At 56.9% G+C, this 57,671-nt stretch carries 57 protein-coding genes (1 of these 57 running past the window's edge); 11 read left to right on the top strand and 46 right to left on the bottom strand.

The window, feature by feature from the left end:
* Both H522_RS19055 and icmF read right to left on the bottom strand, forming a co-directional pair.
* Positions 1-65, bottom strand: partial view of an MFS transporter gene (locus tag H522_RS19055; protein WP_051344199.1) — the start only. It extends 1,252 nt beyond the left edge of the window; 65 of the gene's 1,317 nt are visible here — the first part of the coding sequence; it begins with the start codon at positions 63-65; its stop codon lies beyond the left edge, outside the window.
* A gap of 79 nt (positions 66-144) precedes the next feature.
* The gene (gene icmF, locus H522_RS0111300; protein ID WP_081412082.1) at positions 145-3,453 is read right to left on the bottom strand and encodes a fused isobutyryl-CoA mutase/GTPase IcmF; all 3,309 of its coding nucleotides are present in this window, start codon (positions 3,451-3,453) and stop codon (positions 145-147) included.
* A 206-nt stretch (positions 3,454-3,659) separates the two neighbouring features.
* Here icmF and H522_RS0111295 point away from each other — a divergent pair, with 206 nt between their 5' ends.
* Positions 3,660-4,511: a deoxyribonuclease IV gene (locus H522_RS0111295; protein WP_026962393.1), complete on the top strand. Its 852-nt coding sequence runs from the start codon at positions 3,660-3,662 to the stop codon at positions 4,509-4,511.
* A 41-nt stretch (positions 4,512-4,552) separates the two neighbouring features.
* Here H522_RS0111295 and H522_RS0111290 read toward each other — a convergent pair whose 3' ends face one another.
* On the bottom strand, positions 4,553-4,876 hold the full coding sequence (locus H522_RS0111290) for a MazG-like family protein (protein ID WP_026962392.1): 324 nt from the start codon (positions 4,874-4,876) through the stop codon (positions 4,553-4,555).
* Positions 4,877-5,119: 243 nt separating this feature from the next.
* Between H522_RS0111290 and H522_RS19050 the strand changes: the two genes are divergently transcribed.
* Positions 5,120-5,806, top strand: coding sequence for a 3D domain-containing protein (locus H522_RS19050; RefSeq protein WP_155836382.1), 687 nt, complete (start codon positions 5,120-5,122; stop codon positions 5,804-5,806).
* A gap of 36 nt (positions 5,807-5,842) precedes the next feature.
* Here H522_RS19050 and H522_RS0111280 read toward each other — a convergent pair whose 3' ends face one another.
* The 5 genes from H522_RS0111280 to H522_RS19045 form a co-directional block, all read right to left on the bottom strand.
* Complete coding sequence (locus tag H522_RS0111280) at positions 5,843-6,100, bottom strand: hypothetical protein (protein ID WP_155836380.1); 258 nt, start codon at positions 6,098-6,100, stop codon at positions 5,843-5,845.
* Positions 6,101-6,320: 220 nt separating this feature from the next.
* Entirely contained in the window at positions 6,321-8,096 is a 1,776-nt protein-coding gene (locus tag H522_RS0111275; RefSeq protein ID WP_026962390.1) for an acyl-CoA dehydrogenase family protein, read from the bottom strand.
* Positions 8,097-8,237: 141 nt separating this feature from the next.
* Positions 8,238-9,419, bottom strand: a complete 1,182-nt coding sequence (locus tag H522_RS0111270) for an acetyl-CoA C-acyltransferase (protein ID WP_026962389.1) — start codon at positions 9,417-9,419, stop codon at positions 8,238-8,240.
* 25 nt (positions 9,420-9,444) lie between these two features.
* Positions 9,445-11,850 carry a 3-hydroxyacyl-CoA dehydrogenase/enoyl-CoA hydratase family protein gene (locus H522_RS0111265; protein ID WP_026962388.1) on the bottom strand — a complete coding sequence of 802 codons (2,406 nt, stop codon included), beginning with the start codon at positions 11,848-11,850 and terminating at the stop codon, positions 9,445-9,447.
* Between the two features lie 98 nt (positions 11,851-11,948).
* Positions 11,949-12,887: an aminotransferase class IV gene (locus H522_RS19045; RefSeq protein WP_035453599.1), complete on the bottom strand. Its 939-nt coding sequence runs from the start codon at positions 12,885-12,887 to the stop codon at positions 11,949-11,951.
* 188 nt (positions 12,888-13,075) lie between these two features.
* Between H522_RS19045 and H522_RS0111255 the strand changes: the two genes are divergently transcribed.
* On the top strand, positions 13,076-13,420 hold the full coding sequence (locus tag H522_RS0111255; RefSeq protein WP_026962387.1) for a histidine triad nucleotide-binding protein: 345 nt from the start codon (positions 13,076-13,078) through the stop codon (positions 13,418-13,420).
* A 206-nt stretch (positions 13,421-13,626) separates the two neighbouring features.
* Here H522_RS0111255 and H522_RS0111250 read toward each other — a convergent pair whose 3' ends face one another.
* The 7 genes from H522_RS0111250 to H522_RS0111220 form a co-directional block, all read right to left on the bottom strand.
* Positions 13,627-14,085: an OsmC family protein gene (locus H522_RS0111250; RefSeq protein ID WP_035453597.1), complete on the bottom strand. Its 459-nt coding sequence runs from the start codon at positions 14,083-14,085 to the stop codon at positions 13,627-13,629.
* Between the two features lie 106 nt (positions 14,086-14,191).
* Complete coding sequence (locus H522_RS19040) at positions 14,192-14,626, bottom strand: cupredoxin domain-containing protein (RefSeq protein ID WP_081412080.1); 435 nt, start codon at positions 14,624-14,626, stop codon at positions 14,192-14,194.
* A 61-nt stretch (positions 14,627-14,687) separates the two neighbouring features.
* The gene (locus H522_RS19035; protein WP_051344198.1) at positions 14,688-15,218 is read right to left on the bottom strand and encodes a phosphatase PAP2 family protein; all 531 of its coding nucleotides are present in this window, start codon (positions 15,216-15,218) and stop codon (positions 14,688-14,690) included.
* A gap of 3 nt (positions 15,219-15,221) precedes the next feature.
* On the bottom strand, positions 15,222-16,289 hold the full coding sequence (locus H522_RS0111235) for a phospholipase D-like domain-containing protein (RefSeq protein WP_026962385.1): 1,068 nt from the start codon (positions 16,287-16,289) through the stop codon (positions 15,222-15,224).
* A gap of 246 nt (positions 16,290-16,535) precedes the next feature.
* Positions 16,536-19,661, bottom strand: a complete 3,126-nt coding sequence (locus H522_RS0111230; protein ID WP_026962384.1) for a DNA polymerase III subunit alpha — start codon at positions 19,659-19,661, stop codon at positions 16,536-16,538.
* Positions 19,662-19,675: 14 nt separating this feature from the next.
* Complete coding sequence (locus H522_RS0111225; protein ID WP_026962383.1) at positions 19,676-19,918, bottom strand: hypothetical protein; 243 nt, start codon at positions 19,916-19,918, stop codon at positions 19,676-19,678.
* A complete protein-coding gene (locus tag H522_RS0111220; protein WP_026962382.1) occupies positions 19,915-21,234 on the bottom strand; it encodes a Y-family DNA polymerase in 1,320 nt (439 codons plus the stop codon). The genes H522_RS0111225 and H522_RS0111220 overlap by 4 nt, the downstream gene beginning before the upstream one ends.
* A 233-nt stretch (positions 21,235-21,467) precedes the next feature.
* Between H522_RS0111220 and H522_RS0111210 the strand changes: the two genes are divergently transcribed.
* A complete protein-coding gene (locus H522_RS0111210; protein WP_245578091.1) occupies positions 21,468-22,664 on the top strand; it encodes an MFS transporter in 1,197 nt (398 codons plus the stop codon).
* On the opposite strand, the gene H522_RS0111205 is transcribed toward H522_RS0111210, so the two are convergent.
* The 3 genes from H522_RS0111205 to H522_RS19030 form a co-directional block, all read right to left on the bottom strand.
* Entirely contained in the window at positions 22,654-23,823 is a 1,170-nt protein-coding gene (locus tag H522_RS0111205; RefSeq protein WP_026962379.1) for a thiolase family protein, read from the bottom strand. The genes H522_RS0111210 and H522_RS0111205 overlap by 11 nt on opposite strands.
* A 463-nt stretch (positions 23,824-24,286) precedes the next feature.
* Positions 24,287-25,042 (bottom strand): SWIM zinc finger family protein, encoded by a 756-nt coding sequence (locus H522_RS0111195; protein ID WP_026962378.1) that lies wholly within the window; start codon positions 25,040-25,042, stop codon positions 24,287-24,289.
* Positions 25,043-25,046: 4 nt separating this feature from the next.
* On the bottom strand, positions 25,047-28,208 hold the full coding sequence (locus H522_RS19030; RefSeq protein ID WP_051344197.1) for a DEAD/DEAH box helicase: 3,162 nt from the start codon (positions 28,206-28,208) through the stop codon (positions 25,047-25,049).
* A gap of 150 nt (positions 28,209-28,358) precedes the next feature.
* Between H522_RS19030 and H522_RS0111185 the strand changes: the two genes are divergently transcribed.
* From H522_RS0111185 to H522_RS0111175, 3 genes are all read left to right on the top strand, one after another.
* A complete protein-coding gene (locus H522_RS0111185) occupies positions 28,359-28,703 on the top strand; it encodes a YtrH family sporulation protein (protein WP_035453595.1) in 345 nt (114 codons plus the stop codon).
* Positions 28,700-29,161 carry a sporulation membrane protein YtrI gene (locus H522_RS0111180; protein ID WP_026962376.1) on the top strand — a complete coding sequence of 154 codons (462 nt, stop codon included), beginning with the start codon at positions 28,700-28,702 and terminating at the stop codon, positions 29,159-29,161. The genes H522_RS0111185 and H522_RS0111180 overlap by 4 nt, the downstream gene beginning before the upstream one ends.
* Before the next feature lie 148 nt (positions 29,162-29,309).
* Complete coding sequence (locus H522_RS0111175; protein WP_026962375.1) at positions 29,310-29,615, top strand: YfhH family protein; 306 nt, start codon at positions 29,310-29,312, stop codon at positions 29,613-29,615.
* A 17-nt stretch (positions 29,616-29,632) separates the two neighbouring features.
* Here the strand turns inward: H522_RS0111175 and H522_RS0111170 are convergent, their stop codons facing one another.
* The 8 genes from H522_RS0111170 to H522_RS19020 form a co-directional block, all read right to left on the bottom strand.
* On the bottom strand, positions 29,633-30,736 hold the full coding sequence (locus tag H522_RS0111170; RefSeq protein ID WP_035453647.1) for a M24 family metallopeptidase: 1,104 nt from the start codon (positions 30,734-30,736) through the stop codon (positions 29,633-29,635).
* A 34-nt stretch (positions 30,737-30,770) separates the two neighbouring features.
* On the bottom strand, positions 30,771-32,393 hold the full coding sequence (locus tag H522_RS19025) for a glutamate synthase-related protein (RefSeq protein WP_425387017.1): 1,623 nt from the start codon (positions 32,391-32,393) through the stop codon (positions 30,771-30,773).
* A gap of 171 nt (positions 32,394-32,564) precedes the next feature.
* A complete protein-coding gene (locus tag H522_RS0111160) occupies positions 32,565-33,479 on the bottom strand; it encodes a proline dehydrogenase family protein (protein ID WP_026962373.1) in 915 nt (304 codons plus the stop codon).
* Positions 33,480-33,518: 39 nt separating this feature from the next.
* Positions 33,519-34,970: a proline--tRNA ligase gene (gene proS, locus H522_RS0111155; protein ID WP_026962372.1), complete on the bottom strand. Its 1,452-nt coding sequence runs from the start codon at positions 34,968-34,970 to the stop codon at positions 33,519-33,521.
* A gap of 178 nt (positions 34,971-35,148) precedes the next feature.
* Positions 35,149-35,343 carry a hypothetical protein gene (locus H522_RS0111150; protein ID WP_026962371.1) on the bottom strand — a complete coding sequence of 65 codons (195 nt, stop codon included), beginning with the start codon at positions 35,341-35,343 and terminating at the stop codon, positions 35,149-35,151.
* A gap of 27 nt (positions 35,344-35,370) precedes the next feature.
* The gene (locus H522_RS0111145; protein ID WP_026962370.1) at positions 35,371-36,315 is read right to left on the bottom strand and encodes a 4-hydroxy-3-methylbut-2-enyl diphosphate reductase; all 945 of its coding nucleotides are present in this window, start codon (positions 36,313-36,315) and stop codon (positions 35,371-35,373) included.
* 59 nt (positions 36,316-36,374) lie between these two features.
* On the bottom strand, positions 36,375-37,952 hold the full coding sequence (locus H522_RS0111140) for a nicotinate phosphoribosyltransferase (protein ID WP_081412079.1): 1,578 nt from the start codon (positions 37,950-37,952) through the stop codon (positions 36,375-36,377).
* Between the two features lie 2 nt (positions 37,953-37,954).
* On the bottom strand, positions 37,955-38,845 hold the full coding sequence (locus H522_RS19020) for an inositol monophosphatase family protein (protein WP_035453590.1): 891 nt from the start codon (positions 38,843-38,845) through the stop codon (positions 37,955-37,957).
* 245 nt (positions 38,846-39,090) lie between these two features.
* On the opposite strand from H522_RS19020, the gene H522_RS19015 reads away from it, so the two are divergent.
* Complete coding sequence (locus tag H522_RS19015; protein ID WP_245578090.1) at positions 39,091-40,596, top strand: class II fumarate hydratase; 1,506 nt, start codon at positions 39,091-39,093, stop codon at positions 40,594-40,596.
* A gap of 106 nt (positions 40,597-40,702) precedes the next feature.
* Here H522_RS19015 and hutH read toward each other — a convergent pair whose 3' ends face one another.
* From hutH to H522_RS0111105, 4 genes are all read right to left on the bottom strand, one after another.
* Positions 40,703-42,223, bottom strand: coding sequence for a histidine ammonia-lyase (gene hutH / locus H522_RS0111125; RefSeq protein ID WP_026962368.1), 1,521 nt, complete (start codon positions 42,221-42,223; stop codon positions 40,703-40,705).
* A 198-nt stretch (positions 42,224-42,421) separates the two neighbouring features.
* Positions 42,422-42,625 (bottom strand): hypothetical protein, encoded by a 204-nt coding sequence (locus H522_RS0111115; protein ID WP_155836372.1) that lies wholly within the window; start codon positions 42,623-42,625, stop codon positions 42,422-42,424.
* A gap of 56 nt (positions 42,626-42,681) precedes the next feature.
* Positions 42,682-43,131, bottom strand: coding sequence for a hypothetical protein (locus tag H522_RS0111110; protein ID WP_026962366.1), 450 nt, complete (start codon positions 43,129-43,131; stop codon positions 42,682-42,684).
* A 12-nt stretch (positions 43,132-43,143) separates the two neighbouring features.
* Positions 43,144-43,473 carry a hypothetical protein gene (locus H522_RS0111105; RefSeq protein ID WP_026962365.1) on the bottom strand — a complete coding sequence of 110 codons (330 nt, stop codon included), beginning with the start codon at positions 43,471-43,473 and terminating at the stop codon, positions 43,144-43,146.
* Between the two features lie 200 nt (positions 43,474-43,673).
* Between H522_RS0111105 and H522_RS21555 the strand changes: the two genes are divergently transcribed.
* Positions 43,674-43,817 (top strand): hypothetical protein, encoded by a 144-nt coding sequence (locus H522_RS21555; RefSeq protein WP_155836370.1) that lies wholly within the window; start codon positions 43,674-43,676, stop codon positions 43,815-43,817.
* 130 nt (positions 43,818-43,947) lie between these two features.
* Here the strand turns inward: H522_RS21555 and H522_RS0111095 are convergent, their stop codons facing one another.
* The 4 genes from H522_RS0111095 to H522_RS0111080 form a co-directional block, all read right to left on the bottom strand.
* Positions 43,948-44,934 (bottom strand): electron transfer flavoprotein subunit alpha/FixB family protein, encoded by a 987-nt coding sequence (locus tag H522_RS0111095; protein ID WP_026962364.1) that lies wholly within the window; start codon positions 44,932-44,934, stop codon positions 43,948-43,950.
* A gap of 16 nt (positions 44,935-44,950) precedes the next feature.
* On the bottom strand, positions 44,951-45,721 hold the full coding sequence (locus H522_RS0111090; protein WP_026962363.1) for an electron transfer flavoprotein subunit beta/FixA family protein: 771 nt from the start codon (positions 45,719-45,721) through the stop codon (positions 44,951-44,953).
* 23 nt (positions 45,722-45,744) lie between these two features.
* A complete protein-coding gene (locus tag H522_RS0111085; protein WP_273366800.1) occupies positions 45,745-46,317 on the bottom strand; it encodes a fatty acid metabolism transcriptional regulator FadR in 573 nt (190 codons plus the stop codon).
* 326 nt (positions 46,318-46,643) lie between these two features.
* Positions 46,644-47,183, bottom strand: coding sequence for a peroxiredoxin (locus tag H522_RS0111080; protein ID WP_026962361.1), 540 nt, complete (start codon positions 47,181-47,183; stop codon positions 46,644-46,646).
* 115 nt (positions 47,184-47,298) lie between these two features.
* Between H522_RS0111080 and H522_RS0111075 the strand changes: the two genes are divergently transcribed.
* Positions 47,299-47,589: a hypothetical protein gene (locus H522_RS0111075; RefSeq protein ID WP_026962360.1), complete on the top strand. Its 291-nt coding sequence runs from the start codon at positions 47,299-47,301 to the stop codon at positions 47,587-47,589.
* 93 nt (positions 47,590-47,682) lie between these two features.
* On the opposite strand, the gene H522_RS0111070 is transcribed toward H522_RS0111075, so the two are convergent.
* The 12 genes from H522_RS0111070 to H522_RS21550 form a co-directional block, all read right to left on the bottom strand.
* Positions 47,683-48,132, bottom strand: a complete 450-nt coding sequence (locus H522_RS0111070; RefSeq protein WP_026962359.1) for an RrF2 family transcriptional regulator — start codon at positions 48,130-48,132, stop codon at positions 47,683-47,685.
* Positions 48,133-48,217: 85 nt separating this feature from the next.
* A complete protein-coding gene (locus tag H522_RS0111065) occupies positions 48,218-48,526 on the bottom strand; it encodes a Rieske (2Fe-2S) protein (RefSeq protein WP_026962358.1) in 309 nt (102 codons plus the stop codon).
* Positions 48,527-48,530: 4 nt separating this feature from the next.
* Positions 48,531-49,928, bottom strand: coding sequence for a Fe-S cluster assembly protein SufB (gene sufB, locus H522_RS0111060; protein ID WP_026962357.1), 1,398 nt, complete (start codon positions 49,926-49,928; stop codon positions 48,531-48,533).
* A gap of 45 nt (positions 49,929-49,973) precedes the next feature.
* Complete coding sequence (sufU, locus tag H522_RS0111055) at positions 49,974-50,411, bottom strand: Fe-S cluster assembly sulfur transfer protein SufU (protein WP_026962356.1); 438 nt, start codon at positions 50,409-50,411, stop codon at positions 49,974-49,976.
* Positions 50,398-51,630, bottom strand: coding sequence for a cysteine desulfurase (locus H522_RS0111050; RefSeq protein ID WP_026962355.1), 1,233 nt, complete (start codon positions 51,628-51,630; stop codon positions 50,398-50,400). The genes sufU and H522_RS0111050 overlap by 14 nt, the downstream gene beginning before the upstream one ends.
* Positions 51,627-52,922: a SufB/SufD family protein gene (locus tag H522_RS19010; RefSeq protein WP_051344194.1), complete on the bottom strand. Its 1,296-nt coding sequence runs from the start codon at positions 52,920-52,922 to the stop codon at positions 51,627-51,629. Before H522_RS19010 ends, H522_RS0111050 begins: the two co-directional genes overlap by 4 nt.
* Before the next feature lie 13 nt (positions 52,923-52,935).
* The gene (gene sufC / locus H522_RS0111040) at positions 52,936-53,721 is read right to left on the bottom strand and encodes a Fe-S cluster assembly ATPase SufC (protein WP_026962354.1); all 786 of its coding nucleotides are present in this window, start codon (positions 53,719-53,721) and stop codon (positions 52,936-52,938) included.
* Positions 53,722-53,897: 176 nt separating this feature from the next.
* Complete coding sequence (locus tag H522_RS0111035; protein ID WP_026962353.1) at positions 53,898-54,206, bottom strand: metal-sulfur cluster assembly factor; 309 nt, start codon at positions 54,204-54,206, stop codon at positions 53,898-53,900.
* A 26-nt stretch (positions 54,207-54,232) separates the two neighbouring features.
* On the bottom strand, positions 54,233-54,613 hold the full coding sequence (locus tag H522_RS20600) for a cupredoxin domain-containing protein (RefSeq protein WP_051344193.1): 381 nt from the start codon (positions 54,611-54,613) through the stop codon (positions 54,233-54,235).
* A 166-nt stretch (positions 54,614-54,779) separates the two neighbouring features.
* Positions 54,780-55,901: an alanine dehydrogenase gene (ald, locus tag H522_RS0111020; RefSeq protein WP_026962352.1), complete on the bottom strand. Its 1,122-nt coding sequence runs from the start codon at positions 55,899-55,901 to the stop codon at positions 54,780-54,782.
* Positions 55,902-56,032: 131 nt separating this feature from the next.
* Positions 56,033-56,314 carry a hypothetical protein gene (locus H522_RS0111015; RefSeq protein WP_026962351.1) on the bottom strand — a complete coding sequence of 94 codons (282 nt, stop codon included), beginning with the start codon at positions 56,312-56,314 and terminating at the stop codon, positions 56,033-56,035.
* 14 nt (positions 56,315-56,328) lie between these two features.
* Entirely contained in the window at positions 56,329-57,216 is an 888-nt protein-coding gene (locus H522_RS21550; protein ID WP_155836368.1) for a hypothetical protein, read from the bottom strand.
* Between the two features lie 240 nt (positions 57,217-57,456).
* On the opposite strand from H522_RS21550, the gene H522_RS21090 reads away from it, so the two are divergent.
* On the top strand, positions 57,457-57,671 hold a 215-nt coding region (locus H522_RS21090), incomplete at its 3' end, for a DUF4277 domain-containing protein (RefSeq protein ID WP_155836366.1).

The following is a 57,671-nucleotide window of genomic DNA, read 5'->3' as shown; positions in this document are numbered from 1 at the left end:
ACAGCACTGATGGCAAGCAGCCAACGCACCGGTGGCTGCGAGGGTTGCCGGCTGTCTTTGCGCACGCACTCACCCCCCGCAGCCTATTCTTCCCGAACACGCTCCAGACATGAAACGGCCTTTCCGATAGAGAGAACTTCTGTGTCACATGTTCCGACGGTACCGTCCGCCAACCTCGTACAAGGCGTGTGTGATTTGGCCGAGGCTGGCCACACGGACCGTCTGCATCAACGCTTCAAACAGGTTACCCCCGGACTGAGCCACTTGTTTTAACCGCGCTAAGGCAGGTTGCACCTCATCCGCGTGTTCCTGATGGAAACGACGCAGATTCGCAATCTGTTCCCTCTTTTCTGCCTCCGTGGCCCTGGCCAGTTGTACCTCCCTGGGGAGAGCATTTCGGTCTTGCGCATTGGGGTTCAAAAAGGTATTGACACCGATGATGGGCAGCTTGCCGGAGTGCTTCAGCTGCTCGTAGTAGAGCGACTCATCCTGAATCTTGCTGCGTTGATATTGGCTTTCCATAGCCCCGAGCACCCCGCCTCGTTCATGCAGCCGTAGGAACTCCTCCAAGACCGCTTCCTCCACGAGGTCAGTCAGTTCCTCGATGATAAAGGACCCTTGGAGTGGATTCTCGTTCTTCGCCAGACCGAACTCGCGATTGATGATCAATTGGATGGCCACCGCTCTGCGCACCGATTCTTCGGTCGGAGTGGTAATCGCCTCGTCATACGCGTTCGTATGCAAGGAGTTGCAATTATCATAGAACGCCAGCAGAGCCTGCAGGGTCGTACGAATGTCGTTAAAATCCATCTCTTGTGCATGCAGGGAGCGGCCCGAGGTCTGAATGTGATACTTGAGTCTTTGGCTCCGCACATTGGCCCCATACTGTTCTCGCATGACAATCGCCCAAATGCGGCGCGCGACCCGTCCGATGACACTGTATTCCGGGTCCATCCCGTTGCTGAAGAAAAAGGATAAGTTGGGGGCAAAGTCATCTATCCGCATCCCGCGGCTGAGGTAGTACTCGACGTAGGTAAACGCGTTCGCCAGCGTGAACGCCAGTTGCGTAATCGGATTGGCTCCGGCCTCCGCGATGTGATACCCGCTGATGCTCACCGAGTAGTAGTGACGAACCCCATGCTGAATGAAGTACTCCTGAATGTCGCCCATCATGCGCAGGGCAAACTCGGTCGAGAAGATGCACGTGTTCTGACCTTGGTCTTCCTTTAAGATGTCAGCTTGCACCGTGCCGCGCACCGTTTGCAGGGTGGTCTCGCGGATGCGCGCCAGCTCATCGGCGGTCGGCTCGCGGCCGTTTTCCGCCTTGAACTTATCCACCTGTTGATCGATCGCGGTGTTGAAATACATGGCGAGAATCACAGGCGCGGGTCCGTTAATCGTCATTGACACGCTGGTGTGCGGGTGACACAGGTCAAACCCCGCGTATAGTTTTTTCATATCATCCAGTGTGCAGACGCTCACGCCGCTTTCCCCGATTTTTCCGTAGATGTCTGGCCGTTCATCCGGGTCTTCTCCGTACAAGGTGACACTGTCAAACGCCGTTGACAACCGTTTGGCCGTGTCATGCCGGGACAAGTAGTGAAAACGACGGTTAGTCCGCTCGGGCGTCCCTTCGCCGGCAAACTGTCGCCGCGGCTCTTCCTCGGTCCGTTTGAAAGGAAAAACGCCTGCAGTAAACGGAAATTCCCCCGGCACGTTCTCAAGCAAGGACCATCGCACGATGTCCCCCCAGTCCTCATATCTGGGCAGGGCGACTTTCGGGATGCGCAAGCCAGACAAAGATACGGTGTACAGCGGAATCCGCTGCTCCCGGCCGACCGTTTGCGTCACCCATTCCTCCTGTTGATACGCCGCTTTCTTTTGCGCCCATTCGGCAAGGATGCGACGGACGTTTTCGTCGAGCTTATCCCAGTATTCCTCCTGCACCTCACGTACGCTGCGACTCGCCTCGCCCAACCCTCGTTGCGCTAGCGTTTCGTCCGCCCCCTTGAGCTGATAGGCACGCCGGGCCGTTTGCGCTTGGTCTTCCACCCATCGCCGGTAGCGACGGACCGTATTGACCACGTCCAACAAATAATGCGCCCGATGCGGAGGAACGATGGCGGAGGGCAGAGACGCGTTTGCTTCATCGGCCAGGTGAGTCTCCCATTCGCCAGGGAACTTTCCCTTTACGATATGAAACAAAGCTTTATACAGACGGTTTGTACCCGCATCGTGAAAGTGGTTCGCGTTCGTGCCATAAACAGGCATCTCCGTGAGCGGACTGGCAAATGCGCCCCTGTTACGCTGCAGCTGTTTTTGCACATGTCGCAGTGCATCCAAACCCCCGCGCCGGTTGAACTTATTAATCGCAACCAGGTCCGCATAATCGAGCATATCGATTTTTTCTAGCTGCGACGGCGCGCCGTATTCGGGCGTCATCACGTACAAAGAAATATCCGCCACGCGGACCACATCTGCGTCGCCTTGACCAATTCCGCTGGTCTCCAAAAAGATGATGTCAAAGTCGGCGGCCCGGGCCACGTCGAGCACGTCGCCGATGGCTTCCGGCAGTTCACCCTTGGCACTACGGGTGGCTAAGCTGCGCATAAATACGTTTTCATGACTGATGGCGTTCATGCGTATCCGGTCACCCAGAAGCGCTCCGCCCGTTCGCTGGCGGGACGGATCGACCGAAAACACGGCAACCCGCTTATCCGGGAAGTCCTGCAGAAACCGCCGCACCAATTCGTCCAGCAGAGAGGACTTTCCGGCTCCACCGGTGCCTGTGATGCCAACGACCGGTACATCCCGTTTTCGAGCCCGCAGAACCTCCCGCAGCTTGTTCACATCGGCTTCTGGAAAACGCTTCTGTTGTTCAAACACGGTCACCAGACGCGCCATCGACTGCGGGTGGTGAAGGTCAAGGTTTTCGTCCAGGTGATCAACAGTGGCCACCGTGGGAAAGTCGCACGCCTCCATCATGAAGCGAATCATTCCCTCCAGCCCCATGCGCCGGCCGTCCTCCGGGGAAAAGATCTTGGCGATTCCATACTCCTCCAAAGCACGGATCTCTTCCGGGACAATCACCCCTCCGCCGCCGCCAAAAACGCGAATGTGCCCCGCCCCGCGTTCCTGCAAGAGGTCATACATGTAGCGAAAAAACTCCATGTGGCCGCCCTGATAGGAACTCACCGCAATGCCCTGCACGTCTTCCTGAATGGCCGCGCTCACAATCTCCTCGACGGAGCGGTTGTGGCCAAGGTGAATCACCTCCCCGCCAAGGCTTTGAATCACCCTGCGCATGATGTTGATGGCGGCGTCGTGCCCATCGAACAGACTCGATGCCGTGACAAACCGAATCGGATAATTCCAACCTGCGGCTCGTTGCTGTGCGCGAACGGACGAATCCTGCGATTCCTGTGCCACCTTGGACTCCACACCTGGCACCATGCATCCTCTTCCTTTCTGGCTATTCGCTAGATGACCGAGGGGCTTCTAAAACAAAGTGTAAGCGCATACACGCAAGGCGGTCAAGGAAGTGGAGCGGTCTTGCTAGCTTCGAGTCCCCCTCCTGTAGTCAAAACATTGGACAAGCGGGCGGCTTTCCTGCATTCTGATAAGGGTGTGATGCCTGAACCGGAGAAGGAGGTCCAATCATGAGCAACCCTACGAAGGACGAAATCTTGCTCGGAGCCAACGTGTCCATTGCCAAGACAGGCCTGTTGGCTGCCGTTGAAGAAACGATATCGTACGATGCCAATACGTTCATGATTTACACACGCAGTAATCGGGGTGGCAAAGCCCGCCCCATCACGGAGTTTAACCGGGATGAAGGAATCCGTTTGATGGAGCAGAACGGGATTTTCGATCCGGTCGTGCACTTGTCCTATCTGGTCAATCTGGCGAGTCCGAAGGAAGACACCTGGGAGTACGGAATTTCGGTGCTGACGGAAGAAATCGCGCGCGTGGAATACCTAGGTTTTCGCTACATTGTGATGCATCCGGGCAGTCACGTCGGGGAAGGCGTCGAGTATGCGATAAAACGAATCGCAGAGGCGCTCAACTCCATCCTCACCGGCGAGGAGTCGCTGTACGTCTGCCTCGAGACCATGGCTGGGGACGGATCGAAAGTTGGAAATTCCCTGGAGGAAATCGCGGAGATTATCTCATTGGTGAAACACCAAGAACGCCTCGCGGTCTGCATCGACACCTGCCACAACTACAGCTACGGGTATGATATCGTCAACGACTTTGATGGTTTCCTACAGCAGTTTGACGACATCATCGGGCTCGACCGCCTGAAGGTGGCCCATATCAATGACTCGAAGAACCCGTTTGGGTCGAGGAAGGACAGACACGCCAACATCGGCGAGGGATCGCTCGGTTTGGAGGCGCTGAGGCGCATCGTGCACCATGAGGTGCTGCGGGGCATCCCACAAATCCTAGAAACCCCGAATGGCCGCTATCGCGAAGAGATTGACCTTTTGCTCGACCGTCCTGCAAAGTAGCCGCATTCCAAGTGACCGGTGGGTGAATCGAATCCCTCGATTCACCCAGAGTATGGTCCATCCAAATACCCCTTTTGGCGCAGTTTGTCAACGTGTTTGTCGACCTCAGCGGAAATGTCGATGCCGTACAAGTCCTCAATGACAAACATCATAGAGACGGCCGTCTGGGCTACATCCAGCAATTCCGATACGATGGCACGCACCACGTCCGCCTCGGCCAGCACGTCCCGTTCTCCTGACAGCCCCCGAAACTTCCCGATGGCCTGGGCCAACTCGCCGACCTCTTCGGTGATCTTCAACATGGTCGATTCCAGGGTGGGCGTCAACCCGCCCAGGCGCGGCAGGGAAATGGTCTTCTGTTCCATCGTCAACCTCCGTTCCGGTCTCCATCTCATATTGCGGACTCGATTTTTCCTCCTTAGTGTACCCCAACCGAACATTCAACTCTATGACTTTGCCGAGCAAACCCACTAGAAAGGTTTAAGACTCGTATTTCTTGTCCATCCTGCTACCAGAATTTACGAGAGACGCGGGCTTAGCAATGCCCGGGAAGGAGAGGAGTTCCTTTGTTCCGAAAAACGTTATTTTTTTCGGCAGGATGGGTAGCGATGGCGGCCATGCCGTTGGTCGGTTGGGCGAGCATTGTCAACGGTAAACAGATGGTAGTGCCGGGGGCAGTTGTTCAAGCCACCTACACGGTGCAGGACGGGGATACGCTGTGGGAGATTGCCAACAAAATCGGAGTCTCGGTCAACGACTTAATCGCAGAAAACCACATCACCAATCCGCGGTATCTGCAGGTCGGACAGAAACTGTCCTATGAAGTCTGGCAACCCTCGCCGGAAATGAGTCAGTTGATGAAGAAAACGAGTGCTTCCAACACACCCGAAGACGAGGTGAGTATCCGCCAGCTGGTCAGCCGCGGCGGTCATCTGAGCCAACAGCTGCTCACCTCTTTAGCCACCCGTGTCGCCGTACCAATGGATTGTGAACTGACCGCTTACACGGCAGGCTATGAATCCACCGGTAAGCGGCCAGGAGACCCTGGATACGGGATTACCTCCACCGGTGTACCGGTGCAAGCCGGGGTGACCGTGGCGGTCGATCCGTCCATAATTCCCTACGGTACAAAGCTGTATATCCCGGGCATCGGATTTCGCATCGCTCAGGATACCGGGGGTGCCATTCGAGGGAACCATATCGATGTGTACATGCCTGATTTACGTGCGGCCGTTCACTTTGGCGTGCGCCACAGTACGGTTTACGTACTGCCCTCTTGGTTCCCGATTCCTTAAGAGCGGCAGTCCGGACACGTATTTAGCAGACACGTATCACGAGGACGAATTCGCACGTTGCCGGAGACAACGCCGGAGCGCAGAGGCCGCCCAGCAGCCAAACCAGCAGAGGAAAAAGTACAGCATGACGTACGCCTGATAGACGACGGAGAACGCCCACAAAACCCCCCCACTTCCCAACGCGACGATCAATGTGGGCGTCCACACCATCTTTCTCCGATAATACAAGATAAAGCCGAGGAAAAATGCCAGGAGCGGAAACCACCCGGCCACCCATGCCATGGTACTGAACACGCCGAATCCGCCTCCACGCGCACGCCAAAATTCCTTATATTCTGTTATACACAAACTGAGCGGCGAATCCAACTGGATCAAACGAAAACGGACGTGCGGGCCGCTCGGGTCAGACGCCAAAACGGCCACACGTCCGTGATTCCCCTATCTGTTGACGTCAAGCATTTGGACTGCGGAAGTCATCCAGACACGCGTTTTCAGAGGTTTCCAGACACACAGCTTAAGCCAAGTAACGCTCTGCCTCAATCACCCGCGCCGCAATCCGACGCTTGACGTCGCGGCTGTTGATAGGCTCAAAGCGGGTCAGTTTCCGAAGAACAGCCAACTGCGTGCGCAGCATGTCGCCTTCTTCCATGGCGGACAGGATAAACTTGGCCTCCTGTTCGATGCGGGTCATCGCCTCCCGGGTGTAGAGGCGCACCATGTCGATTTTGTGAGCGGCTGCGGCCTCCCCGCCCCGCGCTAACGCCTTCTCCGCGCGCAGCAAGGCGCTTTCCGCGGCGTAGATTTCAATAATGATATTGGCCAAACTGGCGAGAATCTCCTGTTCCTCCTTGAGCGACTGCATGTACTTCTGAACCGCGCTCCCCCCGACAAACAGGAAGACCTTTTTCGCCATTTGGATGAGGTGCTTTTCCACCCCCAGTGGCTCACCCTCATCGGGCAAGGACAGCATCCCCATCAGCTCTTCCTGCACTCCTTGTGCCGCCTGAAGCAGCGGTAAATCCCCTTTCATTGCCCGCCGCATCAACATGTCCGGAATCAACATTCGATTGATCTCGTTCGTCCCCTCAAAGATCCGGTTGATTCTCGAATCACGATACATGCGCTCCACCGGGTAATCCTGAATGAAACCGTAGCCGCCATGAATCTGTACCGCTTCGTCCACGACGAAGTCCAGGGCCTCCGACGCATACACCTTATTGACAGAACACTCGAGCGCATACTCCTCAATCGCTCTGGCGGCCTCTCGCCCATCCGCGTCCGCAGCGAGCGTGGCCAGCCGCGCATCAATGTCTCCTGTAGAGCGATAAGACATACTTTCGGTCACGTAGCAGCGAATGTTCATGTCGGCCAATTTCTGCTGAATCAACGGGAAGTTGGCGATGGCCGTACGGAATTGCTTACGGTCCTTTGCATACTTGACGGATGTCTCGATGGCCGCCTTCATGCCACCGACCGACCCCACCGCCAGTTTGTAACGGCCAATATTCAAGATGTTGAACGCGATGACATGGCCCTTGCCGGGTTCCCCTAACAGGTTCTCCACTGGGACGTGCACATCCTCGAGGATAAGCGGACGCGTGGATGAGGCTTTAATCCCCATCTTCTTCTCCTCCGGCCCGGTCGAGACTCCCGGAAAATCGCGTTCCACGATGAAGGCGGAAAACTTCTCGCCGTCAATCTTGGCGTACACGATGAAAATGTCCGCAAACCCGGCGTTCGTGATGAACTGCTTGGTGCCGTTGAGGATGTAATACTTTCCGTCATCCGACAGACGAGCTGTTGTCTTAGCCCCCAGCGCGTCCGATCCGGAACCTGGCTCGGTCAGGGCATAGGCGGCCAGTTTCTCGCCCGTCGCCAGACGCGGAAGGTACCGTTTCTTTTGCTCCTCATTGCCGAAAAACACGATGGGCAGCGTACCGATGCCGACGTGTCCGCCCAACCCGACCGCAAACGATCCGCCCCGGGTCAGGTATTCCATAATCAGCGCGGAAGTTACCTTATCGGCGCCAAGTCCCTCGAACGCCTCCGGCACATCAGCCGCCAAGAGCCCAATCTCTCCCGCCTTTTTCATGAGCGATACCGTCAGGTCCCAATTTTGATGCTCCAACTCCTCCGCGTTGGGGAGAATTTCGTTTTCCACAAAGGAGCGCGTCGTCTCAATGATCATTTGATGCTCCTGGGTGAAATCCTCGGGTGTAAAGACCCGCTCTGGGTCGGTCTCTGTGATGAGAAACGCCGCGCCTTTGGTCAAATCCCCGGTCGTAGGCATAGTCTCCGCTTCCTTTCCATTCAAAGTTTGACAATGCCAGAGTTTCACGATGCAGAGAAGACGCTATCCGCCTCAAGCGGCTTCTATCTTTCACAGCCCGGTTTGTTCGAGGTCTTGTGTCGGTGTCGGTCGCTGATGTCTTTAGTCGATCCGCTCGAACACGCCGGCGGCCCCCATGCCGCCGCCGATGCACATCGTCACCAGGCCGTAGCGGCCATTTCTGCGAGCCAGTTCATTTAGTATGGACACAGTCAAGCGCGCCCCCGTACAGCCCATGGGATGACCCAAGGCTATCGCGCCGCCGTTTACGTTCAGCTTCTCATCCTCAAATTCTAGCGTGCGCGCGACGTGCACCGCCTGCGAAGCAAATGCCTCATTGAGCTCTATGAGATCGATGTCCGCCAGGTGCAAACCGGCCATGCGCAGAACTTTCGGCACCGCCTCGACAGGACCCACACCCATCACGTCCGGATCGACCCCGGCAACGGCGAAGCCGCGAAACACCGCAAGGGGCCGCACCCCTAACTGCTGGGCACGTTGCGCAGACATCAGCAAGACAGCCGCCGCCCCATCACTGGTCTGCGACGAATTCCCGGCTGTCACCGTCCCCTGTGCGTGAAACACGGGGCGCAGCTTGGCCAAGGCCTCGAGGGAGGTGTCTCTACGCACCCCCTCATCCGTGTCAAACACCGTCTCTACCATGTGGGGTCGGCCGTCTTCATCCACCTCGGTAAAGCGAACGGGGACCGGTACGATTTCATCCTTAAACCGGCCTTCGTCAATCGCCCGCGCCGCCCGCTGATGACTGCGCAGCGCAAACCGATCCTGGTCTTCCCGTGTAATGCCAAACCGGACGGCAACCTGTTCCGCCGTGTTACCCATCGACATATAGGTGGCCGGCAAGTGCTCGACCAAATACGGGTTGGGCGAAATGTTGTAACCTCCCATGGGCACAAGGCTCATGGTCTCCAGGCCGCCGGCGATAACCACATCAGCGCCCCCAGTCATAATCTGCTGAGCGGCGATGGCGATAGCCTGCAACCCGGAAGAACAAAATCGATTGACGGTCATGCCTGGCACTGTGGTCGGCAGACCTGCCCGCAGGGCCACAATACGGCCCACGTTCATGCCCTGCTCGGCCTCAGGAATGGCGCAGCCCATAATGACATCTTCGATTTCCTCTTTCGCAACCTGCGGCACCCGACGAAACAAGTCCTCAATGACATACGCCGCCATATCGTCCGGACGAGTGGTCCGCAGGCTGCCTTTAGGCGCTTTCCCAATCGCCGTACGGGCCCCCGCGACAATCACCGCTTCTCTCATACAATCGCCTCCTTGTCCTTCGCGGTCAGTTGCGCAGCGGTTTGCCGTGGGTCAGCATGTACTGCATCCGCTGCTGCGTCTTCGGTTCGCCTATGAGGCTTAGAAACGCTTCGCGTTCCAGGTCCAGGAGGTACTGTTCCGACACCTCCGCACCGCGCATCACCGAACCACCGGTCAACACACGGATCAGGTGGTTGGCAATTTTCTCGTCATGCTCCGAGATGTAGCCACTCATCCGCATCCCGTAGACCCCGCTCTTCAGACGGGCGGCTCCAGCTTCTCCTATGACCGGAATTCGCTTTGGCGTCAGGGGCCGAAAACCGCCTTCCGCGAGGGCGATGGCCGCCTGTTTCGCATCGTGAAGCAAAAAGTCGCGCTGCATCGTAACTCCGTCCGCATCGCGCAGGATACGCATCCGTTTGGCCTGTTTGGCGCTCGTTGAAACCTTCGCCAGGGCGATGTTTTCAAACGCCTTCTGGACGAAGCTGTCCAGTCGCTCCTCGACGCCATCGGGAATCGCTTCGATGGCGCGGATGAGCATTTCTTTGTTGCCGCCTCCGCCGGGAATCAACCCAACCCCGACCTCGACCAGACCGATGTACGTCTCCGCCGCCGCCTGCACGCGATGGGCTGCCAAACACACTTCAGCGCCACCGCCCAGCGCCATTTGATGCGGAGCGGCCACTACCGGCTTCGCTAAATACTTCAATCTCATCAAGGCTTGCTGGAATTGATGGACTGCCAGGTTGATGTCATCCCAATTTTCATCCTGGGCTTCCATGAGCATCATGAACAGATTCGCCCCGACACAGAAATTCGGCGCCTCATTGGCAATGACCAGCGCGCGCCAATTCTTCTCGACTTCTTGGGCGCTGCGCTGAATCATTTGCACAACATCGGTTCCAATCGCCTGTTTAAGGGAATGAAATTCCAAACAAGCTACGCCCTCTCCGATGTCAATCAAACTCGCGCCAGTGTTGTGCAAGATGACTTTTCCTTGCTCTTTCAGACGCGCGAGTGAGATTCGCTCTCTCGGCTCCGCGACATCCTGATATTTTCCCTGACCCACATAGAAGCGGGGCTGGGCCCCTGGCTGTCGGCGATAGAACGACTCTTGTCCGGAAGCCAGCATGTCCTCGACAAACTCGGGAATCGATTCTCCTTCGCGGCGCATCCGCTCGACCGACTCGCGCACCCCGAGGGCGTCCCAGGTTTCATAGGGACCCAGTTCCCAGCTGAAACCCCACTTCATGGCCCGGTCCACTGCGACGATATCGTCCGCGATCTCGCCGTGTTTGCGAGCGGTATAAAGTAAGACGGATTTCAACACCTCCCAGATGAAGCGGCTCGCGTTATCCTCCCCGGAGACCAACGTCCGCAGTTTCGCCCCGAGGTCTTTGGCCCGCTTCGCTGCTTCCAGGGAAGGACTGACGAGTTTTCTGCGTGGTCGGTATTCCATCGTCGTGAGGTCCAGGGCAAGGATCTCCCGGCCTTTATCCGTCTGCATGCGGCGAAAGAATCCCTGGCCGGTTTTCTCCCCAAGCCAGCCGCGTGCCACCATGTCGTCGATATACGGCGGAAGTGCAAACGCTTTCTTCTCGTCGTCGTCAACCACCGCCTGTTGGACATTGCGGGCAACGTGAACCATGGTATCCAGGCCGACCAAATCCAAGGTGCGGAACGTGGCGCTCTTGGGCCTCCCCATGACGGGCCCCGTGAGGGCATCCACCTCATCTACGGACAAGCCATACTTCTCCATGGCCCGCAGTGTCGCAATAAGCCCGTACGTACCAATGCGGTTGGCGATAAAGTTGGGGGTATCCTTGGCGATGACAACCCCTTTTCCGAGTACGCGCTGGCCAAACTCAATCAAGGCCTCTACAAGTTCCGGATTGGTTTCCGGGCCCGGAATGATTTCGAGGAGCCTCATGTAACGCGGTGGATTGAAAAAGTGCGTGCCCAAGAAACGCTGGCGAAACGAGGCCGGGCAGTCGGCCGACATGGCGGCAATCGAGATCCCAGAGGTATTCGTACTGACAATCGTTCGCTCAGTCGTTACCGCGGCCACCTGCGCAAGCAGCGCTTTCTTGATGGCGAGGTCCTCGACGACCGCCTCAATGACCCAATCGCAATCGCAGAGGCGTGTAAGGTCATCGTCAAAATTCCCGATTTCAATCCGCTCGGCATCCGCCGGGTCATAAAAGGCAGCAGGTTTCGCTTTCAAAGCAGCTTGCAATCCGTTCCAGGCGACCCGGTTGCGCACGGTGCGGTCGTCCAGTGTTTGTCCTTTCGCCCGTTCGGCATCCGTCAACTCATTCGGACGAATGTCGAGAAGTAGGACAGACAGCCCCACATTGGCAAGGTGCGCTGCAATGGCTGCGCCCATGACGCCTGCTCCGAGTACAGCCGCCTTGCGAATTGGTTGCTTCACCGTTTCATCCCCCTTGCACCGACCCGGCAACCCCAAACCGACCAGTCGGTAGATTCTCTATTATCATAGCAAACCTTCTCCGCATTGAACAGTCGCCATCAGAAAATTTCCATGCAACCGAGTCGACACTGGTGGACAGCCTCGGCAAACGCTTCCTGCAGCCTCTTGGTGACGACACTCGGACGTTGACGCGACCAGAGAAGCACGGGTTGCTCACACGCATAGATCAGTGACGGGCGCGGTTCGTCCGCTGGGGAGACGAGTTCCGAACGAAGCCCTTCACTCGTAATAATCTTCTGTACAGGCATAATTTCCGTCGTCGTCCCAGTCATGAACACTTCGTCGACATCCGTAAGGTCTGTCAACGAAACCGGACGCTCCTGCACGGGGATGGATAGGGAGGCAGCCAACTGTACAATGAAGCGGCGCGTAATCCCTGGGAGGATGTGACGATTCGCAGGATGCGTATACAATTGGCCGCCCGCGACAAACCACGCGTTGCTGCCAGAACCTTCCGTGATGGTGCCGTTCCGTACCAAAAGCGCCTCTGCGGCACCGATGCGGTGGGCGGCTTCTTTGGCAAGCACATTAGGAAGCAGATTGATCGTCTTTACGTATACGTTTGCCCACCGCTCATCCGGGACGGCGAATAAAGCTGGTTCTTCCATTGGCGCAGTTCCTCTGTACGGCCGAACAATCAGAGTGACGCTGGGATTCGTCGCAGGAAACCAATGGGTCCGCGGAGCCGCCCCTCTGGTCACCTGCCAGTACACCTGCGCTTCCGCTTCATTGCTGCGACGAATCGCGTCGTGGATAATCTCCACCCATTGCTCACGCGATAACGGGTTGGATAAGCCGATGGCAGCACAGCTGCGTTCAAACCGTTCCAGGTGCCATTCGAGGAGAAACGGCCGTCCGCCATACACTCGTACAACCTCATAGATGCCATCCCCAAACTGGTGGCCTCTATCCTCCAAAGCGACCTGACGGTCTACGCTTTCAACAAATTGACCGTTGTAGTAATAGACTTCGGACATCCTTGAGCCCTCCTTATGCATCCAAGACCATTTCCCTGCAAGAATACCGTAAGTGAAAAGTAGCGCCGAATCAATTGCGGAGAAAAGGGACAGATGTAACCGAGCATCTCCCCCTGCGATTTGAGTCGAGTGCGCGATTGTCCTACAATTCTGGTGAGGCGAATACCACCGAGGAGCGAGGTGTCAGCGTGGAAGATTGTTTATTCTGTAAAATTGTTGCGGGTGAAGTACCGTCGACGAAAGTATACGAAACCAATGACGTACTCGCGTTTCAAGACATTCAACCACAAGCGCCGGTACATGTGCTGGTTATCCCCAAAAAACACATTCCTTCCGCCCATCACATTCAAGAGGAAGACTGCGCACTGATTGGCCGTTTGCATTTGGCTGCACAGCGCGTTGCCGAAGACCTGGGCATCGCGAAGGATGGCTATCGCATCGTGACCAACATCGGACAGCATGGGCAACAGACGGTCCCGCACCTACACTACCACGTCATTGGGGGCCGGCAGCTGCAGTGGCCCCCGGGTTGACCGAATAGGTAAAGGAGACATAGCCGGGGAAAGTATCCGAAGACAATCTGCGCATTTCGTTACCTGCCGCGGGCAAAGCCCATCTGGCCTGGCCCGCGGCCCCAAGCAACAGCCCTATCGGCGTGCAACGAGAGCGCATGTGTACGACGAGGAAGTATGCGTCGAAAGTGCAGGTCTATCATAGGTGCGATGCTGGCGCGTAGTTATCATACCTGCGACGCCGGCGTACCCGAATCGGGAACCTCTGTACCGTTCAAAATTAAGTGAGGAATGATATTCGCGTTCAGGGACGCAGATGCGCTGCAATACTTTTCCTCGCTGAGGTGTATAGCCCGCCAAGCCTTCGTAGGAGATACCTCGCCTTGTAAATGATAGTAGAGGTGAATATCGGTAAATTTCTGTGGGTATTCCGCCCGTCGCACTCCCTGAGCCTCAATATGAAGCGCTGTGACCGATTGCCGCATTCGCTCCAAGATCATGGTGACGTCAATGCCCGTACAGCCGATTAATCCCATCAACAACAGCTCCATCGGACGTACACCGAGTCCTTGTCCTCCGACATCCGCTGCCGCATCCATGTCAATACGAAAATTGGATGGACCTACGGCCGCAAAATGCCGACCACCCAGCCAATTCGCTGTAACACGGACGATGCCTTCTGCCATATCGCCCAGCCTCCTGCAAAAAACGCCTTTATTCTGCTGCGGCCATTATACTCCCGATCGAATCCGCGCGGATAAACCGATTATATCTTAGCGCAGAGCCGAAAAATCAACGTACAATGAGCGTGCCCTGCATACCCGGTTCAGGCTGGCGCCGACCGTTTACAGCCTTGTCCGAATAGTACGGAAACCGCCCCGCGCGACTGGGTGTAAAGGAGGCTGTGGTCTGCTCACCGGCTGAAAGATTGGGCAAAAAAACATAAAAATCCGGAATGACCAGGTTGTGAACCTGCAGCCCTTCATTGACAACGGTCAGGTGAACCGCCTCGCCGGCTGCGGTTTCAATCTGTACAGGCTGGATGCCCCCGTCACGTAAAACAATTCGTACGTTGGTTTGTGCCCAAACCGGTGGAATTTGCAAACTGGCCACATGCCCTGAATCCATACGTAAACTGACCATGGACATGCATCCCCATAGCATGAGGCTGATCAGGGGAGGTATGAACACCTGGGCGATTTTCAAAAACGGCGGTTTCCGGTGCATGACATCTGCCTCCTGGCTTCTACCGTGTACAACCGGATTGGCAAGTATGCATTAGGAGGTGTCAGATGCCAAGATACCAAGAAATCAATAACGCCACGGCCGTACCATGAAGGACACCGCCGACAATATCGGATGGATAGTGCAGCCCAACGTAGACGCGTGAAACCGATAGAAGCGCGGCTAAGACAAGCAAAATCCATCCAATTCCCGGAACAGCCAACATGCTTACCGCGAGCGCGAAGGCTCCGGTTGCGTGGTTGCTCGGATATGACCCACCCCGTTCGTGGGATACCAACGGGAAGAAAGACATTTGTTCAAACGGTCGCGGACGACAAAACGCTCGTGTGATCGGTTCATTGATAAACCTCGCCGCCGCAGCGGCAGCAATCGCGGAAAAGCCATGGAGGACGGCATGGAATTGTGGTTGTGTGAAGGCAAGAACCACCGTAGCAGCGATAAGCCCCACCATGACGAACGGCGTCCAGCGTGCGACCGTCACCATGAATCCGTCCAGCGACAGGGACTTCCCCCACAACCTCCGAATGCACCAGACCAATCTGTCGTCGTATGCCTGTATGCGCGCAAACGCCATGATCTAATCTCCGCCCCGCCTGCCATCACGGACCGGATAGTCCGTGCCACGCGAAATCTGAACTGAGAAATCCGCTTGAAAGGAGATATCAAACCGCTTCATGTCATGGAGTTCGAGGTCACCTTCATGATTGTACGTGTATGCCTGATGACTGAAATTGGCGCTTCCAATGATGAAAGTGGAACCGTGGTCGACATCGAGGATTTTCGCGTGCATCCACTCCCTCCCATATGGGCGGTAAAAGCGCACCGTGGCGCCGGCATCGCGCAGTTCCTCGGCGGCATCTCGATTATAGGATTGATTCGGATCAAGCAGAACCTCAACAATGACGCCGCGATTGATGGCGGCCGAGAGGGCGTTTAGCACTGTATCATCGGTTAAATCAAACGCCTCCAGGCAAATCAACTGCCGTGCCGACTGGATGGCTTGAACCACTTGTCCCTTGATCTCCCGGTCCGTGATGAGTGGCATTTGCGTCTTCGGTGCTGCTGCCGGTATGCCTTCGGCCCGTTTCCAGTCCCAACGAAACAGGGCGAGAAAAGAGGGATTCGGGTCACGGAGATAGACGGAGGCGTCGTTATTCTCCCAACTGCTCTCGCCAAAGTTCATCCCGCCAATCAAGACACCGGCATGATTCCCATCTGCAATCAGCATTTTGATGTGGGAAATGCCTTCGTGAATGCGTAGCGATTCGACTGGTACCCCAGCGTGTCGCAACGTAGGGACCGCCTTTTCCTGTGAATGGGACTCGGACGCATCGACCACGACTCGAACATCCACGTGACGCCTTTTCGCCTTCACAAGGGCTTGTAGGATATCGGGATCGGACAATTCATAGATATCGAGATAGCAGTAATGACGGCTCTGGCGAATCATCTTTAACGCGGTGTCCTTGACATCCTTACCCCAATCCAGAGTTGCGCCATTCTGGCTGACGGGCGCAGGCAGACGCCCTTCCTTTGGAGACGAAGCAGCACTTCCGCAGGCTGGAAGAAATAAGATACTGACCGTAAACGCGACGAAGATGAGAAGGCGCAGTCCATAACTGCGAAATCGGGTCGACAGGTGCATCACGACTTCCTCCCTGTTGAACAGTCGAATCATCATACAGCTATATATTCGCAGTCATCTGGAATACACCTGTTTTCAATCCGATCATTTACAAAAACCTATGTTTCTGTTGTAGTGAAGATGGACTGCGATACAAGCTGCATCGCCCCGCTGCACACGAAGTCCATCATACAAGATAGAGTTGGAACTGGCCAACGTATAAAGATTGTCCGGAAAGGAGACAGCACTCCCACCCGGACAACGCACTTAAATGGCGCGAAGTTTCGGCAACGGGATCACTTCCAACACCGACAGCTGGGGCCGGGAGCCGCCACGTCGCTGCACCTCGGCGCGTATGCCAACCATCCTTCCCTGAGGAGTGAAAAGAATCGCGCCGCTACGTTGATACACGGATTCAAACATGGTGGCGTCAATCAAGCCGCTTTCATCTTCCAGCGAAAAAAAGACAACAGTCCGCCCACTCTTGGTTGGAGGACGATGCGGACAAACCACGAGACCCGCGGTATAGACCTGCTCCCCATCGGGATAGTGCTGTAAACTTGCAATCGGAACATACCCCATCCGCGTTAAAGACGGACGATAAAGTTCCAGCCAGTGGCCGGAGAGTCCGATTCCCAGCAGGCTGTACTCATCCGTCAATTTCACGACAAGCGGCAAATCTCCGTACTCGTCCGACCGATTTCCAGAACGGTTTGCATCGCCAAGAGCATCCGGTAGAAGCGGCAGGTCGTCTTTTTTCTTGCGCCGTTCCTGCAGCCAGCCGGGCAACCGCCACAATAGATGCCTACGCCGGGCATCCAATCCGTCAAACGCGCCGACGCGGATTAAGCACTCTGCGAAAAGGGAATCCAGCTCCGGAACCCGAGCGAGAACCTCCCAGACGGACTGGAACGGGCCACCCTTCTCCCGTTCACGAATCAAGCGCTGGACAACGGTCTCTTGGCTCCCTTTAATCAAACGAAACCCCAAGCGAATTTGTCCATTCACCACCCTGCAGGGCCATTCGCTCGCGTTGATGTCCACCCCAAGAATCGAAATCCCGCGCCGTCTCGCTTCGGCTGCAATCACGTGCAGCGGGTAATAGCCCATCGGGTACTGGTTCAAAATCGCGGCATAAAACTCTGCCGGGTAATGTTCCAGCAAATACGCGGTCTTGTAGGCAGTCGTGGCAAAGGCTGCGGCGTGCGCCTCGCAAAACCCATAACTCGAATACGATTGGATATAGGAAAAAATCGTATTCGCCAGGTCCGCCTCTACCCCCGCCTGAATGGCCTTCTCAAGAAATCGAGACCCGATTTTTTTCATCTCCGCAGCCGATCGCGCATGACTCATGACGCGTCGCAGCTGGTCAGCCTCGCCCGGCGTGAACTGCGCAATGGCCGTCGCAATCTCAATCACTTGTTCCTGAAACAGAACCACTCCGTACGTCTTGCCGAGAATCGGCTCTAACTTCGGGTGCAGGTAAGAAATCGGCTCCAGCCCTTTGCGCCGGCGTAAAAACGGATCGACCATGTTTCCTTTGATGGGACCCGGTCGAATCAGCGCGACGCTGGCTACAATGTCTTCCAGCTGGTCTGGCTGCAATCGGGATTGCAACGCGCGTTGCGCCGGGCTCTCCAGTTGGAAGACGCCAACCGTATCCCCTCTCCCGATTCGCTCGAACGTCGCTCTATCATCCAAGGGAATATTTTCATAATCCAACGATTTCCCTTGCCGCTCCCGCAAGTGCACCACGTCATCAATAGCAGACATCGTCCGCAACGATAATAAGTCTAACTTCACGAAACCCACCATTTCCGCCGCGTCTTTATCAAAAGGGGTCATCCACTCCCCCTTTGCCGAAGGCTGCAGAGAAGTCACTTCATATAAGGGCTGCCGGCTGATAACCACCCCGCCCAGGTGAAGACCAAAATGACGGGGAAAACCAGCAATCTGGGCAGACAATCGCCACAACCAGATTAATTGCGAACGATATGTCTGATAGGGCCGCAATTCGGGGACCTTCTCCAACAACTCTTCGAGCCGATCCGCATGTGCCCCCCAGGGCAGTCGCTTGGCCAGCTCACAGAGCAGCGCATCGGGCAAGGCCAAGGCAGCCCCGACCGACCGGATCGCCGACTTGCCACGAAACGTCTGGTAGGTGGCGACACGCGCCACGTGCTGCTCTCCGTACTTCCGATAGACATACTCCATCACCTCATCCCGGCGGCGGCTGTCAAAATCGATATCGATGTCTGGCTTTTCCGCACGCTCAAGGCTCATAAATCGCTCGAACAGCAGTCCACGCCCTGCCGCATCGACATCCGTGATGTATAAGCAATAGGCGACGGCGGAATCGGCCGCAGACCCCCTGCCCGCGTAGCGGATGCGATGGCTTCTCGCGTAGTTGGCGATGTCCCAAACCGTAAGGAAATAATCGACATATCCCAGTCGTTCGATAATCGTCAGTTCGTGTTCCAACCGCTCCCGAAGACGGTGGTCGATGCGAGCATAACGTTCCTCTGCCCCACGCCAAACCAGTTTGCGCAGATAGGCGGCCGCATCCCGTTCTCCAGCCGGAAGACGGTAATCCGGGAATAAAGACCGATGCAGCTTGACCACCACTTGGCAGCGTTCGGCAATCCGTACGGTGTTGGCCAGGGCCTGCGGATACGCCCCAAACCGGCGCTTGGCTTCAGTCGCGTCATGCAACCACCGGGACGGATTGAACGGCCGATTTGCGGACGGATCGTAAATGGTCACGCCCTGCCGCATGCAGGAAAGGATATCGTAGACCGGGAATCCTTCCGGCTGCGCGTGATGAACGTTGCTGGTGGCGACCAACGGGATGCCCAAAGATTCTCCGAGTTCCGCCAACTGTCGATTCAACCACTGGCTGCGCGGGTATCGGTCCCCTTGCAGTTCGAGATAAAACGACCCTGGAAATCGATCCCGGTAACACCTCGCCGTCTCCTTTGCCTGCTCTGGCTGGTGCTGTAAGACCTGTTGCGGAATGCGCCCTCTTCGACACCCGGAGAGCACAATCAACCCTTCGGAATGAGTGAACAAGTGCTGTTCCGGCAAGGCCGGCTGACGGCGGCGACCGTCATGAGCGATGGTCAACAGGCGACAGAGGTTTTCATACCCTGTGGGCGTTTCCGCCAAAAGTGTCAAATGCGTTCCGTCTTCAAGGGTCAACTCCGCTCCTGAAATCGGCTGAATCCCGTATAACGACGCCCAATGATGAAACTCAGGCAAGCCAGCAATCGTGTTGTGATCCGTCAACGCCAATGCGGGCATGTTGACAGCAGCGGCTTGGGCTACCAAAGACTCAATGGAAGACGCTCCATCTTGAAAGGAAAACGGGGAGTGGCAGTGAAGGTGTACAAACATCCACAATCACTCCCTCAGTCCCACACCTTGTACAGCCACCATTTCCCGTCAGATGCCTCTAAATCAAAAATCTGCCCGTCCTTCGTCCAGACTCGAATCATCTGACGTTCTCCCTCCCCGTCCCACCAGTTTCCCATCTCGCTCCAGTCGTCAAGCCAATCCACAACCTGATGCAAAGTTCCGTGATCCCAAAATTGATACGGGAGGTCTTGATACCACCTTTCCACCTCGATGGGCCGCCGGACAATCCTTGTCACGCCTCGACCACCGCTCTCCAACGCAGTTCGCGAAAGCTTCCGCGAATTCCAATTCGCAGTTTTCCAGGATGGCGCCCATTCACCTGCCCGAGAATTTGTTCCAGCTTCTCTTTCGTTTTGAGATTGTCCGGAAGCAACAAGCCATTTTTTAAAATGAACCCGGATTGCCTGCCGGTGAGTGGCTGCAGATCGGCCACGTAGATCTTTATCGTCTCCACTCCGCCTTCCCCTTCAGCCGCCGCTTGGCACCTATGGATTCCTTCCTGCCAATGCGCCATCAGGGTGGACAAACGGTATACGGGCTGCCCGGTGGCCTGTTCAAATCGCCCTTCTGCAGACACCGTCCGCCACACAATTCCTTGCCGGTGCGCGGCATTCCCCCACTTCTCCAGAAAATCGGCAATCCGCGCCGCCAACCTTGCGACCACTTCCGGGATTTGACCAGCGCTCAAGGTTTCCCCTATATGAGCCCGCCAGATCTGCGAATACGTAAACGGCGGATAATTGACCTGCAGGTGTCCGGGAGGAATCTCGGCAAATACCTGCTTCCACAAAAGAGATTCCCGACCAAACTGCCGTATGAAATCCGCATCCGGCAGGTCGAATAAATCCCGATACTGAAACACGCCGAACCGCTTCAATCTTTCCCTTTCCTCTGCGGACAGAAACCACATCGCGTCGATAGGCAACGCATGAATCCATTTCGGCGCGGGAATGGAAAGGCTGTCTGTCCGTCCGCGTCTATCTGCTTGAGAATCGCAAGCGTGCGCAAGTACCGCATCCGCCGCCGATCCCGATGGAACACTTACTTTCCTTGAGAAAACGGGAGAAATCCAGAGATACTGACGGCCCACCCTGTAGCCCGCGCCAGGCGGCCGATCACTTCGACACCGCGCCCATTGCACCAGCGCCCGCGCCAACTTGGGGGTCTCAGCCAACCCGACGAAAAAGCGCGCCCCTCTGGGAAGTTGAACATCCACCTGCCGCAGAATCTGCCGGACCTCCGAAAAAGGTAGACGCGCACCGGGGATTTGCAGAAAAAACGAGTCGTAACCGACCGTTTCTAACCAAGGGGAGAATTTCCACAGTGTATGCCAAACCCGCTCCATCGTCTGTGAGGGGGAACCCGTTTCTTCAAACAAGCGAAGCCCTGGCAGCAAAGATTGTGCCGTCGCCGCCGACATCCCAGGTTGAATTCCCTGCTCACGCGCCGCCGTCGACGCGTCACTGACCTTGCCCGATTGAATGGAAGCCCATAGGGGTGACCCTTCATCGATGCGTACCCCTTCCCCGAAACCAAACAATGTATACCGCACCTAAAATCCCCCCAAAGGGAACATATGTTCTGTATTCACGTCTATTATATCCACCCACCCAGCGGAAGCAAACATATGTTCCCATCCAATTATATCCACCTCGCCCCCATGCATCCGAGATATAACTGTGATATAATGGAAAATTGAAGCCGTGAAAATACGATTCTCTCTCTTCAACTCTTCAACAAAGAGCATGAGTAAACTACGAAACCGCACAGAAAGGGACGGCCATCTTGTATATTCAGCGAGGTTCAAGAGCCTTTGTGCGGGCCGCGTCCGCACTTGCCGCCGGCAGCTTCGTGACATTTGCCGCATTGTACAGCGTACAGCCCCTGCTCCCTGAATTCAGCCGTGAATACGGGGTGTCCCCAGCCAGCGCAAGCCTATCCCTGTCCATCTCCACTGGAGTGCTTAGCATCTCCATGTTGTTGACGGCCGCACTTTCCGATGCATGGGGGCGGAAGCGGATGATGTTAGCCTCCTTGGCCGCTTCGTCGTTGCTTGTTTTGCTGACCGCTTTTGCTCCGAATTTCGCCACTCTGCTTGTCCTCCGGGCCCTGCAAGGCTTCACCTTGGCCGGGCTGCCCGCCATCGCCATGGCCTACGTCAATGAAGAGTTCGATCCGCACGACCTTGGGCTTGTCATGGGCTTAAACATCGCCGGCAATTCCCTCGGTGGCATGGCTGGCCGACTCGTCTCTGGAACCGTGGCTGACCTTTTCTCCTGGCGGATCGCGATGATAGGGATTGGCATCTTCGGCATCCTCGCCAGCATATGGTTTTGGCTGGCCTTGCCCAGACCCGCTCATTTCCGGCCGAACCCGTCGACACTCCGCAACACCCTGCCGTCATTTGGGCAGCATCTACGCCGCCCCGTCCTATTGGCACTGTTCCTGATGGGATTTCTGCTCATGGGGGGGTTTGTCACCCTATACAACTACATCACCTACGTGCTTTTATCCCCTCCTTACCACTTAAGTCGATCCGCCATCGGCGCGTTATACCTGGTCTATCTAGTGGGTACTTTCAGTTCAGCCTGGATGGGTAGGCTTTCCGATCAAACCGGACGCGGGCCGGTACTCTTTGCGGGGATTCTGATCACGTTCGTCGGCGCTTGGATGACTTGGCTGCCGCCGGTCGTCTTCAAACTCATTGGCTTGGCCATCTTCACGTTCGGCTTTTTTGGCAGTCACTCGGTGGCCAGTTCCTGGGTGGGAGCCTGGGCTGGTCATAACCGAGCCCAGGCATCCTCCTTATACCTTCTGTTTTATTACGTGGGTTCCAGTCTAGTAGGGTGGATTGGCGGATTCTTTTTCAATGCTTGGGGATGGATTGGTGTGCTCATGCTCATCAGCGTTCTGTTGTCTACAGCTATCGTGGTTTCCGTCTGGCTCATCCGGAGAGAAAAACGTCTTCCCTCTAGTCATTGACCCGCTCGAAGATCACCGCGTTGGCCATACCGCCACCCTCGCAGATGGCGATGAGCCCATAGCGGCCTGCCCGCCGCTCCAACTCGTTCAACAGCGTCGCAACGATGCGCGTGCCCGTTGCGCCAAGCGGGTGTCCCAACGCAATTGCCCCGCCGTTGACGTTTATCCGGCTCCAATCCACGCCCGTTTCGCGCTGCCAAGCCAAAACCACGGAGGCAAACGCCTCGTTCACTTCGAACAAATCGATATCCGCGAGAGAAAGCCCTGCCCGCTGCAACACCTTTTCCGTAGCCGGAATCGGCCCGGTCAGCATGGTGACCGGATTGACGCCGACCACGGAAAACGCGACCAACCGCGCCCGAATTCGCAGCCCCAGACGCTTTGCGGTCTCCCGGGAAGTGACCAGCACGGCACTGGCTCCGTCCGAAATCTGGCTGGCATTTCCGGCCGTGATCAACTGCAGATCCGGAAAGGCTGGCTTCAATTCGGCCAACTTCTGCATCGAGGTATCGAAACGGATTCCTTCATCGTGAGCCACAGGTGGACCTTGGCGATCACTGACCTTTACCGGTACAATCTCTGCCTGGAAATACCCTTGTTTTTGCGCCTTGGCGGCGCGCCCATGGCTTTGCAAGCTGAATGCGTCCAGTTGTTCGCGGGTGAATCCCCACTCCTTGGCAATTCGCTCGGCTCCGGCCGCCTGACTGAACCATCCATCCGACATCCCATATCGGGCCGCCAGTCGGGATGCCAGCGGCGTTCCAACACCCTGACCGAGGTTGCTGAACATCGGCACCCGGGACATGGATTCAACCCCACCGGCAATCACACAGTCATACCCACCCGCAATCACTCCTTGGGCGGCGAACTGCAGCGCCTGCAAGCTCGACCCGCACTGTCGATCGAGCGTCACAGCCGGCACGAATTCAGGCAGGCCTGCGGTCAACCACGCATTTCGCGCCACATTCGCCGCCTGTTCTCCCACCATATCCACGCATCCGAGGATGACGTCTTCCACCAACTCGGGCGGGATGGGGTTACGACGCAATAGTTCCAATAACAAATCGGCCATCAAATCCACCGGATGCACCTCGGATAAGATGCCCCGTCTGCGCCCAATCGGCGTCCGAATCGCATCGACAATCACCGCTTCCCGCATACCTCTACCCCCTTCGCGTTTTCCGAAACGCCGCACATTTCCCCGGTGTACGAGTGTATTCAGATTTTACGTCTGCGCTGTATCCTATTTTACGTCGGCTATGAAGAAAGCCCCAAGCGTTTTCAGACCCGATTCTTTTTTTTCGAATGGATGTAACATTACCCCCCTGACATTCGTCATCCTTTATGAGTTGGTAATTGGGAACAAAGGAAAACGTATCGGCGGCTGAGCGGCATCAAGCCCCCGCAAATCCGCCGCCAAAGGGGTGTCAATTGTGGGCCTTGGATTGATTGTCACGGTTGTCTTTCTCGGGGCGCTTTTGGGACTATTCGCGCGGCAAACACTCAACACCACTGAAGCGGACGAAACGCAAGAGGGGACGTCTACATCGGACAATAGGACACTGCCTCCGCACGCCATGTAGCGGCTGGTGAAACTTGAAATGCATGTCCGGACACATACTTTAAGAACGCACAGGAAGATACAGAGACAGGTTGCGCGACAGGGCGACAAGCCGGTCGCCTTTTTCTTTTGCTTCCTCGCTCCGCCCAGGCTGAATCCGGTCTATTTCAGGCTGAGGAGTCCACGGCCGATACAAAACGTTTGACCGCGCCGGTGAGTCTAGACTCCCACTTTCCCTCTGCACCCACGCATGGGTGAGGCGATGGGCCTCATTCAATATCCACTCTGTATCCAGTTGCACCGAAGCCAGAAGCTGTACAGGGTCCTCTGCCAGCGCACGCAGCCACGCAAGAACCGCAGCCAATACGTGTGTACACGGAAGCACGGACTCTCCGCACGTACAGCTAGCCTGATGATGAAACCGCGTTACGTAGGAATCGGTTGGAAATAGATCCATACCCTCCTGGTGGATAGCAGCTAAAAAATCTGAAGCCAGGTGACCGCGCATCAACCCCGCCAGCCAGTCGGGGTGCAAAAAAAACCACGCAGCTACAATCCGGCGATGAGGCCGCCAATCATCCACCAGTGGAAAGTGAGCCTGCTGATGCGCCGCCGGACCATGGCCACGGACCCGCGCAGTGACCATCCCCTCTTGATAACCCCATTCTAGAACCCCGTCCACCGCCAACGCCCTCGCTCGTCGCCACACCACCCTGTCTACGTCATCAAACACCGGTTTCCAAAGTGACTCCAAATACGCTGCGGTTCCCGACGCGGCGTTCACGCCTTTGCCCGCCTGCTTCTTGTTGTAGGGCATCGGATCATTCCTCCTCCCCCAGCGCCGATTCAACATCCAGGGCAAACAACGCCCTCAATTGCGCATCGTCCAGTTCCGTAATCCACCCCTCCGCGCCTTCCACAACCGCCGCGGACAACTGGCGCTTTGCGGCAATCAATTCATCAATCCGTTCCTCCAGGGTCCCGGAACAGACCAGCTTGTGTACCTGCACGTCCCGCGTTTGTCCAATTCGAAACGCCCTGTCCGTCGCCTGGTCTTCGACGGCCGGATTCCACCAGCGGTCAAAGTGAAACACGTGATTCGCTCGTGTGAGATTGAGTCCGACGCCTCCGGCCTTCAGCGACAACACCAAAATGGGGGCCGCATGCGACTTCGTTTGAAAGCGTTCCACCAGTTCACCGCGTTCGGCCGGACGCAGTCCCCCGTGCAGAAACCCCGGCCGCCAGCCAAACTTCGCTGCCAAGGCATCGCAGATAATTTCCCCCATCTCACGAAACTGCGTGAACACCAGACCGGCCTCTCCCTGATCCACCACTTCCTCAATTAAATCGAGCAGCAGCGACAACTTCCCGGAACGCTCTGGGTCTGTCGATCCGCCGGTAATCAGTGCGGGATGGTCACAGACCTGTTTCAGGCGGGTTAAGGCGGTTAAAATCCGTCCCCTGCGCGACATGTTCGATACGGCCTCCGGCAGACGTACCCACAATTCATTGACAATCGATTGATACAACGCCGCTTGTTCGGTCTTGAGGCCGGCCGTGTCGCGGACCTCCCACTTATCAGGCAGTTCCGCTTGAATGGACGGATCGACCTTACGGCGACGGAGCAGTACTGGCGTGAGCAGCTGAGCGAGATGGCGGGCCGTCGGCCCCTGCGGATGCGCCGTGATGGGCGCCGCGAAATGACGGCGAAACCAGGTTTGCCCCCCTAAGTACCCGGGATTGAGAAAGTCCATAATCGCCCATAGTTCCTCCAAGCGGTTTTCTACCGGCGTCCCGGTCAGGGCAATCCGATGACGGGCTGATAGCTGCCGGACAGCCGCAGCCTGTTTGGTGTCCACGTTCTTGATGTTTTGCGCTTCATCGACCACCACCGCATCCCAGTCCACCTGACTCAACTCGTCCACATCACGGACGCAGGTGGCAAACGTGGTCAACACCACGTCCGCCTTTATGCCCTCTCTCGCCAGCCGGGTTTGCCCTCGTTCATCCGTCTCGTGGCGCTTCGCCCCATGGTGCACGTAGACCCTAAGCGCAGGGGCAAACCGCTGTATTTCAGCCCGCCAATTGGGCACAAGTGAGGTGGGACAGACCAATAGATGCGGTCCGCGCGCCTGCCCCTGCTCCTTCACGCTTAAGAAATACGCCAGAACCTGTATGGTTTTCCCCAGCCCCATGTCGTCCGCCAGACAGGCACCAAGCCCCAAGTCCCGCAGCTGCAACAACCAGAAGAACCCCTGCTTCTGGTAGTCCCGCAGCTGCCCGCGAAACCCACGCGGTAAAGGCCAAGGCTTTGGGACGCGCACCTGTGCCAACGCCTCGACGAAATCCCGCACCGGCGCCGCATCCGGATCGAACGAGACCTCCAACGGCAAATCCGCCTGCTCGTTTTGCAATACGGAACGGACCAGTTCCCAAACCGACATACTCGCAGGGGCACCGTCCGTCAGCGCGCGGATGCGTTCGACAATCGCTTCGACAGGAATGCGTTTCCACGTACCCCCAGCATACACGTACGGTTGTTGTTCGCGGACCAAGGATTCGAACTGCTCTTTCGAGACTTCGGCGTCGTCAACGACGACGGACCAATCAAACTCAACTAACTGTTCCAGGTCAAACCACGCGTTCACTGCGTTCGCCCTGGCCGCTGGACGCGACCGGCGTCGTGTACGCTTCACCCGTACGCGAATCCGCACATCCTTCGTATCCAGGTGCTCCAAATCGGGTGTCAATACCGGGAAGCCAGCCTGCAGCAGGTTGGGAATTTGCTCGTTGATTAGCTCCATCACTTCCCTCGGTTCCACAACCACCTCGCCGGGAGCCGGATTCGACAGCATACGCGCGATGGCCGGGCACACCTCCGCCGCTTTCGCCAGCCTCGGCAAAAGCCAGACATCCGGGTCTGTCAGGACGTCCTCACCTATTCGCCAGCGACGATCCGTTTGCCGCCACCACTCCATCAGCGGGGCGCGCCACGGGAACCACCGATGAACCACCATCCCCCGAAAGGTCCAATGTCCGTCCATTCCTTGCTTGGGTGGAATCAGTTCAAACGCCAACTGCCAGTCCACAGACCCGGTTTTATCGAACAGGGACTCGCTCCATCCGGAATCCCGCAGCTCCATGGCCAGCATCCGCCCCACCAGCCAACGATCCGCTATAAACACCCGTTTTTGTGCCTCGGGATGCTGCTCGCTGAGGCTCTGTTGCCAGTTATCTACCAGTTCCGCTTCCCCGCGGTAACGAATTTGAAACGGCAGATTCGAAGACTCTGGCGCATGCGGGAGTTCGACGAGGTCTTGACGGACCAGCCAGTCCGTACAAACCCACATCCAGGCCGCCAGGGAGGTGTCATTCCCCTCACATCCAGGTAACTCATACCCTTGGTGCAGGATGGATCGAAAGAGGGCGGCCCCAGGTCCCATCCGCCAAGCCGGAATGAAGATGGAGCTGTACTGGCCGGAGGGACTACCTTGACGCACAGACAGACCATCTCCGCTCTGGACATCGAGGGGTTCCGCCAATACCTGCCGCCATGTCCAGTCCGCCAAGGCCGCAAACGGCAAGACGTCCGCCTCCTGCACCAACCGCTGAGCCAAGCGGAGCAGATTCAGGTGCAGCGCCAGCTCCGGTCCAATGAGGACGCCCTCCCAGGTGTGACGGTTCAACACATCCACAAACTCATGTCCAGGGATGACCAGCGCCACCCCGGGACCAACCGGGCTGTCCCCCGTCTGATACTGAACCCCGAGCGTACTGGCCAGCTCACGCAGCCACTTCGTCTCTCCCTCCACCAGCCAGAGAACTCCAGTCCCGAGCTTAGTCCATGGGTCTGCGGCGAGAAATGCCCCGTTCAGCGGAACGCCGCCGTGTTCGTTCTGCCATCGGCGGATGTCGACAGTCTTGTGTGCCCAACCCGATGCCGTAATGTGATGGCTGTCTTCCACCGTTTCGTCCGCCTCCATACTTTGTAAACCCTATTCCTTCATTATATCACGCAAGCGTGGGCAACACCGACAGCATATTCGCCGCCCTTGTCCCGTATGTTTGAATACCGTAAAGGACACGGACGCATAAACGTCTAGCACGCGACTGCGCTTTTGGAGGCGAGATCCTTGAACGGTTTTCTCGGCAACCTGTTCGCCTATTTTTTTATCGCCATGGGCATGGTTTTGGGTGGTTCTCTGCTGGGCGGTGTCGCAGCGGCCATCATCCATTGGCCAGCCCCTATGGGGTATATGCTCCAACTGGCGGATCGACTGAAAATCTGGGCTATGGTCAGCACCCTTGGAGGCACGATGGATACGCTGCGAGCGATTGAAACCGGCGTTTTACATGCGAATCTGAACGTGCTGGGCAAACAGTTCACCTATCTCACGGCTGCATTCATCGGTTGTCAGGTCGGCTATTGGCTGATTGAAACCTTATACGCGGCGCAGGGAAGTGAACTACCAAAATGAAACCGCGTCTCGCACTCGCCCTGCTGATTCTGGGCGGCCTTTTCGGGTCGGTTGCCATGCTCTCTATCCTCGGCGCACGCATCGATACCTTGTCGACCGAACTGCAAAAGTCAGAGACCACCATCGACGAACTGAGCGCCGAGATTCAACACCTCAAAGACCAGGCGGATAGGCCCGTGCAAAAGCCGACCATCCAAAAATTCAGCGTGGAAATCGTCGAGGCCCCCAGCGACGTCACAGAACTACAGAAAATCCGGGCGGCCGAGTATGTCAAGCAGAAACTCGCGTTTCTAGTCGGCCTCCCGCTCGATCCGCTCGTGGAAACGCCTGCGTTCATCCCATCCATCATCGATGGCCGAACCATTACTATCGATGAAAAAGACTACCGGTTTCACGTCAAAACCTTGGTCATCGGTGAGGTCCCCTACCTACAGGTGACGTTAACCGCGGCGGAGTAACGTGTATCTCAAAACCCCAGCGAAGACCCGTCGCCGTCCTTCTCCTTTCGCCCCTTGCCCCGTTACTTTTCCCCTGCAACCGCAAGCCGCTCGATTCGCTCTACACTCGATTCGCTATAATAGAGACGTTCCAGAAAGGATGGTTTTTTTGCTCTACAGTGACATGACACCCGAGCAATTACAGCGTGAGATGAAAGACCTGCAGCAACAGGGACAGCGCGCGTATGACGAGGAAAACTGGAGCCAATATGAAGTGCTGATGCAAAAGTGGTACCTGGCCAAGTCCTATCTTATCGAGCCTGAAGCCGACATCCGGATTGGGGCCACCTATCGCTTGGCGGAAGCATACGACCAGTTTACGGTGGCCAAAGTCAAAGGGGTCATGGCGTGGGGCACCCGGATGTCGGACGGCGCCGAGATTGCCGTCCCTATCGCCATGCTGGAAAAGGATTGAGCGGCGGATGCGGCCGCTCATCCGCCCAAAAGAACGTCTTCCCACTCCTTAGGTGCCTGGTTCAGTGAGCGCGCCCCTTGCTCCTCAATCACCACCAAATCCTCGATGCGCACGCCAAACTTTCCCGGCAAATACACCCCGGGTTCAATGCTCATGACCATCCCCGGCTCCAACACCTGTTCGTTCCCGGCCATGACGAAGGGCGCCTCATGGATGTCGAGCCCAACCCCATGCCCCGTTCGATGCGTAAAATACGCCCCGTATCCGGCCTCTGTAATCACGCGGCGAACGCACGCATCGACCTCGCCCAGGGCCACCCCTGGACGCGCCGCCGCGATGCCTGCCTTCTGCGCCGCCAACACCACCTTGTAAACTTCTTCCATCTCTTTGTCTGGCCGTCCGAGGACAAATGTCCGCGTGATGTCACTGCAATAGTGGCGATACAACCCGCCCGTATCGACGATGACCGTGGTATCCAAGAGCAGCGGCGTCTCGTCCGGATCGTGATGAGGCGCAGCCCCCATCGGCCCGGACGCGACAATCGGCGGGAACGACATTTTGGCCGATCCCGCCTCCCGCCACAACTGGGCCAGCGTCTCGGCGGCCGCTTGCTCCGTCATCCCTGGCCGTAAGCGTGCTGCCAGCTGTTGGACCACTTGGTCCGCCATCTGCGAAGCCCGCTCCAATGCCTCAATTTCCTCCGCGTCTTTCCGCGTGCGCAACTCATCCAAGAGCGCATCCGCGTTTCCAGGCAGCGTATTTTGGCCTAAGGCTGCGGCCAGACCGAATACGTGGCGAGCCGGCCACTGCCCGTCCACCAAAAGCCCTGCGGCACTCCCTAACACAGACACCACCCGCTCGTACGGGTTTTCTCCGTCCCGGAAATAGTAGGTTTCCACGCCGCACGCTGCGGTTTCCTCCTGGAACATCTCCGCCGTCACCCAGACCGGGTCCTCACCCCTACGCAGCACCAGGGCGTTGAGACGCTCGCCCGGTTCCAGCCAGACACCGGTGAAGTAGTACACTCCAGGAACGGAGGTGACTAAAGTGCTTTTAGCGCCCCGCTCCGTCATCAACTGTTCCATTCGCTGCCGCCGTGCTGCATAAACATCTTTCGTCATCAGTTTCTCCTCCGTCATCATCGTCACTTTCAACTTAGCCAGCTGTGTCTCCCGCTGCAGCGGCTTCGTGTTGACCGCCGCCAGCTCTCGCACCCACTGCGGACGATGGGTACGGGAACAGCTCGCTGACACGGACCGTGCGGCCGTATTCGTTTTTGTACACCACGTGTTCCCGAGAAAACTGCCGTGGGCTTTCCAGACCGGCGGCCGCCGCCAGAGCAAACAAACTCTCCCGCATTTGTAGAATGTAGTTCATCACCCGCCACTGCTTCTCCTCTGGAACGAGTGCCGCCTGATACTTCGGGTGGGTTGTGGTGACCCCGGTCGGGCACTTCCCGGTATGACACTGCATCGCCATAATGCAGCCATTGGCCATCATGAACCCGCGCGCTGAATTGACGCAGTCCGCCCCCAACGCCAAGGCGATGGCCACCTTGTCCGGGGTGATCAGTTTCCCGGACGCAAACACGACAAACCGGTCGCGAACCCCCATCTCCCGAGCCGTATCATCCAGCGTCAGCAAGGCGGGATACAGAGGCAACCCCATACTGTCGGCCATCGCCTTGAAGGTGGCGCCTGACCCCCCTTCGCCTCCGTCCACGGTGATAAAGTCGGGATAGATGTCGAGCCGCTTCATGGTCTCAAACAAGGTGGTCAGCCGTGCCGCATCGCCCACGACGATTTTGATGCCCACCGGTTTTCCGCCTTCCACCTGCAGGGTATGGACAAAACGCAGGGCTTGCTCCTCATTTTCAAGAAAAGGGAAACGGTTCGGAGAATTGACCGTCGCCCCCAAGGGCACCTTGCGAATGGCGGCAATCTTCGCGTTGACTTTTGCCCCTTCCAAGTGCCCACCGCGAATCTTGGCGCCCTGGGCAAACTTGAGTTCAAACGCCTTGATGTGCGGTTCCTGGGCCTTCTGCAGAAACTCTGTCAGCGAAAAACGGCCTTCGTCATCCCGATAGCCGAATAACCCTGGCCCAATCTGCGCGATGACGTCTACCCCCGTGGCCAAATGCTCCGGGGCCACCCCGCCCTCGCCGGTGTTAATCCACGATCCGCCCGCCATCTTCGCGCCATTGCCGGTGCTCAGGATATAATGCTCACCCACGGCGCCATAGGAAGTGGCAGACGCTCCAAACATGCCTTTCAAACGCCACGGATGGCGCCGATTCGGTCCCACCACAATCGCATCCTCGTCCGTGTACAACCACTTATGGGCCTTGTCTTCCACCATCCGTTCGTGCCGCGTGAACAGCGTCTCCTTGACAATTTCGTACTTTTTCCCGCGCACCGGCTGCTGATTGTCCGCCCGCAGCTCCTCCCTCAGTTTGGGAAACAACGCGTTGGAAAGATAGAATCCGGGCTGCTCGTAGTCGCGCTTAGCGCCAAAACTGATGAGGTCCGTGCGGTACTTACTCGCAAACACTACCCCCAGGTAATCGGCCCGAGAAAATGGTTTGCCCTCAGTGTCGTGGTCAAACCAGTACTGCCGGAACTCCGGCCCGAGCTTTTCCAGCAAATAACGAAGCCAACCCAGATACGGATGCGCCCGAATGACCGAGTGCTGCGGTTTTTTCGAGAGCGCATACATATACACCAGAAAGGCAATCGGTGGTACAACGACAACCAGCAAAAGGATGATAAGAAGGGTCATCTCCACGGCAGCGTATCCCCCCTGTGGTCTGCTCCTAGCCGTAAGCCGGATAAAACTGGCCACCGGGCCAATCCCTACTGCCTCAGTGTAACACAATACAGAAAGACCCACAGGCAGATTCCCCATGGGTCTTTCTATCGTAAGCCGCCGATGGTTCGTCGCTTTCCGCAGCTACCGAAACAGACCGCGCAGGACAAACGCCACATTGGCGGGTCGCTCGGCCAGTCGGCGCATGAAGTAGCCGAACCAGTCGTTCCCGTAGGGAACATAGATGCGCAAGGGATACCCTTGTTGGACGAGTTCGGCCTGTAGCTGAGTAGCGATTCCATACAGCATCTGAAACTCGTATTTATCCGCCGGTATTTGGTGATCCGCAATGAATCGCTTGGCGTGCGCGATGATGGCGGGATCGTGCGTGGCAATGGCGGTGAATCCGGGACTTTGAAGCTGGGTCTCCATCAAACGGAGGTAGTTCGCATCCACCTGCGCCTTGTCCTGAAACGCGACCGATGCCGGCTCTTTGTACGCGCCTTTCACGATGCGCAGGTGGACGCCTTCGTTCCCCAGCCGCTGGACGTCCTCCAGGCTGCGAAACAGGTACGCCTGAATCACCGTGCCTACGTTCGCGTAGTCCCGGCGCAGTTCATCCAGGATGTCCAGCGTCACCTGGCAATGAGCGTAATCCTCCATATCTATCGTTACCATGATGTCCAAACGGGCGGCCGTGTCGAGAATCCGCCGCATGTTCTCCATGCAGAGTGGACGGCTGATGTCCAACCCCAACTGGGTCATTTTTAAAGACAATGTGGCGTCAACGCCGGACGCATCAATGGCCTCCAGCGTGCGCACGCAGACATCCGCCGCTTCTCGTGCCTCCGCCTCATCCTGGACAAACTCCCCCAGGTGGTCGAGTGTGACCTTCATGCCGGCGCGATTGAGCGCCCGGATGGTCGCAATCGCCTCCTCAATCGTCTCCCCCGCCACGAACCGTTTGGCGCCAAACCGCAACCCGTACCGTTTGGCCCAGCGGTTGGCCATCGGATTGGCTGCCAAGGATTGGAAGAACTTGCGCATAATCTGCTCCATGTTTACCTATCCCCCACATCCTCCATTGGCCTCTATCTATCAATAGGCCTTGGCGTACCAGACCGAATGGGCTGCCGACTTGCCGCAGACGGCGCAGGTTGGCAGTGTCTCAGGGGGCTGGAACGGGATGTTGCGGCTGGTCGCCCCGGCCTGCTCTTTGATGGCCTGCTCACAAGCCGCATCGCCGCACCACCCGGCAAGTACAAACCCGCGGCGGGCGCCAATGATTTCGACGATGTCACCCAGCGTATGCGCCACATGTGAGTGCTCATCCTGAAACTGTTTCGCGCTCTGGAACATGGTCCGCTGAATGTCATCCATCAACTCCGGCAGCCTCTTCAACAGTTCCCCTTCCGGAACCGCCAACTTCTCCCCGGTATCGCGAAGCGCCAGGGTGACCTGGCCGTTTGCGATGTCCCGCGGACCGATTTCCAGACGAATGGGGATGCCGCGCATCTCGTACTCGTTAAACTTCCAACCGGGGCTGAAATCTTCTCGGGCGTCCATGCGGACACGCCAACCCGCCTGCTCTAGGCTGTTCAGCAGGGACGACGCATGCTCGACCACCCGTGCGCGTTCCTTCTGAGGTCCAATCGGAACGATGATAATCTGGGTTGGGGCAATCTTCGGCGGCAGGACAAGCCCCTTGTCGTCCCCATGCACCATGATGATGGCTCCCAGGATACGAGTGCTGATGCCCCACGAAGTGGTGTAGACATACTTCAACTGATTGTCCCGATCGAGGTACTTGATCTCAAACCCTTTGGCAAAGTTCTGCCCTAAATAGTGGGATGTGGCCGCCTGCAGCGCTTTGCCGTCTTTCATCATGGCCTCCAGGGAATAGGTGGCCACCGCCCCGGCAAACTTTTCCGACGGGGTTTTTTGCCCGCGGAAGACGGGAATCGCCAACACGTTTTCCACGAAATCCGTGTAGACGTCGAGCATCTGGCGCGTCTCCTGCTCCGCTTCCTCCGCCGTCGCGTGGGCGGTATGGCCCTCCTGCCAGAGGAATTCGCTCGTGCGCAGGAACGGCAGGGTCCGCTTTTCCCAGCGCACCACATTCGCCCACTGGTTGATGAGGACCGGCAGGTCGCGGTAAGAGTGAATCCAACGCGCATACATGTGCCCGATGACCGTCTCCGACGTCGGACGGATGGCCAGGCGCTCCTCCAGCTTCTCGCCTCCCGCCTCCGTCACCCACGGCAGTTCCGGATTGAATCCTTCCACATGCTCCTTTTCTTTTTCGAAGAAACTCTCCGGAATGAACAGCGGGAAATAAGCATTGCGGTGGCCCGTCCGTTTAAAACGCATGTCCAACTCACGCTGACAGGCCTCCCACAGCTCATATCCATCCGGTTTGAACACGATGCAGCCTCGCACCGGGGCATAATCCATCAAATCCGCTTTTTGAATCACGTCGATATACCAACGTGAAAAATCCTCACTCTGGGGTGTAATCTCTTTGACAAACTCCTTGTCCTGCCTCGCCATATGTATCCTCCCACATCATTCTCACACGCACCCGTGTCTTCCTATCGTTATTATCGGACGTAATCGGGGATTTCTAACCCTGTTGGTTGGTTTTGTCTAGCAAACCCAAGTCCATATGCCGGCCCCATCGGAGAGGTGTCGGCGGAGGCCGGCATGGAAACGGTAGCCCGAACAAAACTTAGATCAAAACGTCAAGTACGTGTACCCCGTGCATCCCTGCTTGATAGCCAATGATGTAGCCCAACAGGGCGAAAAACGCAAGGAAGAAGAGGATTGCGAGGGTTGCAAACAACCCGCGCATCACTTTTCGGCGCAGGAACCAACAGACGGCCGCCAGAATAAACAACACGGCAACGACTACCGTCAAAACCACGCGCACCTCTCCTGTCCGTTCAAGACATTACGCATGACGCCTTGGCGCCGGTAAAATCCGCTCCACTTGTACGGTGCGCTCAGGCACCCAGGTCGACGGATCGGCCTCGTCAAACTGTTCCAGATACGCGATGACCTCCGTGGTGATGGCGGTCGGCGTGGAAGCACCGGCGGTGACGGCCACCGTCTTTACCCCCATCAGCCACTCGCGCTCTATCTCGCTTACATCCGCGACGCGATACGCCTTGGTCCCAGCAATTTCTTCGGACACTTGCGCCAAGCGATTGGAATTGTTGCTGCGGGGATCGCCCACTACGATGCACAGGTCGGCTTCTTTCGCCTGTTCGGCCACCGCCTGCTGCCGGGTTTGCGTGGCCATGCACAGTTCATTGTAAACTTCCGCCTGCGGGTACTTTTGTTTCACCGCGTCCATCAAATGGGCGGTATCCCACTGACTCATGGTGGTCTGATTGGTCACGGCAATCTTCGCATTGGTCAAGTTGAGTTGTTCAATGTCGTGTTCATTTTCAATCAGATGCACGTGACCGGGAGCCACGCCACAGGCACCTTCCGGCTCTGGGTGACCCTTGCGACCGATGTAGACAATCTCATACCCTTCCCGGACCTTGTCACGGATTAAATCGTGTGTCCGCGTCACATCTGGGCACGTCGCGTCGATGACGCGCAATCCTCGCTCGGCGGCCCGCCGCTTGACCTCCGGGGAGACCCCGTGGGCGGTGAAAATCACCGTCCCCGTCTTGACTTGTTCCAGCAGCTCGAGGCGGTTGGCACCGTCCAGTGTGATAATGCCGACCTTTTCAAAGGCGTCGACCACATGCTGGTTATGAACAATCATCCCCAGGATGTAGATGGGCCTTGGCAGAGACTTATCCTCCGCCGCCTGCCGCGCCAGCACCATAGCATCCACAACCCCATGGCAATACCCACGCGGTGTAATGCGAATCACCTTCATTACCTACTCCTCCTCTCTCCTCTTAGAATTCCGATCCGTTATGCACTCTGTCCCCTTATTCATTCGGGTCCCCGCATGCGTTCTGGCCGCCATGCGCGCAACAGCTGTTGTTTCAAGTCCCACAGCTTCTGCGACAAGTCGACGTGATAAATATGGGGATTCACTGGCCGTAGCACTTCCGACGAAAAGCGGCTGATGTTGTCTTCCACTCGCCGGCGTATTGCCCGAATGTCCGGAAGTTCATACACCAGTTCCCCATTCAGGTAAATGGGAGTCAAAAGCGATTCAATCTCGTATTCACGCAGCACCTTGCGCTTATAGGTATGCACCGGATCAAACAACTCCAGCGGCCGATTGGCAGTGTACGATTCATCCGCCAGTGCAATCAAGTCGGCCGAAGCGTAACCCTGCACGTACAAACGCAACAGTTGTTTCCGTCCTGGATTCGTGATTTTGACCGGGTTTTCGGAGACCTTGATCTTCGGCACCATGTACCCGTTGGCTTCCTGGGCCACGAGTTTATAGACCGCCCCCAACGCCGGACAGCCGCTGCTCGTGATGAGATTGGTGCCGACCCCCCAATCGGTAATCTCCGCCTCCTGAAGGATCAGCTCTCGAATCGTTCGTTCGTCCAGGTCGGACGACGCGATAATCCCGACGTCCTGCAGCCCAGCCTCATCCAGCATCGCTCGCGCCCGCTTCGACAGATAGGCCAGGTCGCCGCTGTCGATGCGGATCGCCAATAGCCGCTTGCCCTTGGCGGCCAACTCCCCGGCGATTTGAATCGCGTTGGGAACGCCGCTTTGCAACACGTCATACGTATCGACCAACAAGATGGCCTGATCCGGAAACGTATCCACGTAAGCCCGAAAGGCATCCAGTTCACTGGGGAAACTCTGAATCCAGCTGTGCGCCATCGTCCCGACCACCGGAATCCCGTAGGCCTGCCCAGCCAAAAGGTTGCTGGTTGCCGCGCAGCCGCCGATGAAGGCCGCTCGAGCGCCGAAAATCGCCGCGTCTGCGTTTTGGGCGCGGCGAAGCCCCATTTCCAGCACCTTGGCCCCCGGATGCCGCCGGTCTGTTTGTGCAGCATCCACGATGCGCTGCGCCTTGGTGGCGATGAGACTCTGATGGTTGATAAACGATAAGACGGCCGATTCCACAAACTGCAGTTCAAAGATTGGCCCTTCAAACCGCAGCAGGGGTTCATTCGGGAAGACAATCGTCCCTTCCGGCACAGCGTACAAGTCGCCTGTGAAACGCAGACCGCGCAGACGGTTCAGGAAATCCTCGTCAAACAACTGCAGACTACGCAGATACGCGATATCTTCCTCGGTGAAACGAAGGTTGTGCAGGTACCAGACCACCTGCTCCAACCCCGCCGCGATGACGTAGCCATTGCCGCACGGATTGCTGCGGTAAAACAAATCGAACACGACCCGCTGTCCATCCTGCCCTTGCCGGTACTGGCCATACATCATGGTCAGCTGATACAGGTCGGTCAGGAGGGACAATCGACGATCACGATAGACGGCGTTGGCCGAAATCTCTTCAATCCGCTCCCGAGCGCGCGCCACGACGGCGGCGTCCGCTTTCTCGCGTGCCTCGGTCAGCGGCTGTCGGACACTTACTTCCATCTTCATTCATCCCCTGTTCGGGCAGCCCGGTGAATCTGTTCGCACAGCGCTTTGGCCAGAGCTTCCCGCCCTGCGGCGACCACGTTACGCAACGTCAGGTCATAAGGGTTCTCATCCACATCCAGGACGCTGCCGCCCGCCTCCTGCACCAACAGCGCGCCAGCCGCGAGGTCCCAGGCGTTGAGGTCATATTCCCAGTAGGCGTCCAGTCTTCCCGCGGCGACATACGCCATTTCGATGGCGGCCGTCCCGAGTACACGCAGGCTCTTGACCCGTGTTGCGATGGCCAATGCGGCCGCGCGGCTTTCGCGCACCGGCTGACGAGAAGGAAACCCGGTCGCGACCACACTCTTCTGGATATCTTCTTGACTGGAAGCCTGCAACCGGGTTCCCGGCAGACCCTCCCGGCGCTTGGAGCAGAGCCACACCTCCGCTTCCTGCTCGCTGCAGAGGTATGCCCCCTCTCCACGAACGGCGAGAAACACCTCGGACCGGTACGGGTCAAACACGACCCCGATGACCGGTTGTCCCCGCTCTGCGTAGGCAACGGACACCGCCGACAGGGGGATTTGTTGAACGAAATTGGTCGTACCATCGAGCGGATCGACCACCCACACCCGCTTTTCATCGGTCGCCTGGCTGGCCGCCTTGCGAGCCGCCTCAGAACCAGGCGCCGTCGTTTCTTCGCCTAAAATCGCATCCTCCGGATAGGCGGAACGAACGTGCCGACGAATGATTTCTTCACACTTCGGATCGACATCCGTCACCAAATCGCTCGGTGAAGACTTACTCCGAACCTCTTTGTCACTAAACCGACGCGAATAGAAATACCGCCCTGCCTCCAGCGCAGCAGCTAGAGCGACCGAAAACCGCTGTTCCCATGCATGCGCCAATGTCAACAACCTCTCGTCGAATTGCGATTGGCAGGCCTGTCCGATGCCCTCTACAACCAAGCAGACCGGTTTCTACCATGGTCTGTCGGGGATCTACCGCCCACACACTCGTGCTCTCTAGATCTTTAACATACTTTGCGCAAAATCGCCACGATCCACGTCGTGCACCGCACTGGATTGTATGCTAAAAAAGCATCGGTATGGAATACTGGTAACTGAAACCAATCCCGATGGGAGGGACATTCGTGACCGACGCAACACGCATTGCCCGTGATTCGCTTGGCGAAGTCCGCATTCCGAAGAGCGCCTACTACGGCGCCCAGACGGCGCGCGCCATCGAGAACTTCCCCATCAGCGGCCTGCGTCTGCCGCGGGCCTTTATCCGCGCGCAGGGAATCATTAAGTGGGCGGCAGCGCGGGCGCACGCTGAGCTCGGCGTCATGGAGACACAAAAAGCGGAAGCGATTTGTCAGGCGGCGCGCGAAGTAATTGAGGGAAAGCTGGACGACCAGTTTCGGGTCGACGTTTACCAGGCCGGAGCCGGAACGTCGCAAAACATGAACGCCAACGAAGTCATTGCCTCACGTGCCGCCGAATTGTTGGGAGGGGCGCGCGGAGACTATTCGCTGGTGCACCCGAACGATGACGTCAATCGCTCCCAGTCGACCAATGACACCATCCATGTCGCCATGCAGATTGCCGGTATGGAACTGCTCGCGCACCAGCTAGATCCGGCACTGGCCCGCTTGACCGACGCCCTCAAGCAAAAGGGCAACGAATTTATGGACGTCGTCAAGTCCGGCCGCACGCACCTGCAGGATGCGGTACCCATGCGCCTGGGCGACGAATTCTACGGGTATGCCCACAACATCGAACGGCATCGCCGTTGGCTGGAACAGGCCGCTGCCAATCTTTTACCCATCGGGTTGGGCGGGAACGCCGTAGGAACGGGCATCAACACGCCGCCCGGTTTCGCCGAAGCTGCGGTGGCCCATATTGCCCAATTCACCGGACTGGCCTTTTGCTTGCCGGAAAACCCGTTCACCTTCAATCAAAACCCGGACGAAGTCGTCTGGGTCAGTGCAGCCCTGCGTAACCTCGCGCTGGCGCTGCAGCGCATCGCCAACGACCTGCGCCTGTTGTCCTCCGGGCCACGAACCGGGCTCGCGGAAATCGAACTCCCCGCAGTACAGCCGGGATCGTCGATTATGCCGGGAAAGGTCAACCCGGTGCTGGCGGAGATGCTGAACATGGTGATGTATCAGGTGCAAGGGTGTGACACGGTTGTCGCCCAGGCAGGAGGAGCTGGGCAACTGGAACTCAACGTCATGATGCCGGTCATGGCCGCGAATTTCCTGCACGAAATCCAAATCCTCGCGAATGCAGTCGAGGCCTTCACGGACAAGTGCGTGCGTGGGATTCGGGCAAACCGGGACCGTTGCCGCAGCTACGCCGAACACTCACTTTCGCTCGCCACCGCCTTAAACGTGGAGGTCGGATACGATACCGCCTCCCGCATCGTCAGACACGCCCTGGCGCACAACCTCAGCCTGCGCGATGCGGGGGTGCAACTCGGCATCGACGCGGGGGCCCTCGACCGCGCACTCGACGTAGATGTCTTGTCCCAAGTCGTGCAAAGAACACGCCCGCAGGGGAACCCAAGTTTCGACGCGCTACAGGGGACGTCGGCTTTCAGCCGTCCGCAATCGTCCGCCCCGGCACAGCCCCCGCACCCGGAAACGGGCGATTAACGACGATTCACCGCGTCGCATAACGGCCGCCAGGCCGACTTGGCGGGAGTAGATTCCCGCCTTCGGGTCGGCCGAATCTCCCGCAGCGGACACGTTTGGTCTTGCTTCACTGGACATCGGCCGGATGAAACCCGGGAACCTCCCCCGCCAGGATGGCCGACGCGAGTCGTTCTAAGGGTTCCGACAGGGACGTATCGTCCGTAACCGCAGGAATGAAAGCGCGAATTTTTTGGAGCAGGTTGCGAGTGGCCGGAGCCAGATATCCTTCCGCCTGCTGCAGGTGAATGGCCTGCGCCGCGCAGGCCATTTCGATGGCGATGACGTGCGCCACGTTGTGAATCATCTGCCGGCACTGGCGGGCCGCAATCGTCCCCATACTGACGTGATCCTCTTGGTTGGCCGAGGATGGAATGGAATCCACGCTGGCCGGGTGGGCCAACACCTTGTTCTCGGAAACCAGCGCCGCCGCCACGTACTGCGTAATCATGAAGCCAGACTGAAGTCCTGGGTCTGGCGCGAGAAACGCCGGCAAACCACTGAGCTGAGGGTTGACCATGCGCTCGGTGCGACGCTCGGAGATGTTCCCCCACTCCGCCGCCCCGATTTTGAGCAGGTCCATCGCGATGGCAATCGGCTGGCCATGAAAGTGACCCCCGGAGAGAATACGGCCGTCCTCAAGCACAATCGGATTATCGGTGGCCGAATTTATCTCCACCAGCAGCCGATCCCGCACGTACTCGATGGTCTGCCAGGATGATCCGTGTACCTGCGGACCGCAGCGCAGTGAATAGGCGTCCTGCACGCGCAAGATCCCTTGTCGGGAGACCCGCTGACTGCCTGCCAACCATTGCCGCAGGCGCCCCGCAACCGCCAGGAATTCCTTGTGCGGGCGAACCCGCAACAACTCCTCGTCAAAGACATCCGCAATCCCCTCCAAGGCCTCCATCGTCAACGCCAGCGCGGCATCCGCGGCCAGACCGACATGAACGGCTTCCGTCAGGGCGAGGACCCCAATCGCCGTCATCGCCTGCGTGCCGTTAATCAGCGCTAGCCCTTCCTTAGCCATCAGCTCGACGGGTTTGAGCCCGGCCTTAGCCAGGGCTTCGGCTCCGGGGAGAACGCGACCATGAAACTCCGCCTTCCCTTCGCCAATCAGGACCAGCGCCATGTGTGCCAGCGGGGCCAAATCCCCGCTCGCCCCCAGTGACCCTTGACTGGGGATAACCGGATGCACGCGCCGATTCACCATCTCAATCAGGAGACGCAAAGTTTCCTCGCGAATGCCGGAAAACCCTTTGGCGAGAGCGTTGGCCCGCAAAGTCAGCATGGCCCGCACTACGTCCGTGGACAGCGGCTGCCCGACTCCTACGGCATGAGATCGGAGTAGGTTCATCTGCAGTTTGCTGAGGTCGCCTCCATCAATCCGCACGTCGGCCAATTTTCCAAAACCTGTCGTCACACCGTAGACGACACGCGCAGCCTGCACCTGCTCTTCAATCCGAGCGCGGCTCGCACGGACCCTTTCCCAGGCGGCATCCGTCACCTCAACCTGTGCTCCCGCCACAACCTCCATCACCATTTCTGGGGTTAGGGTCTGCCCGTCCAACATCACTTTTCGTTCCTGCATGGCACGTTCCTCCTTTTGTCAGTCTGCCCGAATCGGGATTTCCTACGATGCTTTATGGTTCATTAGCGCTTTAGCCAACAAAAAAGCGACCCGACATTGGGCCGCTGCCTCTTCATTTGTTTTTATTTGCCATATAACTTCGTAGCGTATGTCTCGTCTCATCGTCCTGCCCGACTCGCTCACCTACCTCCCCCCTAATCACCTGTCCCTTCCGACTGTCCCTTCCGCCGCCGATAGCGCTTGGGTCAAATCGGACCAGATATCCTCCACACATCCGCCGACGAACGTGCGGTGCATCCTCGTGGCGAGGCGAAAACGGATGTAGACCACACGTGCCACCACCTCCATCGCTTCCACGTTGGCGCCCGCTTCGGCCAAGACGGACACAATGTCACGCACCATCCCGACACGGCCTTCGATTTCCAAGCACCAGCGAAGCGTTGGTCGACCGCATTCCATCACTTAAACTTTCGCCAATCCAAGCGCGACTCGCGTAGAAGTTCGGCAAAGGAAGGTTCCTCAGTTTCCGTATCTGGACTGAACAACTCGGCAAAGGTCGGTTCTTCGTCCTCCGCGCCGAGCTCGGACTTCTCGTCATGCCGCTTACCCGTCGGCTTCGTCCGTGCTGATTTTTTACCGCCCGAGCGTCCAACTGGTTGCGTCAGAGCGGCCTGCTGCTCCACCTCCCGATGCAGGTCTTGCAGCTGTTGCAGGACCGACTCTGGCAAGGCTTCCCGCAGACTCGCTGCAGGCGTTGGCTGTACCACCTTCCCGCCGTGTTCGTGGTCCGGCTGATTCTTTCGCTGCCTCTCTGACGGGGACGAGTCGTCCAGCGGATCCCACGCATAGTCCGGCTTATCTTGGAATTCCACGCTCTGAGGGGTGGATTTCTTTCGCCGCTTTGCCACGCTCAATTCCCCCTAGGTCGATTCGAGCGAAGGATTGGCTTGCCCATCCAACCACTTCGCCAAAAACTGTTTTTCCTCGGTCACCAGTTGCGGGTGTTCATGCAGGTGCGTCCGCAACACCGATTCTTCCCAATCCTCCAAATCTGCCGGATTGTCGATCGCCGGCGGTGGGGAAGGCAAGTCGATGAGCTTCCGGTCATACAGCATCTCCCATTCCTCTGCGCCGTCGCGCTGTATGCGCCGACTCACCTGCATGCGGATCCCCTCCTCACCGGGGTCGGTGCATGCGTACATCATCATTTCGTAATCATCCCACTGATGGGTCCAGTCTAACGGATCCAACGGCTTTGCCTCCTAGTTTCCAATACGTGTCCGAAAAGGCCTTTCCGGACTACCTTTCGGTTCAAATCCAGTGTAGCGAGCCATCCCTAACCCCTGCAAGCGGGTGCAGGCTGGCTTCCGGTCTGCTACAATATGTCACGTACGCCGGAACGGTTGTTGTCCAATTTGGGTACAATTGTGAAGAAGGAGGCCAAAGTATCATGAGGAGGGTTTTTGAGGTCGCATTCGTCGTTATTTTAATCATTGTCGCCTTTTTCACCTTCCGCCCGCAGCCACCGTTTCCACATGTGGCGGGCGTCGATGCCGCGCTGCCCTTGGTACAGGAAGCGAACACGGGCAAGTAGGACGTTCCTACAGCTTGCGTGCGTCACGCATACATAGACAGCTCGGTGAATGAACAGGGCGGGATACCCCGCCCTGTTCGCATTTTTGCGACTCTCTATCTTCCTAATCCGCACTGGACGCAGAACCGACCTACACGCCCTGCGCCTTGAGTTGGCGGACGGCCTCCGTAATCTTCGGTACAACCTCAAACAAGTCGCCGACAATCCCATAATCGGCCACCTGGAAGATGGGGGCTTCCGGGTCTTTATTGATAGCCACGATGACCTTGGAGTTGGACATGCCTGCCAGGTGCTGAATGGCGCCGGAAATGCCGCACGCGATATACAGGTCTGGGGTGACCACTTTCCCCGTTTGGCCAATCTGCAAGGCATAATCACAATACCCGGCGTCACATGCGCCTCGAGACGCACCGACGGCGCCGCCCAACGCTTCGGCCAGCTCATACAAAGGTTTGAACCCCTCTGCGCTCTTCACACCCCGGCCACCAGAAACGATGATCTTCGCTTCCGACAGGTCGACCCCCCCGGTCGCCTTCTGCACAATTTCGCGCACAGTGGTCGACAAGTCGACCGGCTCCAGTGTCACGTCCACGGTTTCTATCGTCCCGGCCTTGCCCTGTCCTGCACCGGCCGCTTCCAAGTTGTTGGGACGGATGGTGGCAATCGTCACCCCCTCACGGACGACCACCTTGGTAAACGCCTTGCCCGCATAGATGGGGCGCGTGAAGACAATGTGTTCTCCCTCCACGCTGAGATTCACCACATCCGAAACCTGTCCGGCGCCAAGGCGCATCGCGACCATCGGCGCCAGGTCTTTGCCAATGGCCGAATGAGCAAACAACACGACGTCTGGAGAGAATCTCGAGATGGTCTCCAGAACCGCTTTCCGGTACGCCGACGGCGTGTAGTCCTTTAAGTGTGGATTGTCCACCACATACACCACGTCAGCCCCGTAATCGCCCAAACCTTCGCCGAGCGACTTGACGCCATCCCCTAGAATCAACGCGGCAATCGGGCTGCCCTCCGCAATCGTCAACGCAGCCCCCAACATTTCGTACGTCACATTGCGTAGCTTACCATGGCGTACATCCGCGACCACGAGCACTTTTTTCCCCATTTTGGCATCCCACCTCTCAGTCAATCACTTTTTCTACATTGCGCAGGGACGCAACCAGTTCCGCGACCTGCTCTTCGAGATCTCCGCTCAAAATTCGACCCGCTTGTTTCGGAGCCGGCAGAAACGTCTCTACGACTTCCGTACGGGGACGGATATCCTCTTGGGACAGTCCCAAATCCGCCAGCGTCACGTGTGTCAACGGTTTCTTGCCTGCCCTACGGATGCCAATCAAGGAAGGATAGCGAGGGTCATTCAGCCCTTGTTGTGCCGTAACGAGAATTGGAAGTTTTCCTTCCACATGTTCCTCATCCCCTTCGGCATCCCGGTATCCAACGACTTTATCCCCTTCCACCACCAGCTTGGTGAGGGTCGAAATGTGCGGAATTCCTAACTCCTCGGCGAGACGAACGGCCACCTGGCCCGATCCGTCGTCCACCGCCTGATTTCCGGCCAGAATGATGTCATACTCACGCTGCCGAATGATGGCGGCCAAAACCCGTGCCACCGTATATTCATCCCCGAATAGTTGCTCATCGTCGGCCAAGATGGCCTCATCAGCCCCCATCGCCAGGGCTGTCCGGAGCGCCTCCTCGGTCCTCGTGGGCCCCACAGAGACGACCACCACCTCGCCGCCATACTCTTCCTTTAAGCGGATGCCTTCCTCGACTGCGTACTCGTCGTACGGATTGATGACAAAGCGCACTCCGTCCTCTTTAATCACCCCGTTTTCGAGTACAATCCGCTCCTCAGTGTCAAACGTCTGCTTGAGGCACACGATGATGTTCACCTACGACACCCCTTCCTACGTTCTTAACGCACTTGATGTACCTGCGGGCGTACCTTCAGTCCGTTCAGCAGCACATCCACCACAGCGTCCGCCTGCGCATGCAGGTCGTATTTGCTGCCCGTCAAAACCCATGCGGTGACCGTCTCGTCGATGGTGCCAAAAATCATCCGCCGGGCAATACGCCGGTCCATCGAAGGCCGGAAGACGCCTTGCCGAACCCCATCCTCAATGATGCCATCCAAGACATCGTAAAGCGGTTTCATAAACTCCCCAATAGCCCTTCGAATCCCCGCGTCAACTTGGCGCATGTGAACCTGCGTGACCATCGCCAGCTTGGGATCTGCCCCCAATTCACGCAAATACAAGTGAACCAGATAGTCCAATTTGTCCGCAGCCCCGTCCATCGAACACATTGAGGCCTGGAGTTTTTCCACGATTTTTTCGATGGAGCGTCTCAGCAAGGAGACCAAAATGTCCTCTTTGTTCTTAAAGTACAGATAGACGGTGCCATCAGCAACCCCGGCGATGCGAGCGATGCGGGCGATCTGCGCGTGATGGTATCCGGATTCTGCCATAACCTCCACCGCAGCTCGCAAAATGGCGTCATACTTGGATTCATCCCGACGGTTGACGATGCGCCTCCCCTCCTTATGAATGAATCCTCATTCAGTCAAACCTATTGTAATGGGAGGACACCCCCCTGTCAATCGGGTTACTCCGTTCACCGCAGTTTGCCTTTATCCGCATCCGGAGGTGAATGTATCCCCCCTAGACATCCGTTCGAGTAAGAGGAGGCATCTTTGGGTGCGTACAAGGAAAAAAGGGTTCAGCCCGAAACTGAACCCCTTGTTTTATTCGGATGTCCTTGGGAACTGGGCAACCCTAAGAACAGGGCTGTTTAAGCGTTATACCGGCACATACTTTAAACTTCGAGCAGTTTATCCCCAGGCTTCCAGTTTGCCGGGCACATTCCGCCCGCCTGCAAGGCCTCCAAGACGCGAAGCGTCTCGTCGACACTGCGGCCAATGTTCAAATCGTGAACCACCTGATACCGCAGGATACCTTCCGGATCGATGATAAACAATCCGCGCAGAGCCACGCCCTCGGACTCGATCAGCACGTCATACTTGCGAGCTACTTCCTTGGTAAAATCGGCTGCCAACGGATAGCCAATCCCGCCCAGGCCGTTCTTGTCCCGCGGTGTTTCAAGCCAGGCCTTGTGGCTGTGGACGCTGTCGGTGCTCACACCCAGCACCTCCGCGTCCAGGTCCTTAAACTCCTGCAACCGTTCGTTCATCGCGAGGATTTCCGTCGGGCAGACAAACGTGAAATCCTGCGGATAGAAGAACAGCACGAGCCATTTGCCTTTGTAATCGGACAGTTTCACGCGCTCATTCAACGTCTTCAGGTTTTTCGTAGACAACATGTCAAAGTCCGGAGCAGGGCGACCCACCAACGGCATGACCACTACCTCCTACATGGGAATTTGGATAACCAAAAGTTGGCGAAGCCATTTCACCTGGATTATACTATACCCAGTCGCATCGCTTCAAATCAGGAAAGGAAGGGTTTTGGCTATGAGCGCACCGATTTCCGAACGTTGGAGCACTGCACACTTGAAAGTCACAAAGCTTTTATCCAAGCTGCTGTCTGTCCTACGGGATCACGGATATAACCCAAGCCACCACATTGCGTATGACAAGTCGGGCAACCATCTCATCTTGGATGAAGATATCCTAAAGCGTCACTCTGACGTCGAAGCCCTTTACCGTGAATACTTAGATGCCTGTGCTGAGCGGGACAGATCCCTGGAAGAAATTCAGCACTTGCCAAAGGTCGACTTAGGGTTCAAGGAGGAGCATTCATGAGAATGCGCGTCCCGTAATGCGAAAGAGGCGGCCGTGCTGAACACGCGCAGCCGCCTCCATCCTAAGGCTATACCAACTTTGTTCGGAAAGGAATTAACCGTTCCGCTGTGTCGTAACCGGCACGTCATCATGCATCACGTCCGCCAGCGAGATGCTGTCCAAGGCTTGTGTGACCGCGTCCATCACACGAAGCCAAACACTGCGTGTGTGACAGGTCTTGTACAACCCGCAAAAGTCTCCGGGTGATTCATTTTCCTCGCTGATGCAACCTATCGGTGACAAACTTCCCTCTAAGACTCTGACTAATTCACCGATGCGAATGTCTTCTGGAGGGCGACTCAAGAGATAGCCACCGTTGACACCTCGAACACTCTTTACGAATCCAGCCCGCCGCAGGCGTGCCACAATCTGGTCCAGGTACTGCTCGGGAATCCCTTCCTGATCCGCGATTCGCGGCAGCGACACTGGACGTTCGTTGCTCGCCAGCTGGGCCAATGCCACCATGGCCCGCAACCCATACTCCGTTTTGCTTGAAACTCGCACCGAAATTCCCCCCGTTATACCGGATAAGGAACGGCTTTCGTGCGCGGCGGCAACAAGAAGTAGACCACGCTGCCGCCAAACATGCCTATTCGAAGTCGATATACACGTCTTCTCCTCGCACTTCAGCCGCAAAGGTTGCGAGCGCAACGACACACGGAAGTTTGACCGCAGCACCGGTTCTTACATCAAATTGCCCACCGTGCTTTGGACAAGTGACCACTGCCCCGTCCAAACTACCAGTCGTTAAATCTGCGTATGCGTGTGTACAGATGGCCGAAGTCGCGTACCAGCCATCTTCCAGGTGATATATCGCAATTTCTTCATCCTCAACCTCGACACGAATCATGTGGCCAATCGGAACCTCAGCAGCACTCGCAACCTTTATCCAAGCCATGTGTTTAACCCACGGACCCTTCCATTTCGAACTTAATCAGACGATTCATTTCTACCGCATATTCCATCGGCAGTTCACGGGTAAACGGCTCGATAAAGCCCATGACAATCATGCGTGTGGCATCCTCTTCAGAAATGCCCCGACTCATCAGATAGAACAGCTGTTCTTCACTGACCTTGGACACAGACGCTTCGTGTTCCAGCGTCACATCATCGTTCATAATCTCGTTATGCGGAATCGTGTCCGAGGTTGAGTCCTCGTCAAAGATGAGCGTGTCGCATTTAATGTTCGCCTTCGCACCACGGGCATTCGGACCAAAGCTGGCCAATCCGCGATACGTCGTCTTTCCGCCACGCTTACTGATGGACTTCGAAACGATGGTCGACGTAGTATTCGGCGCGTTGTGGATCACCTTGGCGCCAGCGTCTTGGTGCTGCCCCTTGCCTGCCACGGCAATCGACAGAACCATCGCCTTGGCTCCTTCTTCCATCATGTAGACGCTTGGATACTTCATCGTCAACTTCGATCCGATGTTGCCGTCGACCCATTCCATGGTGGCATCCTTATATGCGACCGCCCGCTTAGTGACCAGATTATAAATGTTCGGCGCCCAGTTCTGGATGGTGGTGTAGCGACAGCGCGCCCGGTCTTTGACGACGATTTCCACTACCGCGCTGTGCAGTGAATTGGTGCTGTAAATCGGCGCCGTGCACCCTTCGACATAGTGGACAAAACTGTCATCATCACAGATGATCAACGTTCTTTCGAATTGTCCCATGTTCTCCGAGTTGATCCGGAAGTACGCCTGCAGCGGAACCTCCGCCTTGACACCTTTCGGCACATAGATGAAGCTGCCGCCACTCCAAACCGCGCTGTTCAGAGCTGCGAACTTGTTGTCTTCCGGCGGGACGACCGTGCCAAAGTACTGCTTAAAGATCTCTGGGTGCTCACGGAGCGCCGAGTCGGTGTCCATGAACAAAATCCCTTGTTCTTCTAGTTCCTTTTTCATTGAGTGATAAACCACTTCGGACTCGTATTGCGCCGATACCCCGGCTAAAAACTTCTGTTCCGCCTCCGGAATCCCCAGTTTATCAAACGTATTCTTAATCTCCTCGGGGACATCATCCCAGGTCTTGCCCTGGCGCTCGGTCGGCTTCACGTAATACGTGATGTCGTCAAAGTCTAATTCGGACAGGTCGCCGCCCCAGGTCGGCATCGGCTTGGATTGGAAGATCTCCAGCGAACGCAGGCGAAAGTCGGTCATCCAGCCGGGCTCGTTTTTCATCATCGAAATTTCTTCGACAATCTTACGGTTTAACCCCTTTTGGAACTTGACCACGGAGATGTCCTTATCCCGAAAGCCATACTGATACTCTTCCAGTTCCGGGAGTGATTTGGCCATTTCGTATCTCCTCCTTTTCAGACCAACTTACAATCGAATACCCGTTCATTCGGGTTGATGATCTGTCTGTCCAGAAACAGCCTTCTCAAGCGCCTGCCAAGCCAACAGTGCACACTTGACACGTGCGGGGAATTTCGAAACCCCCTGCAAAGATTCCAGGTCTCCGAGCGCCTCCGTATCAATAGCTTCGCCACGAATCATCGCCCGAAACACACTGGCCAACTCTAAGGCGTCAGACAAAGATTGCCCTTTTATGGCTTCGGTCATCATGGACGCAGAAGCCATCGAGATGGAGCAGCCTGAACCTTGAAACCGAACATCGCGGACAACGTCCCCGTCCACCTGCAGTTGCAGCGTAATTTCATCGCCGCAGCTCGGGTTGCGCAGATCGACACTGACCGTGGTCTCTGTCAGGCGTCCCTGGTTGCGCGGGTGCTGATAATGATCCATGATGACCTGACGGTATAAATCATCCAATTGCATGTTGGAAGAACTCCTTCACGGTATTCAGGCCGTGCACCAATGCGTCCACATCGGCCTTCGTGTTGTACAGATAGAAGCTCGCCCGCGCCGTCGCCGGAACCTGCAGCCAGCGCATCAACGGCTGCGCGCAATGGTGTCCAGCGCGAATCGCAATCCCTTCAGAATCGAGGACGGTCGACACGTCGTGCGGGTGAACCCCGTCTACGTTGAAGGTCACCAGTCCGCCCCGGTCCTCTGCACCTTCCGGGCCGTAGACGGTAACCCCAGGTACCGCCCGCAGGCGTTCCAAGGCGTACGCGGTAATTTCGCGGTCGTGACGCCGAATTTCATCCATGCCAATTTCCGTCAAATAGTCCACCGCCGCACCTAGGCCGATAGCTCCAGCGATAATGGGTGTCCCCCCTTCGAACTTCCAGGGGATTTCCTTCCACGAAGCCTCATACAGCTCGACCACGTCAATCATTTCGCCGCCAAAATAGGTCGGCTCCATTTCCTCCAACCGCTCCCGCTTGCCGTAGAGAACACCGACCCCCGTCGGACCGCACATCTTGTGTCCAGAGAAGGCCAGAAAGTCGCAATCCAGCTCTTGTACATCGACCGGCATGTGGGGAACGCTTTGCGCACCGTCCACAACCAGAACCGCCCCCACTGCGTGGGCGAGTTCAGCAATCTCTCGAATCGGGTAGATGGTCCCCAACACATTGGATACCTGCGCTATCGCAACCAGTCGGGTTTGCGGCGTAATGGTCGCCCGCACATCCTCGAGTGTAATGGTTCCGTCCGGCTGCAGGGGAATGTATTTCAGCTGGGCACCGGTGGCACGGGCCGCCTGCTGCCACGGAATCAGATTGCTGTGGTGTTCAGCCGGCGTAAGGACGATTTCGTCCCCTTCACGCAGTTTCACGCGCGCGTATCCATACGCAATCATGTTTAACGATTCCGTAGTCCCTCTGGTGAAGATCACCTGATCGGCAGACGGAGCATGGATAAAACGCGCCACCTTTTCCCGCGCCAATTCATAGGCCTCCGTCGCGCGCGAGCCGAGCGTGTGCACGCCCCGGTGCACGTTGGAATTCGCTTCCCGGTAATAACGGTCCACAGCCTCGATGACAGAGCGCGGTTTCTGGGAGGTCGCCGCGCTGTCCAGATAGACGAGTGGATGACCGTTGATGACCTGTTCAAAGATCGGAAAATCCTTGCGGATGTCCTCCACGTTCATAATGTCAGCTCCCCATCAATCCAGGATGCCACTTCAGCCCGCCAGGGTTCGCTCGGCACAGCGTCCACGAGGGGATGTAAGTATCCCCAGATAATCATGCGTTCCGCTTCCGCCTTCGGGATCCCGCGCGCCATCAGGTAATACACCTGATTTTCGTCGATCCGCCCGACACTTGCCGCGTGACCGCAGCGTTGGACATCATTTTCGTCAATGAGCAGCATCGGGATTGCTTCCGCGCGCGCCCTGGAACCTAGCATCAGCATGCGGTCGTGCTGTTCGCTACTCGCCTCATTGGCCCCTCGACAAATGTGGGTGGAGCTGCGATAGGTGCTGTTGGCGCGCCCGCGCATCACCCCGAACAGGGTGATGTCACTCTCCGAGTGATGGCCCACATGTTCCATACTGGCGGTGAAATCCAGCCGTTGCCGGCCATAGCCTAAGCCAAACCCACGCGTGGTGGAGCGCGATCCCGGTCCTTCGAGGCGGGACTCGACAAGTCCAACGGTAAAACCGTCGCTCACGTCACCGACCACCCAGTCCACGGACGCATCCTTGGCCAGGAGAGCTCGCCGCGTGAAAAAGTTGGTCGGCCCTTTGCTGTAGCGGCTGAGGCTCGCTACGACCGCTTTGGCCCCAGCCCCCGCAACGACCTCGGTGACGCTGCTATGAATCAGCCCCGCGTCTCGGTCTTCCGTGCACACATAGGCTTCGGAAAACGTGACGGCCGCTTCATCCTCTAGAACCAGCAACACTCTGGGCAAGGCACCTCGTCCGGCTGCTGTTTCTTCGTAGATAAAGTGAACTGGCGTGTCGACCGTCACGCCGCGTGGCACATGCAAAAATAATCCCCCATGCCACAACGCCGCATTCAACGCCGCCCATTTACTCTCATTCGGCCGTACGACCGAATACAGGTACCGCCGTACCAGCTCCTCTTGCGCTTTTACAGCGGCGTGCAAATCGGCTAAGTAAACCCCCTGCGCCGACAAAGCTTCTGGGATGATGGCTTCTATCAAGACCCCGTCGCGTACATAGATACAGGCGCTCCCCACGTTCTTGGCGCCCTCCAGCAACGCGCGGGCTGCTCTTCCGGCCTCCCCTGTGGTGGCACTGGGAATGGCTTCGAGATTCCAAGGACGATTACGCAGGTCGGTCTTCTCCAGTTTAGGCGACGGCATCGTGGAAAACGAGGCGAACGCCTCTTCGCGCTGCTTGACCAACCAGTCTGGTTCCTGAAAGCGCCGAGCCAGTTCCGATACATACGGAGAGTGGGTCGAAGTTTCCATACTCATGCGCCGCCCCTCCTTACGCTTCGGCGCCGACCGTTTCGTCGACAATGCCGAGTTCCCGTTTTAGAGCATCATACCCGTTGGCCTCCAGATACTCAGCCAACGTCTTGTCACCAGACTTGACGATGCGGCCCTGCATCATCACATGCACATAATCCGGCACGATGTATTGAAGCAGGCGCTGATAGTGCGTGATGATGAGAAACCCGGTCTTCGGCGAGCGGAGTTGGTTCACAGCATCCGCAACCAGTTTCAAAGCGTCGATATCCAATCCGGAGTCAATCTCATCCAAAATCGCAATCTTTGGTTCCAAGAGGCTCATCTGCAGGATTTCATTCCGCTTCTTTTCGCCCCCTGAGAACCCTTCGTTCAAATAACGCTCCGCGAAGGACGGGTCGATGTTTAGGTCTTTCATCTTTTGCTGCAGTAAACGGTGGAACTTGATCACTGGGAGCTCATTGCCTTCCCCACGGCGCGCGTTCAAAGCTGTACGTAGGAAGTTGGCGTTTGATACACCGGGCACTTCGGCCGGGTACTGCATCGCCAAGAACAGCCCAGCCCGGGAACGCTCATCGACGGACATCGCCAAGATGTCCTCGCCATCCAAAGTCACCTTCCCGCCTGTCACGGCATAGGCTGGATGGCCCATCAGCGCGGAAGCCAGGGTGCTTTTCCCGGTCCCGTTGGGGCCCATAATCGCGTGAATTTCTCCGCCTTTTATCTCAAGGCTCAGTCCCTTGACAATTTCTTTCTCCTCGACCGCCACATGCAGGTCTTCGATGTTCAGAACTGGAGTCGACATGCAACCAACCTCTTTTCCAGCGAAATCAACGTCGTCGAAGTGGAGCAGCGCATCCAGAAAGAGAACGGGGCGTTTCATCCATTCCGGACCGCCTCTAAAAGTTGACTGCTCAAGTCATGTTTCAACTTCAGCGTACCACATGAATCGAAAATTGCAAGCGTCTGAAAATCCGTTGCTTAGAACAGGTACTTGAACACTAACTTTGCTTCCTCCGACATCATATCCTTATCCCAAGGCGGATCAAACGTCAGCTCGACCTCGACGTCTTCGACACCTTCGAAGCTTCCCACCCGCTCAATGATTTCATCACGCAGCATGTCGTACGCGGGGCACCCCATGGTGGTCAACGTCATCGTGATTTTAACCTTTTTTCCATCCTCCGAAATGTCAATCCCGTAAACCATCCCTAGGTTTACGATATCAATCTGAATTTCCGGGTCCAAAACTTCGGTTAACGCACTGCGGACTTGCTCTTCAGTGACCATTCACCTCATCCTTTCCGCCGTGTGCCTTATTGATGCACATGGAATTTGGCGACCATATCGGCATGCCCTGAACCGCAAAAGACGTCGCAACGAATGGTATACGTCCCTGTCTTTTTGGGCGTAAACACCACATCGACCGGATTGTCCCCCTGGGAGACGGTTTGACTGATGTTGGTGCCGTCAATCGAAAAACCGTGTGTCCCCTGTTTTGAACTGACCACGAAATCGATGGGTTTTCCAACTACAAAGTCGGTCCTGCTCAGAGACCATTTAAAATCGGACGCAACCACGTTGACTTTCACCGCATCCGCTGGCACCTGGGATGCCGGTTGGCTTGCCTGTCCACATCCTCCCACTGTAAGCGCGACCACTCCTGCCACAAACGGCATGGCCCAACAGGTCTTCATATCTTGCGGTCTCCTCCCCGAGCGGGCTTCGGAAATCCCCTGCAATGCCTATGATACACCAAAAGGGCGCTGTAGTGCTCGCGTTCCACGCGAACCACGCCCGATTCATGGAAAAACGGCTGCAACCGGGCGTGATCCGCGTCCTTGATATAAAGATGGATGGAAGTTATGCATGAATCACGTCAGCGAGCGGGGTATAAGGGAAATCCAAAGACTTCGCGACCGCCTCATAAGTCAGCTTCCCCTCCATCACGTTCACCCCGCGCGCCAAAGCGCCATTGTCACGAACCGCCTGCTTTGCACCCTTGTTGGCAATTTGTAATGCGTACGGGATGGTGACGTTGGTCAAGGCGAACGTCGAGGTCCGCGGCACTGCCCCCGGCATGTTGGCTACGGCATAGTGTACGACTCCGAATTTCTCGTAGGTCGGGTTATCGTGCGTGGTAATCCGATCAATCGTCTCGACCGATCCGCCCTGGTCAATGGCGACGTCGACAATCACGCTGCCTTTCTTCATCGACTTGACCATATCCGTCTTGACGATCTTCGGCGTCCGTGCCCCTGGAATCAAAACAGCACCAATCAGCAGGTCGCAATCCTGGAGCTGTTCGTACAAATTGTAGTCGTTGGACATCACGGTCTGGATACGTCCTTGATAGACCTCATCAATGTACGCCAGCCGGCTTGGATTGATATCCAGGATGGATACATTCGCCCCCATCCCAAGCGCAATCCGGGCTGCGTTCAAGCCAACCGTTCCCCCGCCGACAACAACTACCTTCGCTGCTGGAACCCCGGGTACTCCACCGAGCAAGACACCCAACCCTTGATGAGGCCGCTCCAGATGGTGGGCCCCCACTTGAATCGACATACGCCCAGCCACTTCACTCATCGGCGTCAACAACGGCAGGCTTCCGTCCGGAAGTTGTACCGTCTCATATGCGATTGCCGTGACCCCACTGTCCATAAGCGTCTTCGTCAACTCGGGCAGTGGCGCCAAATGGAGATACGTGAATAGGATTAAGTCCTTGCGGAAATATCCATATTCCTCAGGCAGAGGCTCTTTGACCTTGATTACCATGTCGGTCTGTTCCCAAACGTCAGCGGCAGACGTTAAAATTTGGGCACCCGCCTGAATAAAATCGTCATCCGTGAAACCGCTTCCCTCCCCGGCCCTGGTTTCAATATATACTTCGTGTCCTGCTCCAACCAGGGTATGAACACCTGCAGGTGTAATGGCAACGCGATTTTCGTTGTTTTTAATCTCTCTTGGGACCCCAATCTTCATTCTTCGCACCTTCTTCTCGACATTCACCATGCCCTGTTCTGGCGGTTCCCTTCACCGACGGAATCCATTCGTTGAGAGCACCGAAAAGCCCGCCCACAGTGTAGATCAGACACTCCGCTACTGCAACCGAATTAGGTCGGACCCATGGCCCCATCCTTGCGAATCACCCGTTTTCGGCGTACGCGCCGGACGGCCTTGGGTTGCACATGCCCCACTGAACCCTCGTGCTCCTGAATCCAATCCTGTACCCGCTTTACGTCACTTGGGGCCACGCGCCAATTTCGTTCTCCATAAACGAAAGATTCCGCCGTAAGTTCCCCCGTTTCTGCCAAATCATCCACTGCCTGGCGAATGAGTTCGACGGGTGCGTGTAACATCTCCGCAAGTTCACTCAAACTGAACCGCGTCGTCAATTGACCACCCCGCATTAACCTTCGGACGATTGGACCAGAACCATATGCGGTACCAGTTGGCGATAATCGGTCTCTGGTCCCAGCAGCGGAAAGTATACCGCGAGTGCCGTCCCACCGGCAAGCGACTTTGCGCCGCCGGTAGCCCATTTGAGAGTCGTAATAAACCGTAACGCCCGTGGACTCGTCCAGTCCGAAACGTCGCGCGGAGCCAGCCACACAATCGCCCATTTGCCCGCCAGGGACACCTTTGTGCCTGAACGATTGACGAGCACGCCATAGACCCGCGCCTGCTTCGCCGTCGGCCCTGAAGTCAGGCGGAGATTCCGGATTGCCAATGTGGAAACCGGCTTCCACGGGGCGCCAGTCGAAACACGGGAAGCCTTGTCGGCTTGCAAAAACCAAAGGTGTGGTGGCACTTGATTGCTCAGTTCACGAGTCGTGAGACCGACCGGGCGAAATGACCAAACCCCTTCTTTTCCAGGCTGAATCGGATTATCCGGACCATTGGTCAGGACGAGGCGCTGATAATGCAGCATGTCATTCGGATTGGCCCCGGGGCCAAAGCCCAAGACCCCGATGACGTCGTAACGCCCGAGAGGCACCGAGCCACGATTACGAATACGGGCGTTCACCCACTCACCAGGGTGTTCGGCGTCAGCCCCTGTCCAGACAGATACGACCTGAACGGGAGCCGGATGAACATACAGCGGTGAAGAGACCACAGGTGATAAAGAGTCTTCCGAAGGTAACCCATTTGGATTCGAATTCGTTGCGAAATCTGTATGCGAGACCGCATTCGGACGCGGCGGTGATGCAACATTTGTTGATAAAACGGCGACGATGGCCATAGCTGCGGCTAACATCCCACCTGCCGCTATCAATAGGTTCCATCGTCTACGCAAACGCCTTGCGCCTCTTGCCGTGGTCGCGTCTTGATTTTGAACCACGTGCAGGATTCGGTCATGAAGCGCTTCAGAAAACGGGATTTGTGGAAGCTCTCTGAGGTGTTCAACATCATACGGTTGGTCTTTCACCACAGATTCCGCGCCTGATATAGGGTGGTTCAGTAATTTTCCAAAGGGTTTACGGGGGTTCACAGCGAAATCTTTCATCCATCGCAACATGGCACGGAGGATTTCCAGTTGATTGAACCCATATCGCAATTTCAGGTTGAAGCAGCTCCCGTATTCGCTGAACTCATACGGCGATTGAAATGGGTGGAGCGTATTGATGCGATTGTTCCAGTCAAACCCGAAGACTGCCGTGTTTCGGTCGGGGTACGGATTAAAGCCCTTCTCATCAATATTCTGACGGACAGAAAAGCCCTCTATCGGGTACAACGTTTCTATGAACGGCA

Source organism: Alicyclobacillus herbarius DSM 13609 (assembly GCF_000430585.1).
Lineage (GTDB): Bacteria > Bacillota > Bacilli > Alicyclobacillales > Alicyclobacillaceae > Alicyclobacillus_G > Alicyclobacillus_G herbarius.
This window is presented reverse-complemented; position numbering and strand designations above follow the sequence as displayed.

Excerpts from the sequence above, each read along its gene's own strand:
- icmF (WP_081412082.1), bottom strand. The coding sequence starts at position 3,453 with ATGGTGCCAGGTGTGGAGTCCAAGGTGGCACAGGAATCGCAGGATTCG.
- H522_RS0111295 (WP_026962393.1), top strand. The coding sequence starts at position 3,660 with ATGAGCAACCCTACGAAGGACGAAATCTTGCTCGGAGCCAACGTGTCC.
- H522_RS0111290 (WP_026962392.1), bottom strand. The coding sequence starts at position 4,876 with ATGGAACAGAAGACCATTTCCCTGCCGCGCCTGGGCGGGTTGACGCCC.
- H522_RS19050 (WP_155836382.1), top strand. The coding sequence starts at position 5,120 with ATGGCGGCCATGCCGTTGGTCGGTTGGGCGAGCATTGTCAACGGTAAA.
- H522_RS0111275 (WP_026962390.1), bottom strand. The coding sequence starts at position 8,096 with ATGCCTACGACCGGGGATTTGACCAAAGGCGCGGCGTTTCTCATCACA.
- H522_RS0111270 (WP_026962389.1), bottom strand. The coding sequence starts at position 9,419 with ATGAGAGAAGCGGTGATTGTCGCGGGGGCCCGTACGGCGATTGGGAAA.
- H522_RS19045 (WP_035453599.1), bottom strand. The coding sequence starts at position 12,887 with ATGTCCGAAGTCTATTACTACAACGGTCAATTTGTTGAAAGCGTAGAC.
- H522_RS0111250 (WP_035453597.1), bottom strand. The coding sequence starts at position 14,085 with ATGGCAGAAGGCATCGTCCGTGTTACAGCGAATTGGCTGGGTGGTCGG.
- H522_RS19040 (WP_081412080.1), bottom strand. The coding sequence starts at position 14,626 with ATGCACCGGAAACCGCCGTTTTTGAAAATCGCCCAGGTGTTCATACCT.
- H522_RS19035 (WP_051344198.1), bottom strand. The coding sequence starts at position 15,218 with ATGGCGTTTGCGCGCATACAGGCATACGACGACAGATTGGTCTGGTGC.
- H522_RS0111235 (WP_026962385.1), bottom strand. The coding sequence starts at position 16,289 with ATGCACCTGTCGACCCGATTTCGCAGTTATGGACTGCGCCTTCTCATC.
- H522_RS0111230 (WP_026962384.1), bottom strand. The coding sequence starts at position 19,661 with ATGTTTGTACACCTTCACTGCCACTCCCCGTTTTCCTTTCAAGATGGA.
- H522_RS0111205 (WP_026962379.1), bottom strand. The coding sequence starts at position 23,823 with ATGCGGGAAGCGGTGATTGTCGATGCGATTCGGACGCCGATTGGGCGC.
- H522_RS0111195 (WP_026962378.1), bottom strand. The coding sequence starts at position 25,042 with ATGCCCTACAACAAGAAGCAGGCGGGCAAAGGCGTGAACGCCGCGTCG.
- H522_RS19030 (WP_051344197.1), bottom strand. The coding sequence starts at position 28,208 with ATGGAGGCGGACGAAACGGTGGAAGACAGCCATCACATTACGGCATCG.
- H522_RS0111180 (WP_026962376.1), top strand. The coding sequence starts at position 28,700 with ATGAAACCGCGTCTCGCACTCGCCCTGCTGATTCTGGGCGGCCTTTTC.
- H522_RS0111170 (WP_035453647.1), bottom strand. The coding sequence starts at position 30,736 with ATGACGAAAGATGTTTATGCAGCACGGCGGCAGCGAATGGAACAGTTG.
- H522_RS19025 (WP_425387017.1), bottom strand. The coding sequence starts at position 32,393 with ATGACCCTTCTTATCATCCTTTTGCTGGTTGTCGTTGTACCACCGATT.
- H522_RS0111160 (WP_026962373.1), bottom strand. The coding sequence starts at position 33,479 with ATGGAGCAGATTATGCGCAAGTTCTTCCAATCCTTGGCAGCCAATCCG.
- proS (WP_026962372.1), bottom strand. The coding sequence starts at position 34,970 with ATGGCGAGGCAGGACAAGGAGTTTGTCAAAGAGATTACACCCCAGAGT.
- H522_RS0111145 (WP_026962370.1), bottom strand. The coding sequence starts at position 36,315 with ATGAAGGTGATTCGCATTACACCGCGTGGGTATTGCCATGGGGTTGTG.
- H522_RS0111140 (WP_081412079.1), bottom strand. The coding sequence starts at position 37,952 with ATGGAAGTAAGTGTCCGACAGCCGCTGACCGAGGCACGCGAGAAAGCG.
- hutH (WP_026962368.1), bottom strand. The coding sequence starts at position 42,223 with ATGCAGGAACGAAAAGTGATGTTGGACGGGCAGACCCTAACCCCAGAA.
- H522_RS0111115 (WP_155836372.1), bottom strand. The coding sequence starts at position 42,625 with ATGGTGCGTGACATTGTGTCCGTCTTGGCCGAAGCGGGCGCCAACGTG.
- H522_RS21555 (WP_155836370.1), top strand. The coding sequence starts at position 43,674 with ATGAGGAGGGTTTTTGAGGTCGCATTCGTCGTTATTTTAATCATTGTC.
- H522_RS0111095 (WP_026962364.1), bottom strand. The coding sequence starts at position 44,934 with ATGGGGAAAAAAGTGCTCGTGGTCGCGGATGTACGCCATGGTAAGCTA.
- H522_RS0111080 (WP_026962361.1), bottom strand. The coding sequence starts at position 47,183 with ATGCCGTTGGTGGGTCGCCCTGCTCCGGACTTTGACATGTTGTCTACG.
- H522_RS0111075 (WP_026962360.1), top strand. The coding sequence starts at position 47,299 with ATGAGCGCACCGATTTCCGAACGTTGGAGCACTGCACACTTGAAAGTC.
- H522_RS0111065 (WP_026962358.1), bottom strand. The coding sequence starts at position 48,526 with ATGGCTTGGATAAAGGTTGCGAGTGCTGCTGAGGTTCCGATTGGCCAC.
- sufB (WP_026962357.1), bottom strand. The coding sequence starts at position 49,928 with ATGGCCAAATCACTCCCGGAACTGGAAGAGTATCAGTATGGCTTTCGG.
- sufU (WP_026962356.1), bottom strand. The coding sequence starts at position 50,411 with ATGCAATTGGATGATTTATACCGTCAGGTCATCATGGATCATTATCAG.
- H522_RS0111050 (WP_026962355.1), bottom strand. The coding sequence starts at position 51,630 with ATGAACGTGGAGGACATCCGCAAGGATTTTCCGATCTTTGAACAGGTC.
- H522_RS19010 (WP_051344194.1), bottom strand. The coding sequence starts at position 52,922 with ATGAGTATGGAAACTTCGACCCACTCTCCGTATGTATCGGAACTGGCT.
- sufC (WP_026962354.1), bottom strand. The coding sequence starts at position 53,721 with ATGTCGACTCCAGTTCTGAACATCGAAGACCTGCATGTGGCGGTCGAG.
- H522_RS0111035 (WP_026962353.1), bottom strand. The coding sequence starts at position 54,206 with ATGGTCACTGAAGAGCAAGTCCGCAGTGCGTTAACCGAAGTTTTGGAC.
- H522_RS20600 (WP_051344193.1), bottom strand. The coding sequence starts at position 54,613 with ATGAAGACCTGTTGGGCCATGCCGTTTGTGGCAGGAGTGGTCGCGCTT.
- ald (WP_026962352.1), bottom strand. The coding sequence starts at position 55,901 with ATGAAGATTGGGGTCCCAAGAGAGATTAAAAACAACGAAAATCGCGTT.